The sequence below is a fragment of the Bacillus sp. FSL P4-0248 genome, assembly GCF_038593305.1.
Lineage (GTDB): Bacteria > Bacillota > Bacilli > Bacillales > Bacillaceae > Bacillus > Bacillus safensis.
The window spans coordinates 2,415,882-2,473,552 of sequence record NZ_CP151983.1 but is presented as its reverse complement, the minus strand read 5'-3'; the positions used below and the strand labels follow the sequence as shown (position 1 = coordinate 2,473,552).

Genomic DNA, 57,671 nt, shown 5'->3' with positions numbered 1-57,671 from the left:
TGAAAATTTCTATTCCTTCTATTCTAGTTTCGATGATAGCGAGTTGGTTTACTCTTATTATAAATACTGCTGTTGAAGAACCATCTCTAAAAGAAGAAGAGTTTAATCAAGTTCTAGGTTTATGGTTGATACTCGGGATTCAAGTAATGGTTGTCGGAGCTTTTTTGTATACTGGTATACATTATGCCCAAAAAATTTTAAGTTCGAACAAAAACTATAAATTATTAGAAAAACTTTTTTATAGCTATCTTTTAGAGAAAAACTTGAATGCTTCAGTAAATAAAAAAGCAAAAAAGTCTAAGAAGAGAAAATAAACAAAAAATATTTGCAACTAATCAATAAAATGTTATTAACCAAGAGCACAGAAATAATAAGCTATTTTAAGATGCTATGTATACAACAGGTTACGGTGACGGAATGTACCCAAGCTTTTGGGGGCTAGATCAAAACGGAGAACCCGCTTGCCTTGTGACAGACTTTCTTATAGTGGACTGATGAGAAACCCATGAAACCATGGGTTTTTATATTGTTCTCTGATTATAGAGTATTAGTAGAGAGATCTAGTGAAAGTAGATAAAGTTTTGAAGACTTAGGATAAGAGATCGTTTTTTCTCTCGGCAAATGTCGCTGGCTATTTGAAACAATATTTTTCTTGCCGATAAAAAGTTTAAAGCACAAAAAGATGATATGAAATTTGTTGTACAAAACCCCCATTAACTTAACTTTTTCAGTTGTGGAATAAGTCTACCTAATTTTTGTATAAATATAGTATAATAAACATATAAAACCTTTTGGGAAACGGTGATAACGATGAATAGCAATTTTTCATTTTTTCAAGGAAAGTGGGCAGTACTTTCCAATTTAGGAGAAACAGCTGAGAAAAATGTATATCATGACCCACATACAACAGTAATGAAACTACGGTTATTTGCCGAAACATTAACAAAATTTATTCTAGCCGCTGAAAATATTAAGGAAGCATATGGGACGAAACAAGTAGAGCGCATCAATATATTACGCCGAGAAGGAATACTTGAACCAGAGTTAATAGATATCGTTGAAACGCTTCGTCGCAAAGGGAATGTGGCCATGCATGAAGCAGGTTATCAAAAAACAGAAGAAGCGAAATCTTTATTGCATTTGGCTTTTCGTTTGTCGACTTGGTTTATGGAGGTATACGGTGATTGGAATTTTCAAGCTCCAGAGTACATAGAGCCAAATATACAAACAGGAATAGATACACGACAGCTCCAACAAGAGTATGTAGTGAAAGTGAGACAGCTTGAAGAGGAATTAGAGGCAATTCGTCATCAAGCTGAATTAGAGCAAGCAGATGAGAAAATGAAACGTAGAAAAGCGTCCAAAAACTTCATGCGTAGGCAGCAGCTGACTGAAGATGAAACACGTATCATCATTGATCAGAAGTTACGTGCTGCTGGATGGGAAGTAGACACGAATTTACTAAACTATAAAAAAAACAGGACTCTACCAGAGAAAAACAAACATATGGCCATTGCTGAGTGGAAGGTCGATGGCGGCTGGGTTGATTATGCATTGTTTATTGGACTCAAGCTTGTTGGTTTCATTGAAGCAAAAGCAGAAAAGAAAACGATTCCTGGGGCATTAGATAGTCAAACAAAAGTGTACGCGAAAAATGTTGTGCAAATAGAAGATGAACAGATTACACCAACAACTGGTGATTATCAAATCCCATTTTTATATGCAACAAATGGCCGCCCTTATTTAAGACAGCTTCAAGAGGAATCGGGCATTTGGTTCTGGGATTCACGCAAACCATTTGAACATGCACGTCCGCTTGAAGGATGGCATTCACCTGAAGATATACAACTTCTTCTTAGCCAAGATGATAAGGATGCGGATAAGCGTCTAGAAGAAGAGGATATAACGAAATTTGGATTGCGTCACTATCAGCAGAATGCGGTTCTGGCTGCAGAAAAGTCGTTAAAAGAAGGAAACAGAAGAATGCTTATTGCAATGGCTACAGGAACTGGAAAAACTCGTACCGCTATTGCGCTTATGTATCGCTTAATTAAGTCTAAAAAGTGTCGCCGCATTCTTTTTCTTGTCGATCGTAATTCACTCGGTAAACAAACAGAGGATTCACTGAAAGATACGAAAATTGAAGGTTACTCGTTTGCTGATATATATGATGTGAAGTCATTAGGCGATCTCACACCGGAAGTTGAAACGAAGGTGCAGATTGCAACCGTGCAGGGAATGGTTCGCAGACTTTTTTATAACGATAGCGAAAAGCTTCCAAGCGTTGGGCAATATGATTTCATCATTGTAGATGAGGCGCATCGAGGATATACAAGTGATAGAGAAATGACAGAGGAAGAATTGGAATTCCGTGATCAGAATGATTATATTAGTCAATATCGGCGCGTTATCGATTATTTTGATGCGGCATGTTTAGGGCTTACCGCAACACCTGCTCTACATACAACAGACATTTTCGGTATGCCAATTTTTAAATATTCATATAGCGAAGCAGTGTTGGACGGATATCTAGTGGACCATGAGCCCCCTTATTTGTTTAAAACAGAACTTTCACAAGTGGGCATCACCTTTGAAAAAGATGAGGAAGTAGAAGTATATGATGTTGATAAAGGGGAGATTCAACTAGAAAAGTTAGAAGATACTGTGCACTTTGAAGTGGAGCAGTTTAATAAAAAAGTCATTACAGAACCGTTTAACCGTGCAGTTTTAAATAAATTAGTTGATTATATTGACCCTGCAGGTAAAGAAAAAACGCTTATCTTTGCAGCTACTGATCAACACGCAGATCTTGTTGTTCGCTTATTAAAAGAAGCCTTTAAAGAACGTGGTGATGACATTGAAGATGATGCCATTATGAAAATTACTGGATATATCTACAAGCCATTAGATGCCATTAAACGTTTTAAAAATGAGCGACTACCTAATGTCGTTGTTACAGTTGATTTGCTCACAACAGGTATTGACGTGCCGCCGATCACAAATTTGGTGTTTTTAAGAAGAATACAATCTCGTATTCTCTATGATCAAATGCTTGGCCGTGCGACTCGTCTTTGCCCAGAGATTGGGAAAACACACTTTAACATCTACGACGCTGTTGGTATATATGACAAGTTGCAACATTATACAGAAATGAAACCAGTTGTGAAGAAACAAAACTTTCGTATCGGTGAGTTGTATGATTCTCTTGTAAATGCAACGACTGATGAGGAAGCTTCGTTTTATCGTGATCAATTAGTAGCAAAAATCCAACGTCGCAAACAAAGATTTGACGAAGAAGGCATGGGAAAGTTTGAAGAATTATCAAATGGAAAACATGTGGATGAATGGGTGAAAGAAATTCAAACATACTCACCGCAAGAAGCCACACAGCATAATATTCTATTTGAATACATGGAAACGTACCAAGTGACACGTGAAAAACGCTATATATCTGATAAGGAAGATGAAGTAACAGACGTCATTCGTGGGTATGGTGAAGGAAACAAGCGACCAGAAGATTATCTGGATGGTTTTGTTCGATTTATCCAAGAAAATATCAATGAAATTCCCGCTTTGCATCTGATTTGTACACGACCAAAAGATCTAACAAGACAAGATTTACGAGAACTAATGACGATTTTAGAAACAAAAGGTTTTAAGCAATCTCATTTACAAACCGCTTGGAAACAGACAAAAAATGAAGACATTGCAGCAGATATTATTAGTTTTATTCGCCAAGCTGCATTAGGTAAAGCACTCGTTGACCATGAATCACGTATTAAACAGGCAATGCACAAAGTGTATTCACTGCATGATTGGACGCCAAGACAAAAGAAATGGTTAGAGAGAATAGAAAAGCAATTACTTCAAGTTCCTGTTCTTGCGCCTACCGCAGAAGAGGCATTCTCGGAAGAACCTTTTAGAACGTCTGGTGGCTACAAATTACTGAAACGTGAGTTCGGTGATCATATTGATCATATTGTCAATACGATCAATGAGAACCTTTATATCAGCTAACGACGGTGCCTCTTCATTGAGGCACTTTTTTGGGTTATAATGAAAAGGTTCGCTTTCAACTAAAAATCATCAAATTTGATTTAATAGATAGAAGATTTCCAGGAGGAAAAAAGATGAATAACCAAGAAATCGTTCAAAAATTATGGAATTTATGTAATGTGCTTCGTGATGACGGTATTACATATCAACAATATGTCACGGAGTTAACTTATATTTTATTTTTAAAAATGATGAAAGAACAGCAAACAGAAAATGTAATACCCGAAGGATATAGATGGGATGATTTGCTAGAAAAAGAAGGGGTAGAACTCAAAACATTTTATCAACATCTTTTAATTAAGCTGGGTAATAGCGAGAATGCTCAATTGCGTCAGATTTACACGGATGCTGCTACAAGTATTACAGAACCAAAGAATCTAGAGAAAATTCTAAAGACCATTGATGGCCTTGATTGGTACAACGCAAAAGAAGAAGGTTTAGGTAATTTATATGAAGGCTTGTTAGAAAAAAACGCAAGCGAAACAAAATCAGGTGCTGGTCAATACTTTACACCGCGTGTATTAATTGATGTAATGGTACAGCTAGTTGACCCTAAACCTGGAGAAAGATGCAATGACCCTGCAGCTGGTACATTTGGTTTTATGATTGCGGCAGACCAGTATTTGAAAAATAAGACAGATAACTATTATGATTTAGATCCACAACTGGGCGTTTTCCAAAAGAAAGAAGCGTTTACTGGAATGGAACTCGTCACAGGGACTCATCGTCTTGCTTTAATGAATGCATTACTTCATGATATCGAAGGGCGACTGGAACAAGGGGATTCGTTATCTAGTAATGGAAAATGGATGAAAAACTTTGATGTCATTTTAACCAATCCACCATTTGGAACGAAAAAAGGTGGAGAGAGTGTCTCCCGTGATGACCTGACGTTTGCAACTTCCAATAAACAGCTTAATTTTCTACAGTTAATTTATAACGCTTTAAAAGACGATGGTCATGCACGCGCAGCAGTTGTATTACCTGATAATGTCTTGTTTGAAAGCGGGGTTGGTGCACAGATTCGACGTGATTTAATGAATAAATGCAATCTGCATACAATCTTACGCTTACCAACGGGGATTTTCTATGCCCAAAGTGTGAAAACAAACGTCTTATTTTTCACAAGAGGAACAACAGACCAAGATAATACAAAGGATGTTTGGGTATATGATCTCCGCACCAATATGACGTCATTCGGAAAACGGAATCAGCTAACAATGGCACACTTTGAAAACTTCATGAAAGCATATGTAGCAGAAGACCGCTCAAAAGTAGAGGATGAACGTTGGAATGTGTTCACAAGAGAAGATATTGCAAAAAAAGGGGATAGTTTAGATATCGGTTTGATTACAGATGAATCACTATCTTCCTATGACAACTTACCAGATCCAATTGAATCAGCAGAAGAAGCAATTGCGAAACTTCAGCAGGCTATGGGGTTGTTAAATGAGGTAGTTGAAGAGTTGCGTGCTGTTGAAGAGGATGAGGTGGTCAAACAGTGAGTAAGAAAAAGAAGACCATTGAGGAATTATTGGAAGAAGCGATATTACCAGATGAAGAGCAGTCTTATGAAGTTCCAAGAAATTGGGTTTGGACAAGAGTTGAAAATGCGATAAAACCGATGGAAACTAGAGAGCCGAAGAAATTAGATGGGGAAGCATTCCATTATATAGACGTTGATGCAATAGATAATAAAAAACAATTGGTTAGACAAATAAAGGAAGTAGAAATAACTCTTGCACCTAGTAGAGCAAAAAGAAAAGTTTCCAAGGATGATGTGATTATTTCACTAGTAAGACCGTATTTAAAAAATATAGCACATATCGATATAGAGGATAATAAATTGGTTGCGTCAACGGCTTTTTATGTTTGTACACCTAAAAAAATACTGAATTCAAGTTATTTGTATAGCTATCTATGTTCTAATTATGCTACTCAATATCTGATTGATCATACAAGGGGAGATAATTCTCCTTCAGTTCGAAGTACAGACTATGAGAAGATGCCACTTCCTCTCCCTCCTGTGAACGAGCAAAAACGAATTGCTGAGAAAGTGGAGCGGCTTTTAAGTAAAATTGAAGAAGCAAAGCAGTTGATTGAAGAAGCGAAGGAAACGTTTGAACTTCGTCGAGCGGCTATTTTGGATAAGGCGTTTCGTGGGGAGTTGACTAGGAAGTGGAGAGGGGAAAATGCTGATATAACTACGGCTAATGAATGGATTGAACAAATAAATTTATTAAAAGAAGGAACAAAAACAAAGTATAAAGACCAATTAGACTCAAGTATTTTAGAAAAGCTATATGAATTGCCAAGAGAATGGAAGTGGGTGCGCTTAAATGATCTAATTGAAGCATCCACATATGGCACATCTGCTAAAACAAATGATGACGTAACTGGAACACCAGTATTAAGAATGGGGAATATTGTTGATGGTTATCTTGAACTAAATAACTTGAAGTATCTCCCGAACAATCATGAAGATGTTTTAAAATATGATTTACAAACTAATGATTTATTATTTAATAGGACGAATAGTTATGAATTAGTTGGTAAAACGTCTGTAATAACAGAAGATGTCTCAGAGAGATTTACATTTGCATCTTATCTAATCAGAGTACGATTGTTTTATAAAGATTTTTTAGCTAGTTATGTTTCTCATTATATTAATAGCCATGTAGGACGTAAAATACTTCTATCAATGGTTACCCAACAGGTTGGACAAGCTAATATTAACTCACAAAAACTGGCTTCTTTACCGATTCCTTTGCCTTCGCAGGAAGAAGTTATGGAGATTACAAGCTGGCTTAATAATTATCGAGAACTAGAAAGCAAACAAAAAGAAATGATTCTAGTAGAAGAGAATATTGAAGCACTAAAGCAATCTATCCTCTCTAAAGCATTCCGAGGTGAACTGGGAACAAATGACCTAGGTGAAGAAAGTGCTATTGAATTGCTGAAAGACGTGCTACAAGAACAAGTAAAATAGTTATAGGAAGGCATCCAAATTAATTGGATGTCTTTTATGGTTGCATACATGCCAAGTTGTGGTATTGGGTATGTTGGTGTTTTGGTTTGATACAGAAACCACTCTCATTCACAAACTGACAATCGGTAAATTTCTGCCCACTACATCTCTCTTTCTTTACATAAAGGATATGGGGGATATTCCTACATTTTCACTGGGGACATGAAGGGGGTAAACCTATAGTCGGTTCATCCACACAGCATGAAAAGAATTGACTTTTTCGAAACGAATCTAATTATAGTCTATTTGAACGTGAACAAATAGCGGATATATAAAGTAGCTCAGCAGGATAGAGCAACGGCCTTCTAAGCCGTCGATCGGGAGTTCGAATCTCTACTGGGTCGTATGATGATTTGAAACTGTTAAAAAGCCAAAAACATTGATAAATCAAAGTTCTTTTTTTTCTATTGTTTAACAAAGTATTTTAGCGATCTTTTATGAATCCAGTCTAACAGTATGGTCAGGCTAAAATCAACTTACAAAAACATTAAAAAAGTCTATATGTCTAGAGCATTTCAAGGGAAACTAGGCACGAATGATTCTAGTGAGGAAAATGCTATTGAATTGTTCAAAGATGTTTTACTAAGGGATTTGAATTAATTATTAGAAGTGTTGAATAATCAAAAAGCATTGTATGATTGTTATTAGCTAATGAAAATGACTTTAAGAAGGGCTTTTCTTAATAAAGAGAGGCCCTTCTTAAAGTGGATTAAATATTTGGTGTTTATGAAAACGTAAGTTATCTTAAGACCCAATTAGCCCCGGAGAAATTTGTTCAACTCTTGCCCAATCAAATATGGTTTCGATTTGCATTTGATTCTTACAGTTTATTTTTAATAACCCTTCATTCTCTGTTGTGCTAATCTCAAAATGATCAATTATATTATTATTTCCTAAATGATTAATTTTTAAATCCGTTACACCAATGAATGATAATTCAACGTAGACAACATCAAAATTCCCCCAACGTTTAGGTCTATTCTTCACGGAGTCTTTTGTCATTATTCTTATAAATAGGGTAGGACCATCTCTGTTTAAATCAACGTTCATGATTTCTGCATTTTTAAAATGAGGAATCCCCCCGAAAATTTGAGTCATCGCTTGTGGGTTCATAAATTTTTCTTCTCTAATCATTTGGATACTCCTCGTTTGAGTTATTTATTGTTTCTTCTTTCAAAATAATAATGGTCTTCTACACCTTCAACTTTACCATTGCGGGTGTTATGTTCAGGTCTGACATTGTGGTGTGAAGGTTGGTTTCCGATGCCTCCTTCTCCAAAATCGTGACCATTTGAATGATCCTGAATAACAATCTTTTTACCATTAACTTCATACGTAAGTTCTCTCGTAAGGATGGGCTGGTTTTTTTCATTTAATATTCTTTTTCCATTTTTATCTGTTAAGGGCACCATCTTTTGACTTTCAGGGTTTTGTGTTCTTGGTATATTTAATTGTCGTTTAATTTCTTTTAAACTAGCTTTTCTAGATTCATGATGGTTTTTATTTAAGTTATTCTGCACGTCTAGTGTTGCTTTATTTTTTAATTTATTACTTACACCATTTAGTCCAAACGGCAAAAGCATACCCAGCGCCGCGTTCATACTCGCTTCCTGCTGTTCTTTGGAGATCTTATTCCCAAACATATCTCTACCAGTAATCGCTTCGCTGAAGCCGTTTGTTGCAGTGAGACCATATAATCCTTTTTGAGATGTCTTCAGGGCGTCAAAGGATTTTTGCGATGTCTTGTAAATGTCGACTGCCCTAACTGCGGCTGATGTGGCTTGAGTCGTTTTATAGACAGCTTTTCCGCCTTTGAAAATGCGGCCTGCCCAGCCGACGATTGGGATGTAGCCTGCTGCTGCCATGCCTCCTGCCGCGACTCGCTGGCCTGCGGTGAGTTCCTCACCCGTGATCGGATCAACACCTGTTGCGGCACGTTTTGCATCGTTCACACCAGTCAGTTCATTGACAATATTTCCACCGTAATCGAGCGCTTTTTCATACCAAGGACGGTTGGCGAGCGCTTCTTGTTCTTTTGCGATCTCGCGGGCTTCTTCTTGTTCTTTTTTGATTTTGAGATATTCAGCAGTTTGCTTCTCAATATCGCTTTTTGCCTTGTAGATTTCGCTATTTTGATATGCTTTCTTGTCAAAATTCATAGGCGAAATCGCTTTTCCATCATTTGTCGCATTCATCATTTCAGCGTACAATGCCATTGTAGCTTGCTGCTCCGTCTCTGACAAAGCATATTCATCTTTTAAATTTTGATCAAGCTCTCTTAGATCTTTGACTGTCTTTTTTCGTTCATCTTCCGCATCTTCTATTTTTTCGTCAAAGTTTTGGCTATCAAATACCTCTAGTGAAATGAGATCATCAATGTCTTGAAAAATCGTTTTGAGTGCCTTTTTTTGATCCTTTACAATGCTTTTGGCATTCTTGATTCCCATATGTACTGCGTTGTCTAAAAAGTGTTCTTCTACAAAGGTATCGCCACCAAAGCTCGTATCATCAAGTGTCCCAGAAACACCTTCATGAAAGGCTTTTTGCTTATCAATGAAATTGATAAACATGTCAACATTACCCGCTAGTTCTTTATAAAAGCTTTTAATGTTATCGGCACCTTTCCCAGTAAAATCATCACCGAGGTTGGCAACACCTTGTAATGCCTTTTTTAAATCTACCATTTGTTCGCGGAGTTCCTGATAGTGTTTTGCTCTTGTATCCATGGCACTGGTTAGTGCTTTTGCATCAAGTATCTTGCCCAGAAAGGTTCACTCCTTTCTCAAATAAGTATGTTTTATTTTAACAATATAAAAATAGGTAATGAATAGGTAAAAAGTAGCGAGTGATATGAAAGTGAATTAGAGAAGAACGCTACTATTCTAAATTCACTTCTATTTTGTGGTAGAAAATGTACAGTTTAATCCGATACATATAGAGTAAGACTATCTGAAGGAGTGATATTCTTGAAAAAATGGTTATTAGTAATGATCTTGTTTGTACTTGCTATTCTGCAATCACATCAAGTAGCACAAGCTGAAACTGCAGAATGGAAAAAGCTTGCGGACTTACCGGAGGCAAGAATTGGTGCTAGTACAGGAGTAGTAGACGGAAACATCTATGTTATAGGGGGAGGTTCTTATAATAAAGGATATTCAAATCAAACTTATATGTATGATCCCAGCATGAATAAATGGTTTGAAAAAAGTGTAATGCCAACTGCTAGGGGAGGGGCGGCAACAGTAACAATTGGCAACAAAATTTATGTTATAGCAGGGGGATCTGAAGATAGAAAGTTTAATAGTTTTGAAGTTTATGATGCAAAAAAAGATGAATGGACTAAGTTAGAAAATGTTCCGTTTAAGTCATTAAAAGGAGCATATAATGTACAGGGGGGAGCTATTGATAACAAAATTTATGTTCTAGGTGGGGGAGATGAATTTTATAGTTATAATGTAACCACACACGAATGGGTAAAAGAATCACAACCAAGTGTAATAATTAAAAATGCTACAAGTGTGGTTTCGAAAGGGAAATTTTATGCAGTTTCCGGTAATACAAAATCTATAATCTATGAATACAACCCTTCTAATAATAAGTGGACAGAAAAAAAAGACGGATTTAAAGGGGAGTATTTGTCTGCTGTTAATTATAAAGAAAATATATTAGTTACGGCAGTTGCTCCAAAATATCAATATCTTTATGACGTTAATACAGAACAGAAATCCTATGTGAATACGCCGCAAAGCGATATGCGTATTGCTCATTCTTCTGTGATTATAGATGATACTTTATATATCATAGGAGGTAGAATACCCAACAATAACTTTACTCAATTAGCTGATAGAAACTATAAATCGGTCATCTCTATCTCCTTAAAAGACCTGGAACTTCCAAACAACACAGAAACACCCGGTGACAAAGATCCAGAACCGACAACACCACCAAAAGATGATTCTACAAATCCAGGAGACAAAGACCAAGAACCAACCACACCGCCTAAAGACGATGCAACCGATGAAGATGGCGATGCCCTTCTCATCATCACAATGGTAAATGGCTTACAGAAAGAGTATGACCTTTCCATGAAAGAAGTCAACGCCTTCCTATCCTGGTACAAAAAGCGTGATGCCGGAGAAGGCCCGGGATTTTATGAGATTGACGAGCATGACAACAACAAAGGTCCTTTTGAAAGTAAAAAGGACTATGTGGTATTCAACAACATTCTCATGTTCGAAGTCAATAAATATAAGAAATAAATGAAATCAAAGCCATCTAGTCAAACTAGGTGGCTTTTGCGTTAGTTCGACAGCTTTCAGCAATTTTAAGGCAAATTTAAGATCGAATTTCATTTCAAATACATTAAATCTTTGTTACAATAAGACAGCTTTGCTCAAAAGAGACGTTCCAAGGTTCGACATTTTTTTAGCATTTCTTAAAATTTTTATGGTTTGATATGAAACTCTTTGAATGAGTCATGCGTCTCTATAAGTGTCAAAAGAAAAGAGGTTATCAATATGCTATTCAAAAAGCTATCAGAAAATAAGTCTGTAAAATGGATAGGATATACAAGCTTTTACTTACTTATTTTGCTATTATTGTTCTTTATTTACGGATTCCACACAGCAAATACGGGATCATTCATTTACAACGATTTTTAATTGGAGATTAAATTATGAAACTATTACAAACGATTCATGAATACCAGCAAACGAAACCAACACAGCCAGCATTTGTTTCTCAACATGCATCGATCACATATGATGAGCTTTGGCATTTATCAGACCAAATGGCTGGTGCGATCGATGCAGTCGCAGCTGGCAGTGAACCTGTCATTGTATACGGTCATATGGAGCCAGAGATGCTGATTTCTTTCTTAGGCAGTGTGAAATCAGGCAGACCGTATATTCCGGTCGATATCTCAATACCTGTCGAGCGTATCGTCTCAATTATTGAAAGCTCAAAAGCCAGTCTATTGATTTGTGCAAATGAGCAGAATGTATTAGATGTAGAAGAACACATTGAAGTGAAGAGTGCGGCATCGCTTTTAGCACTTGAAAAAGAAGCACCGCCATCCACGCAGTGGGTTCAACAAGATGATGTTTTCTACATTATTTATACCTCTGGCAGTACAGGAAAACCGAAAGGCGTTCAGGTAACTGCCAATAATTTAGAAAGCTTTACAGATTGGATGTGCCGTGACTTCCCAATTGGTGAGGGACGCACATTCTTAAATCAAGCACCATTTTCTTTTGACTTATCAGTGATGGATCTTTATCCAGCGCTTCAATCAGGCGGCACGCTTTACTGTTTAGTAAAAGATCTCGTCAATAAGCCAAAGGATATGTTTGCAGCACTTGGTCAATCTGACGTTGAAGTGTGGACATCAACACCTTCTTTTGTGCAAATGTGCTTAATGGACCCTTCCTTTACAGGGGAGCTTTTACCTGAGCTAAAAGTTTTCTTGTTCTGCGGTGAGGCGCTTCCTGTAGCTGTAGCAAGTGCACTTCTGGAACGTTTTCCAAAGGCGCAGGTCTTTAATACGTATGGTCCGACTGAAGCAACTGTTGCGATCACATCGATTGAAGTCACGCAGGCGATTCTTGATCAGCACGATTCTTTACCAGTCGGCTATGCCAAACCTGATACAGACATCGTCATTTTAGATGAAGAAGGCAAGACACTTCCTGATGGTGAAAAAGGGGAAATTGTCATCGTGGGGCCAAGCGTCACGAGAGGCTACTTAGGTGAACAAGCCTTAACGGATAAAGTGTTCTTTGAATACGAGGGACGCCCTGCTTACCGTACAGGTGACGCAGGTGTGGCGCAGGATGGATTAATTACGTGCCATGGCCGTCTCGACTATCAAATTAAGCTTCATGGATATCGGATGGAGCTTGAAGAAATTGAGTATCATGTGAGCGAGACAACCTATGTCAATGCTTGTGTGATTGTGCCATTCCAGCCAAACGGTCATGTCGAGTACTTGATTGCAGCGATTGTTCCAGCAGCTCATTCATTTGAAAAAGAGTATCAGCTGACAAGTGCGATTAAGAAGGAAATGGCGGATTCACTGCCAGCGTACATGATTCCAAGAAAATTTGTGTATCTTGAGCAGCTGTACATGACGCCAAACGGGAAGGTTGACCGTAAGAGAATCGCGAAAGAGGTTCTTCTATGATTCCGTTTAGTTCATTCTTTTTCTTCATTCTAATTGGTATTCTTCTTTTGCCGACGATCATTCTTGGTCTTCGCGGCAAAAGAATGCAGGGCTACAACATGTTTGCAACGGTGGTGGCGCTGGCACTTATTTTCTCAAAGGATGCCCATGGCGCGCTGCTGCTCTTCTTGTTCACGGTGTGGCAAGTCTTCATCATCCGCCTGTACCTTGCATATCGGTTAAAGGCGAATCAGGCATCTGTTTTCTATGCAGCAATGGTGGCATCTATTTTACCGCTTGTGCTGTCAAAAATTTTACCGTTCTTTTTAATTCATCATCCGCATCATCCGCCGCCAATGAACTGGCTGAGCTTTTTGGGGATCTCATACTTAACATTTAAAGGTGCTCAGTTAATTATTGAGACAAGAGATGGCTTGATTAAGAAGAAAATTCCGATTCACCGTTTGGTCTATTTCATTGTCTTTTTCCCGACGATTTCATCAGGTCCGATTGACCGTTACCGCCGATTTGAAAAGGATATGGATACGCCGCCTGAAAAAGAAGCATACAGTGATCTTCTATATGCCGGTATTCATAAAATTTTTATTGGCTTCTTATATAAGTTCATTATTGGCTATCTGATTCACACATATATTCTGATGAATATTCATCACATTAGCAGCAGTCACTTTGTTCAGCAGTTAACATATATGTATGCTTACAGCATGTATTTGTTCTTTGACTTTGCTGGATATACAGCATTTGCTGTAGGTGTGAGTTATATTATGGGGATTAAATCACCAGAGAACTTTAATAAACCGTTTATCAGCCGAAACATTAAAGACTTCTGGAATCGCTGGCACATGTCCCTGTCCTTCTGGTTCAGAGACTACGTGTTTATGAGATTTGTGTTCTTTATGACTAAAAAGAAGTGGATCAAGAACCGAATGGCTGTATCAAATATTGGGTACTTTGTCCTCTTTCTATTGATGGGTGCTTGGCATGGTCTTGCCCTTCAATATATTATTTACGGACTATATCATGCAGTTGTCATGTCCGGTTACAATTTATTTGAGAAATGGAATAAAAAGCACAAGTGGTGGCCGGATAATAAGGTCACAATGGTTGTGTCGATCATTATTACATTCCATGTGATTTGTTTCGGATTTTATATTTTTTCAGGAAAACCATTTCATCATTAATGATTAAGGGAGTAGAAAATTATGGAATTTAAAAATCAAGTATACGGTATTATTGCAGAGGTTTGTCAGGATGACGTTGTGAAAGAAAATCCAGAGATTGCGATTTTTGAAGAAGGTCTTCTTGATTCATTTGGTACAGTAGAACTGCTTATGGCAATTGAAAGTCAACTCGGAATCACTGTTCCGATTACAGAATTCGATCGTGATGTGTGGGATACGCCGAATCATATTGCTGAGCAGCTGGCAGAGATGAAGTAATGAAAAAGCGTTTTTTTGGGCCGCTTATTTTAGCGGCTGTTCTATTCATTGGTGTTCTTCTTGTACCAAATGCATGGCTCTCACACCTGATCCCAAAAGACAAATTACAAAAGTCAGCCACAGAATTAGATCCAGGGATGTTTCAAGGGCTTTATTTACAAGATGAAATGCTAAAAGATCCAACTTATTTGCCGATCTATGGATCTTCTGAACTATCACGTTTTGATCCATATCACCCTTCGAATTTCTTTCATGAGAATCCTCAAGGGTTTACACCTTATCTTATTGGAAAAGGTGGATCGCAATCATTAATTCATGCGATGAACTTTGCAGCGCATATGGATGAATTAAAAGGGAAGAAGCTTGTATTTATCGTGTCCCCGCAGTGGTTTGTGAAATGGGGATCTGACGAGAATCACTTTGCACCTAACTATTCAGCGCTTCAAGCGCTTAATCTCGCCTATAATAAAGAAATTGATCCAACTGTGAAAAAAGAGCTGATCAAAAGAATCATGAAGTTTAAAGCAGTCAAAAACGACATGGTGATCACAGAGCTTTTTAAAGCAGAGCTATCTGGGAACAAGTTCGCTTATGGCGCGATTTCTCCTATTGCGAAAATGTATTATGGCATGCTTCAAAAGAAAGACATGTACTATACGATTGGATCGGGGCATGAGCGCAAGCTTCAACCATCTCCTTCAGTCAAAGGAAAAACATGGGCTGAGCTTGAAAAAGAAGCGAGCATTTTTGGTGCGAAAAGAGCAGGGGACAACCCGTTTTATATTAACCAAAAACTGTTTGATCACAAGCTGAAACCGATCATGAAAAAGATGAAGGATTCTCGTGAAGGTCATTCTTATGCCGAATCACCAGAATACAAAGATTTTCAAATCATGCTGGATATTTTAAAACAGGCAGGGGCAAAGCCTTTGTTTGTGACAATTCCTGTCAACGGTAAGTGGTATGATTACACCGGTTTTCCGAAAGAAGGCCGTACAGGCTATTATGAAAAAATCAATCGTCAAATTCGAGATAATGGGTATGAAGTCGCAGATTTGACTAAGCATGAGTACGATCCATATTTCTTTAAAGATACGATTCATGTGTCTTATAAAGGATGGGTGTACATCGATAAGGCAATTGAAAAGTTTTACAAAGAGCAGTAGAATGCAGCAGCTTTCTGCTGCTTTTTGTTTGTCGAATCGACGGATATCTTGTATAACTATGGGAAAAGGGCTATGCTGTAGATGGAGGCGATATGATGAAGCATTCTGAGAAAAAAGAACTATTAAAGCGTTCGAAGAAGCATTTTAATGATCATGCCTTTTGGGAAAAGCTAAAAAAGACGGCACAAAAAGCTGGTGTCTCTCTTGTCTATGCTGTGCTATTACTTTACTATACATTGCAAAAACCCGAAGTGCCAGTCAAAGCAAAGACTCTGATTATTGGAGCTCTCGGCTACTTTATCCTTCCACTTGACCTCATTCCTGATACATTGATTGGTGTCGGCTATACAGATGATTTAGGGGCCATTACATTTGCTTTGCTTCAAGTAGCAATGTACATTGATGAGGATGTGAAAGGGAAAGCAAAAGACAGGCTGTCAAAATGGTTCGGAGAAAAAACCGATACGTCTTTGATTGATCAAAAGCTTGAGGATGGCGGTATGCCATCTGCATAAAGAAAAGCCTCCGTTATTGGAGGCTTCAGCGTGTAGTCAAACCCTCGCATTCTTTGTCAGTCTTGCGCGCTGATGCTCACGAATGTTCAATTCGCTCCGCGTCAGTGCTCGTCCTTCCTAGACTGCAAAGGTTTTCTATCACGCTGAAAAGAAGACAAAGGGCTAAAATGTTTTTCATTTTAGCCCTTTGTCAACAATCTGAAGCCTCCGTTATTGGAGGCTTTTTTCTTTACCCTAAAAATTTCACGCAAACTGGATGAGGGACGGTAATGTCTGATTGTAAGACAGTGAGACGTCCTGTTTCTTTGTCGCGTTTGTATAACACAAGATTGCTAGATTCTTGGTTTGAACCGACGAGGAATTCTTCTGTTGGATCAAGCACAAAATCTCTAGGCCAGTTTCCTTCAGAAGAAGCAATCTCGACTAGGCTTAATTGGCCGTCATCATCTGCTTTAAAAATCGCAATGCTGTCATGACCGCGATTTCCTGCATAAACAAATTGTCCGTCTGAAGAGACATGAATGGCACTGCCTTGATTGTTCTCTGTAAAATCGCTTGGAATGGTCGCGATTGTTTGGATCTCTTCAAAATGACCATCTTCAAAGTAACGAAGCACAATGACCTCGGAGCTTAGCTCTGTCATTACATATGCCACAGGTTTCGTTGGGTGGAATGTGATATGACGAGGTCCGCTGCCTGGCTTTGTTTCAAATGTATGAGCAAGCTCAAGTTTGCGGTCTTCTTTCTTATACGTATAAATTCCATCTGTTCCAAGGTCAACAGCCACTGCAAATTGTTCATCTGGCGTGAGACCCATAAAGTGAGTGTGCGGTTTTTCCTGACGATCTTCGTTAGGGCCAGTTCCTTCATGCTGCGCCTGTGAGAGCGTGCGGATCACTGAGCCAGTTTCAGCATCGATTTCATACATCTCTGCTGTCCCTTTATGATAATTCGCTGTATACGCCGTTTTCGTTTGACTGTCCACGCTGACGTGGCAAGGAGAAGCTCCATCGGCAAGCTCTTGGTTGATGAAGTGAAGTCTGCCTGTCGTTGAATCAATTTGATACGCAGCAAGGCCGCCCTGTGAGCCCTTTTTCACAACAGCATAAACAAACTTTTGATCCTCTGACACGGTTAAATATGTAGGATTTTCAAGTTCAGCAGCGACTTCTACTTGCTCAATCTGCTGCTTGTCCGTATTTAATGTAAACGTATAAACACCTTTACTGTCTCCCTTTGTATACGTACCAATATAACCTCTGATGTTAGCCATGTATTGCCCTCCTTCTATTAGATGCTCTCATTCTATCATAAATTCATAGGAAAACGCTTTAGAAAGGCATGTCAAAAGAAAAAACGAAGTCATTGAAATCTCACAATATTCATCAAAAATCATGTGAAAAAATATCACAAAAGTTTTCTCAAAAGAAAAGCGTTCATGTAAAGTAAATAAATTGAAGAAAAAATACAAAAAATTTTAAGTTTTTTCATTCCTTGTCTAGCAAAGGTGTAAGCGTATACATTTAATTTTGATTAGTCTAAATTGTCTAATAATTTTAAAAATGCTGTTGACACTGTATGGAAAGCGGCGTAAGATGGGTTCAACAAAAGCTAAACAAACACGCAGTGCAAGCGAGAGACACTTCAATATAAAGTGTCTGAAAATTCAACTACTTTTTGTTTGAAAGAGAGGGTGCTCACTGAAAATGGAAGACCAAAAGGAACAGTGGATCTTTTTAAACGATGAACTCGTGAAAAAAGAGGATGCGAAAATTTCAGTTTACGATCATGGCTTCTTATATGGCGACGGTGTTTTCGAAGGGATTCGCGTGTATAACGGAAATATCTTTCGAATGAAAGAACATTTAGACCGCCTGTATGATTCCGCTAGATCCATTATGCTGAACATTCCATATTCACTTGAGGAACTCACGGAAAAAATGATTCATACAGTTGAAAGGAACGGCTTAAAGGATGCCTATATCCGCCTTGTCGTCTCAAGAGGAGCAGGTGATCTTGGATTAGATCCTAACAACTGCGGGAGAGCCAATACAGTGATCATTGTAGAGCCGCTGGCCATTTTTCCAAAGCACCTATATGAAACGGGTATTGATATTGTGACGGTTCCAACAAGACGAAATCGTCCAGATGTCCTTAGCCCAAAAGTGAAATCATTAAATTATTTGAATAACATTCTTGTCCGAATCGAAGCCCATATGGCCGGTGTGAGTGAAGCGCTGATGCTCAACGATCAAGGGTACGTGGCGGAAGGTTCTGCAGACAACGTGTTTATTTATAAAAAAGGCAAGCTTTATACACCGCCAGGTTATATCGGCGCACTTGAAGGCATCACAAGAAATGCCATCATGGAGATTGCAGAAGACTTAGGCTACGAAGTGAAAGAAGAACCATTCACAAGACATGATGTGTATACAGCTGAAGAAGTATTTCTAACAGGAACCGCAGCCGAAGTCATCGCCGTTGTAAAAGTTGACGGCCGTACAATCGGTGAAGGAAAACCTGGGTTCCACACAAACAAACTTCTTGAACAATTCCGTAAGCGAGTAGTTGAAGAGGGAGAAAAAGTCGTTTTTGCAGATGAAAACATTCATGCAAGTTAAATAGATATCGATAAACGTTGAAGAGGACTAGTAGCTTTAGAGTCAGTATCTACAGAGAGCCGGTGCTAGCTGGAAACCGGTGTTACTTTCTAAAGTGAACTCACCTCTGAGTGTCTGCTTGAAATGATAGTAGGGCAGGCCGAGTGACATTGCTCACTCGTTACCAAAATGGACGAAAGATGTCCATGAGACGGCAGCAGGGTTTGCCGTGAACAAGGGTGGTACCGCGAAAAACAAAGCTTTTTCGCCCCTTTGACCTAGTGAAAAGTAGTGTCATTGTGGGGTGAGAAGGCTTTTTTATATGGTCTCATATCTCTATCTTGAATGGAAAAGGGTGAAAGGACTTGACTGAAGCAAGACAAAGAGGAGGAAATCAAATGGGGACAAATGTACAAATGGAGACGGAAAAATCAAAAGCACCACAAACGATGAACGGTGCACTCATGTTAATTGAAGCACTCAAAAGAGAAAAAGTAGAAGTCATTTTCGGCTATCCGGGCGGAGCAGTTTTGCCAATCTACGATAAAATTTACGATTCTGGTTTATTTCATGTCCTGCCAAGACATGAGCAGGGAGCGATTCACGCAGCAGAAGGCTACGCAAGAGTATCTGGTAAACCGGGTGTGGTCATTGCCACATCAGGGCCGGGAGCGACAAACCTTGTGACAGGAATTGCAGATGCGATGATTGATTCACTTCCCCTTGTTGTATTCACAGGGCAGGTGGCAACGTCAGTCATTGGATCGGATGCATTCCAAGAAGCAGATGTACTCGGCATCACAATGCCAATTACAAAGCACAGCTACCAGGTAAGGAATCCAGAGGAATTACCGGGTGTCATTAAAGAGGCATTCCATATCGCAACAACAGGCAGACCTGGTCCAGTCTTAATTGATATTCCAAAAGATGTCGCAGGCATTGAAGGAACCTTTGAATATGATCAGCCAATTGATTTACCTGGTTATCAGCCAAAAGTAGAGCCGAACTATTTGCAAATTCGCAAATTAGTAGAAGCTGTCAGCAGAGCGAAAAAACCAGTCATTCTAGCAGGAGCCGGCGTACTTCATGGCAAAGCATCTGAAGAATTAAGACAGTATGTAGAGCAGCAGCAAATCCCAGTCGCACATACACTGCTTGGACTTGGCGGATTCCCGGCAAAGCATCCTCTTTTCCTAGGGATGGCTGGTATGCATGGCACATATGCAGCGAACATGGCTCTTCATCAATGTGATCTGCTCATTTCAATCGGAGCAAGATTTGATGACAGGGTAACAGGCAACCTCAATCATTTTGCGAAACATGCGAAGGTGGCTCATATTGACATCGACCCAGCGGAAATCGGCAAGAACATTCATACCCATATCCCGGTTGTTGGAGACAGTAAGCTCGTTCTTGAAGAACTGATCAAGCAAGACGGGAAGCAAGGGGAATCAGACGAATGGAAAAATCAATTAGATCAGTGGAAGGAAGAATATCCACTCTGGTACGTTGAAAACGAAGCAGAAGGCTTTAAGCCTCAAAAGCTGATTGAATACATTCATCAATTCACAAAAGGTGAAGCCATTGTCGCAACTGATGTCGGACAGCATCAAATGTGGGCTGCGCAGTTCTATCCATTTGAAAATGCAGATAAGTGGGTCACATCTGGAGGTCTTGGCACAATGGGCTTCGGATTACCAGCAGCCATCGGCGCTCAGCTGGCTGATCAAGAGGCAACTGTTGTGGCAATTTTAGGAGACGGAGGTTTCCAAATGACCCTGCAAGAACTTGCCGTTATCCGTGAGCTGAACCTTCCAGTCAAAGTGATTGTACTCAATAATCACAGCCTTGGAATGGTAAGACAATGGCAAGAAATTTTCTACGAAGAACGCTACTCACATTCTAAATTTTCAGAGCAGCCAGACTTCGTCAAATTATCTGAAGCTTATGGCATTAAAGGAATCAGAATCTCATCAGACGAAGAGGCGAAAGAAAAGCTTGAAGAAGCCTTAACCTCTAGAGAGCCTGTTTTCATCGATGTCAATGTAGCGAGAGATGAAAAAGTATTCCCGATGGTAGCACCGGGGAAAGGACTTCATGAGATGGTGGGGGTGAAACCTTGAAAAGAATTATTGTGTTGACTGTATTAAATCGATCAGGCGTACTGAACAGAATCACAGGCCTCTTTACTAAAAGACACTACAACATTGAAAGCATTACGGTCGGCCATTCTGAGATTCAAGATGTATCACGCATCACGTTCGTCGTCCATGTAGACCAGGAGAAAGACATCGAACAGCTGACAAAACAGCTGAACAAACAAATCGATGTTCTGAAAGTAACAGACATTACAAACCAATCAATCGTTCAGCGAGAGCTGGCTTTGATAAAAGTCGTATCTGCACCAGCATCAAGAATGGAGATCACAGGGGTCATTGAACCTTTTAGAGCTTCTATTGTAGATGTAAGCAGAGAGAGTGTCGTCATTCAGGTGACAGGTGAGTCTTCAAAAATTGAAGCACTCATTGAATTACTTAAGCCATACGGCATTAAAGAAGTCGCCAGAACTGGCACCACGGCCTTTGCGAGAGATAATCAGCAAAAGCCGCAAACAAATAAAACAATTTCAATTGTCTAAACAAAAGGAGAGAGTCAAATGGTAAAAGTATATTATAACGGTGATATTCAAGAAAACGTATTAAATGGTCAAAAGGTAGCAATCATTGGTTACGGTTCACAAGGTCATGCACATGCGTTGAACTTAAAAGAAAGTGGCGTAGATGTTATTGTCGGCGTGAGAAAAGGCGGATCTTATACAAAAGCACAAGAAGACGGCCATCAAGTGTTCACAGTAAAAGAAGCAGCAGCACAAGCAGACGTAGTCATGGTACTACTTCCAGATGAGCAGCAAAAGAAAGTATATGATGAAGAAATCAAAGATCAATTAGAAGCTGGCAACTCACTTGTATTCGCACACGGATTCAACGTTCACTTCCATCAAATTGTTCCTCCAAGTGACGTAGACGTGTATCTTGTAGCTCCAAAAGGTCCAGGACATCTTGTGAGAAGAACATATGAGCAAGGCGCTGGTGTACCTGCCCTATTTGCTATCTATCAAGATGTATCTGGCCAAGCGAAAGACAAAGCACTTGCTTATGCAAAAGCGATCGGCGGAGCAAGAGCGGGCGTTCTTGAAACAACATTTAAAGAAGAAACAGAAACGGATCTATTCGGTGAGCAGGCAGTTCTTTGTGGAGGTCTTACTTCACTAGTAAAAGCAGGATTCGAAACGTTAACAGAAGCTGGTTATCAGCCAGAGCTTGCATACTTCGAGTGTCTGCATGAACTGAAATTAATCGTTGACCTTATGTATGAAGAAGGATTAGAAGGCATGAGATATTCAATCTCTGATACAGCACAATGGGGTGACTTCGTATCAGGACCTCGTGTTGTGGATGCAAAAGTAAAAGAATCAATGAAAGCTGTTTTGACTGATATCCAAAACGGAACATTTGCAAAAGAATGGATTGTTGAAAACCAAGTGAATCGTCCGCGTTTCAATGCAATCAATGCAAATGAAAATGAGCACCAAATTGAAATCGTTGGTAGAAAGCTTCGTGAAATGATGCCTTTCGTTAAACAAGGAAAGAAAAAGGAAGCGGTGAGCGTCGGTGCGGAAAATTAATTTTTTTGACACAACACTTCGAGATGGAGAGCAATCTCCAGGAGTGAACTTAAATGCACAAGAAAAGCTAATCATTGCAAAGCAGCTTGAGCGCCTTGGGGTTAATATCATTGAAGCGGGTTTTCCCGCTTCATCCCGAGGGGATTTCTTAGGCGTACAAGAAATAGCAAGAACGATTAAAAGCTGTTCTGTAGCTGGTCTTGCACGATGTGTGAAAGGTGACATTGATGCTGCATGGGAAGCATTAAAAGATGGAGTGGAGCCAAGGCTTCATGTCTTTATTGCCACTTCTGACATTCACCTGAAGCATAAACTCAAGAAAACACGTGAAGAAGTCGTAGAACAGGCAGTCGCAATGGTGAAATATGCGAAAGAACGTTTTCCAGTTGTCCAATGGTCAGCAGAAGATGCGTGCCGTACAGATCTTGCTTTCTTGGCAGAAATTGTAGAAAAGGTGATTGACGCTGGGGCGAGTGTCATTAACTTGCCAGATACAGTTGGATACCTAGCGCCAAAAGAGTACGGAAACATCTTTAAATATATGAAGGAACACGTTCCAAATATCGACCGCGTCAACTTGTCCGCTCACTGTCACGATGATCTAGGAATGGCTGTGGCAAACTCACTTGCTGCCATTGAAAATGGAGCAGATCAAATTGAAACGGCTGTCAACGGAATTGGCGAGCGCGCTGGAAATGCTGCTTTAGAAGAAATTGCAGTAGCTCTTCATATTCGAAAAGACTTTTACCAGGTCGAATCAACGATTCAATTGAATGAAATTAAGCGTACAAGTGATGTAGTGAGCAAATACTCAGGAATGATTGTGCCGCGTAATAAAGCAGTCGTTGGAAACAACGCTTTTGCACATGAATCAGGTATTCACCAAGATGGTTTCCTCAAAGAAAAAACAACCTATGAAATTATTTCTCCAGAGCTTGTCGGTGTGACAACAGATGTGCTTGTCCTTGGAAAACACTCCGGAAGACACGCGTTTAAAGACCGTCTGAAAACACTAGGCTTTAAACTAACGGAAGACGAAATCAATAAATTCTTTGAGACTTTCAAGAACTTGACAGAGAAGAAGAAAGAAATTACAGATGATGATTTGATCTCTATTATATTAGAAGAAAAAGTAGCAGACCGAAAAATCGGCTATGAATTTGAAAGTCTGCAAGTGCACTATGGAACAGAACAAATGCCAACAGCAACAGTTTCTCTGAAAAACCAAGAAACACAGGAAGTCATTCAAGAAGCAGCTACAGGTGCAGGCAGTGTAGAGGCTGTGTACAACACGCTTGAGCGCTGTATGGAAGAAAGAATTCATTTGCTGGACTACCGCATTCAATCAAATGGAAAAGGCAGAGATGCACTAGCAGAAGTATATGTCACTGTTTCAATAGAAGGAAAAGAAACAGCAGGACGCGGTGTAGCGCAAGATGTACTTGAAGCATCGGCAAAAGCTTACGTCAATGCAGTGAACAGGCATTTAATCTTCAAATCAAATCTGATTGAAATTGAGAAACATCACGCGATTTCATAGGAAAGGAGGAAGGTTCTCATGAAAAAGAAAATTGCACTTTTGCCCGGCGATGGAATCGGACCGGAAGTCGTGACATCTGCAGTCGCAGTCCTTCAAGAGACAGCGGCTCAATTTAGACACGAATTCGAATTTGAAACTGCGCTAATTGGCGGTATCGCAATAGATGAAAAAAATAACCCGCTTCCAAAGGAAACAGTAGATGTATGCAAAGGCGCTGATGCGATTTTATTAGGAGCAGTCGGCGGACCAAAGTGGGATCAAAACCCGCCAGAGCTTCGTCCAGAAAAAGGCCTGCTCGCCATTCGTAAACAGCTGGACTTATTTGCCAACATCCGCCCTGTAAAGGTGTTCGATAGCTTAAGTGAGGCATCTCCGTTAAAACAAGATCACATTAACGGAGTTGATTTCGTCATCGTTCGTGAATTAACAGGCGGTCTCTATTTTGGTGAACCAAGCGAACGCTATACGGATGATGAAGGAAAAGAAGCTGCCGTTGATACGCTCCTTTATACAAAGGAAGAAATTGTCCGCGTATTAAAAGAAGCGTTCGATATGGCGTTAACAAGACGGAAAAAAGTGACGTCTGTGGATAAAGCGAATGTTCTTGCTTCTAGTAAACTATGGCGGGATGCAGTAGAAGAAGTTGCTGCCCAATATCCAGAAGTTGAATTTGAGCATATGCTCGTCGATAATGCTGCCATGCAGCTGATTTACAAGCCCGCTCAATTTGATGTCATTGTGACAGAGAATATGTTCGGCGATATTTTAAGTGACGAAGCTTCGATGATTACTGGATCACTCGGTATGCTGCCATCTGCTAGTTTATCAAGCACAGGTCTTCATTTATATGAGCCAATTCATGGTTCAGCACCCGATATTGCGGGGCAAAACGTTGCAAATCCTCTGGCAACCATTTTATCAGCAGCAAGCTTGCTTAGAACTTCCTTTGCATTAGAAGAAGAAGCGGCTGCAATAGAAGAAGCTGTCGAAGCTGTTCTTGCCTCTGGCAAACGAACAAAAGATTTAGCAGCAAAAGAGGGAACTTATCAAACGACTGAAGAAATCACTAATGCGGTTGTAGACGCACTCAAGCAGCGCGTGCAAACCATTGTGTAAATAGAATCTTGTGGAATTAGGTAGAGGGAGGAAAAGGGTTATGCCTCGAACAATCATCGAAAAAATATGGGATCAGCATGTAGTCAAAAGCGGCGAGGGAAAACCAGACCTTTTATATATTGATCTGCACTTGGTGCATGAAGTGACATCACCTCAAGCATTTGAAGGATTAAGACAAAAAGGGCGCAAGGTGAGAAGACCTCAAAACACGTTTGCGACGATGGATCACAACATCCCAACTGTGAATCGATTTGTGATCAAAGATGAGATTGCTAAAAAGCAAGTGAGTGCCTTAGAGCGCAACTGTGCGGAATTTGGCGTTCGTCTTGCTGACCTTCACAGTGTTGACCAAGGAATCGTCCATGTCGTTGGACCTGAGCTTGGATTGACACTTCCGGGGAAAACAATCGTTTGTGGAGATAGTCATACATCAACTCACGGCGCATTTGGTGCACTTGCCTTTGGGATCGGTACTAGTGAGGTTGAACATGTACTTTCTACACAAACACTTTGGCAGCAGCGTCCGAAAACGCTAGAAATTAGAGTAGACGGAAAGCTTCAAAAAGGGGTAACCGCCAAAGATGTCATTTTAGCCGTCATTGGTGCGCACGGCGTGAAGTTCGGCTCAGGTTATGTCATTGAATACACTGGGGAAGTATTCAGAAACATGACGATGGATGAGCGGATGACCGTTTGTAATATGTCAATTGAAGCAGGCGCAAGAGCAGGATTGATTGCACCTGATGAAGTCACCTTCGAATATTGCCGCGGCCGCAAATATGCACCGCAGGGCGAAGACTTCGAAGCAGCTATTAAAGAATGGGAAGAACTTAGAACAGATCCAGGTGCAACCTACGATAAAACCATTGTATTAGATGGAAATCAGATTTCACCAATGGTTACGTGGGGAATTAACCCAGGAATGGTACTCCCTGTGGATGCATCGATCCCAGGACCTGAGGACTTTGCACAAGAAGATGATCAAAAAGAAGCGATTCGTGCTTATGAATACATGGGTGTCCATCCGCATCAGCGTATAGAAGATATTACGATTGAGCATGTCTTTATCGGCTCATGTACGAACTCAAGAATGACTGATTTACGCCAAGCCGCTTCTATGATTGAAGGACAAAAAGTAGCAGATCATGTCAGAGCGATTGTGGTGCCTGGCTCTCAAAGTGTCAAATTGCAAGCAGAAAAAGAAGGTCTTCATGAAATCTTCCTTGAAGCAGGATTTGAATGGAGAGAATCAGGCTGCAGTATGTGCCTTAGTATGAATAACGATGTGGTACCGGAGGGTGAACGCTGCGCGTCCACATCAAACCGTAACTTTGAAGGGCGTCAAGGGAAGGGTGCGAGAACGCATCTTGTCAGCCCGGCAATGGCTGCAATGGCTGCGATACATGGCCGCTTTGTCGATGTCAGGAAGTTTAATCAAGAGAAAACAGTCGTGTAAGGAGTTGTCATAGATGGAGCCTTTAGTCACTCATAAAGGGAAAGCCGCTGTGCTTAACCGTATCAATGTAGATACAGATCAAATTATTCCGAAGCAATTTTTAAAAAGAATCGAACGAACAGGATATGGCCGCTTTGCATTTTTCGACTGGCGTTATTTAGCCGATGGCAGCCCAAATCCAGATTTCGAACTAAATCAGCCGATCTATGAAGGAGCATCCATTTTGATCGCAGGAGAAAACTTTGGCTGCGGATCATCTAGGGAACATGCTCCTTGGGCGCTTGATGATTATGGCTTTAAAATTGTCATCGCACCATCATTCGCAGATATATTTCATCAAAACTGCTTTAAAAACGGGATGCTTCCAATTCGTCTTGATTATGATGTGTGGAAAACCTTCGCTGCGTCATATGAGAACAAAGGGTATGAGATGACGGTTGATCTTGAAAAACAGCAGATAGAAGATCACGAAGGGAATATCACCCCTTTTCAAGTCGACCCTCACTGGAGAGAAATGCTCCTAAATGGTTATGATGAGATTTCATTAACATTACTATTAGAAGATGACATTCAAGCATTTGAAGAAAAGCGCAGCAGCTGGCTGCGCGCTTAAGCAACGAGAAGCTGTCCGCCCGAGGTGTGACGGCTTCTTTTTTGCATGAAAACCTCTCGTTACTTGTGTTTACTAATCTTCGTTGGTAAACTGATAAAAAATATGCGCCCGAAAGGAACGTAAGCATGAAGCATGACAAGAAGAAAGATAATGTCATTTTGTTTCCTGGTCTGAAAGAAAGACTGATTGAAAAAGGAATGGCAGCATTAAAAGATAAACAGTATCAAGAGGCGCTTCACTTGTTTTCAGAAGCAAAATCGTATGATGACGATGAAGAATCCGATATTCACCTCGGAATGGCCATTTGTTTTCTGGAGCTGGGTGAGCTGCAGGATGCAAAGCGTGTTTGTGAAAAAATGCTGCATGAAGGATATGGTCACTATTTCACTGTGCTACAAGTGTATATGACGATCTTAATTCAGCTGAAAGAATATGAAGAAGTCAAACAGACGATTGAGGCTGTGCTCGAGGAAAACCATCTTCCGGCAGAAAGCGCGGAGCATTTTTACAAGCTGCTCGAATTTAGCAGAAAAATGATCGAATCACCTGAAGAGATTTTAGATGAAGATGAGGACGCCGGAAGTGAGGTCAACATAGATGACATGCTGAAGCGTCCGGAAGAACAGGTCCAGTTCATTCATTCATTGAAAGACCGGAATATTACACCGCACATGGGTCTATTAAATACCATCTTACAAAACCCTGATGGGAACCCTTTGGTCAAATCAATGATCCTGCAGCTTCTGGCAGATCATGATGTGGCAAAGCCGGTTCATGTGACGAAATTCGGTGATTCTTTAACCCTTATTCCTTCTGAGGCTGTAAAGCCAGAGCAGATGCCGCTTCTTCAGCAAGTCCTTCGTATGCTTGATGACACGCTCGGCAATGAGAATCCGACCCTTTACCAAGGGGTGGAAGAGTTATGGCGCCGGCACTTATTTGTGCTGTATCCATTTCTTCCTAAATACACAGATCCAAGTCTTTGGGCAGCGGCACTTCATAAAGTCGGCTATGAAATGCATGGGATCGAGATTGAACTCGAAGAATTGCATCTATTGTATGAATTTAACGAACGAGAGCTGAGAGAAGCTTGCACAATGCTGAAAGATATTGAAGAAATTTCTTATTTGTAATTTGTCGATTTAGTTGAAAGACGGACTTGTTATGTTATAATATAATGGTTGTATTTGTGCATATATAGTGCAGTTGTCAGATTCCAACGGTTGAAAGACGATATGTATAATCAAGTCAAATGTTGTATACATAATGCAAGCTTCTTAGCGGAGTGCGTGGTTTTTGATTGGACGAAGTCTTTATGATGCTTTAGAATGGAGCAACGCACAATCTGAATAGATTTTTGGAGGGAAACACACATGTCAGTAAAATGGGAAAAACAAGAAGGTAACGAAGGCGTTCTAACTGTAGAAGTTGACGCTGAAACATTTAACAAAGCACTTGATGATGCATTTAAGAAAGTGGTTAAGCAAGTATCGATCCCTGGATTCCGTAAAGGGAAAGTACCACGTGGTCTTTTCGAGCAGCGTTTTGGTGTAGAATCTCTTTATCAAGATGCTTTAGATATTCTTCTTCCAGTTGAATATCCAAAAGCAATCGACGAAGCTGGTATCGAGCCAGTTGACCGCCCTGAAATCGATGTTGAGAAAATCGAAAAAGGCGAAAGCTTAATCTTCACTGCAAAAGTAACAGTGAAGCCTGAAGTAAAACTTGGTGACTACAAAGGTCTTAACGTAGAAAAAGACGACACAGCTGTCACTGATGAAGATGTACAAGAAGAGCTAAAAGGCATGCAAAACCGTCAAGCAGAGCTTGTTGTCAAAGAAGAAGGCGCAATCGAAAACGGCGATACAGTTGTTCTTGATTTCGAAGGATTCGTTGATGGAGAAGCATTCGAAGGCGGAAAAGCTGAGAACTACTCTCTTGAAGTTGGTTCTGGTTCATTCATCCCAGGTTTCGAAGAGCAATTAGTTGGTCTTGAAGCTGGCGCTGAAAAAGACGTAGAAGTTACATTCCCAGAAGAATACCACGCTGAAGACCTTGCAGGTAAACCAGCTGTATTCAAAGTGAAAATTCATGAAATCAAAGCAAAAGAACTTCCAGCACTTGACGATGAGTTCGCTAAAGATGTTGATGAAGAAGTAGAAACGCTTGCTGAATTAACTGAAAAAACGAAGAAACGTCTTGAAGAAGCAAAAGAAAACGAAGCAGAAGGAAAACTTCGTGAAGAGCTAGTTGCGAAAGCTTCTGAAAATGCGGAAGTTGACATCCCACAAGCGATGGTTGACACAGAGCTAGACCGCATGATGAAAGAATTCGAACAACGTCTTCAAATGCAAGGAATGAACCTTGAGCTTTACTTCCAATTCTCTGGACAAGATGAAGATGCGCTGAAAGAGCAAATGAAAGAAGATGCTGCTAAACGCGTAAAATCTAACCTAACACTTGAAGCAATTGCTGCTGCAGAAAACTTACAAGTGTCTGACGAAGAAGTGGAAGAAGAACTTTCAAAAATGGCTGAAGCATACAACATGCCAATTGAAAATATCAAACAAGCGATCGGATCTACTGAAGCAATGAAAGAAGATCTAAAAGTTCGTAAAGCAATTGATTTTCTTGTAGAAAACCGTTAATATGGTGCATAATAATAAAACAGGGCGCGAGTGACTCGTGCCTTGTTTTGTACAATTTTTGACTTATCATCGCTTCTTTTGGAAACGATAGTGTAAGTCGCATCTTTCTGTCATACATATCTCAATGTGCAGTGTTAGAAACACATCGTTACCGTCTTTTAGGAAAGTATGGTAAAATGCATACATACTGGACCCAGAAAGGTAGCTGACTGTTAGCTACAGGCAAGTGAAGAAGAATAAGGGGTGAAAGAATGTTTAAATTCAACGAGGAAAAAGGTCAATTAAAATGCTCGTTTTGCGGAAAAACGCAAGATCAAGTGCGTAAACTGGTCGCAGGACCTGGCGTATATATATGTGATGAATGTATCGAGCTTTGCACGGAAATAGTTGAAGAAGAGCTCGGCACAGAGGAAGAAGTTGAATTCAAGGATGTTCCGAAGCCTCATGAAATTCGGGAGATTCTTGATGAATATGTCATCGGACAAGACAATGCGAAAAAATCCTTAGCTGTAGCGGTGTATAACCACTACAAACGGATCAATTCCAACAGCAAGATTGATGATGTTGAGCTTTCGAAAAGTAATATTTCTATGATTGGACCAACAGGAAGCGGTAAAACATTACTTGCTCAAACACTTGCACGTATTTTAAATGTTCCATTTGCGATCGCAGATGCTACATCATTAACTGAAGCAGGTTATGTTGGTGAAGACGTAGAGAATATTTTACTAAAGCTGATCCAGGCAGCGGATTATGATGTAGAAAAAGCGGAAAAAGGCATTATCTACATCGATGAGATCGATAAAGTAGCAAGAAAATCAGAAAACCCTTCTATCACTCGCGATGTATCTGGGGAAGGCGTCCAGCAAGCCCTTTTGAAAATTCTTGAAGGAACAGTCGCTAGTGTACCGCCTCAAGGTGGACGTAAGCATCCGCATCAAGAATTCATTCAAATTGATACGACGAACATCCTCTTCATTTGTGGAGGAGCCTTTGACGGGATTGAGCAAATCATCAAACGCCGCTTAGGTCAAAAAGTAATTGGATTCGGTGCGGAAAATAAAGTCGAAGATCTTGAAAAAGAAGTCCTTCTATCAAAAGTACTGCCAGAAGACTTGCTTCGCTTCGGTTTAATTCCAGAATTCATCGGCCGCCTGCCGGTTATTGCAAGCCTAGAGCCGTTAGATGAAAAAGCACTTGTAGAAATCTTGACGAAGCCTAAAAATGCGCTTGTTAAGCAATATACAAAAATGCTTGAGCTTGACGATGTAGAGCTTGAATTTGAAGAAGATGCTCTTAGCGAAATTGCGAAAAAAGCAATTGAGCGTAAAACAGGGGCTCGTGGTCTTCGCTCGATCATTGAAGGCATCATGCTTGATGTCATGTTTGACCTTCCATCTCGTGATGATATTGAAAAATGTGTCATCACTGGTGCAACGGTTGCTGATGGTGAGCCGCCGCGTCTTGTGCTAAAGGATGGCACAGTCGTCAATAAAGATACAAAAACATCTGCATAAGAGAAGTTATCACTCCTGAATCATTTTGATTCAGGAGTTTTTTATTTATCGCAGAAGACGTGTTTATTCCGTCCAGCTCTAGGAAATACTAGCAGACAGAAACCAATACATACGATAGATGAAGGAGGGAGCACCGATTGAGCTGGACAGGAATCGTATTATTTATACAGCTGTTCTTTGGTATCGTCATCGGGCTGTACTTTTGGAACTTACTGCGAAATCAGCGCACACAAAAGGTGACGATAGACAAAGAATCAAAAAAAGAAATGGAAGCACTCAGAAAGATGCGGTCAATCAAGCTGAGTGAGCCTTTATCAGAGAGAGTCCGGCCAAAGGGATTTCAAGATATTGTAGGGCAGGAAGACGGCATTCGTGCTCTAAAAGCAGCGCTGTGCGGACCGAATCCTCAGCATGTCATTGTCTACGGACCCCCGGGTGTTGGTAAAACAGCCGCTGCCCGTCTTGTCATGGAAGAAGCGAAACGTCATGCTGATTCACCGTTTAAGAAAGATGCGGTATTTGTAGAGCTCGATGCCACAACCGCAAGATTCGATGAACGAGGTATCGCAGACCCGCTCATTGGTTCCGTGCATGACCCGATTTACCAAGGGGCGGGAGCGATGGGACAGGCAGGCATTCCGCAGCCAAAACAAGGAGCCGTTACGCATGCGCATGGCGGGGTTCTGTTTATAGATGAAATTGGGGAACTGCATCCGATTCAAATGAACAAAATGCTGAAAGTCCTTGAAGATCGGAAAGTATTTTTAGACAGTGCCTACTACAGTGAGGAAAACACTCAAATTCCGAATCACATTCATGACATTTTTCAAAATGGACTTCCGGCTGATTTTCGATTGATAGGTGCCACGACAAGAACACCTGAAGAAATTCCACCAGCGATTCGATCGAGGTGTTTGGAAATTTTCTTTAAGGACCTTGACCAGCATGAACTGAAAATTGTCGCTGCTAAGGCTGTCCAGAAAATCCAAAAGGAATTATGTGATGAAGGGCTGAACCTGTTAACCTCTTATGTGAAAAATGGCCGTGAAGCAGTCAATATGGTGCAGATCGCCGCTGGAATGGCCGTCACAGAAAATCGAAAAGACATCACGATCGCCGATGTCGAGTGGGTCATTCACTCAAGCCAGCTGACACCAAGATATGAACAAAAAGTACCGGAAAAGCCAAAAGTCGGTGTAGTGAATGGTCTGGCAGTCTACGGACCAAACAGCGGTGCCTTGCTCGAGATTGAAGTGAATATATGTAAGGCACTCGAAAAAGGAAGTATCAACATTACAGGCATTGCAGAAGAAGAAAGCATTGGCAGTCAATCGAAATCCATTAGACGAAAAAGTATGGCTAAAGGATCAGTTGAAAATGTATTAACAGTGCTGAGAAACTTGGGCATACGGACAAATGAATATGACATCCATATTAATTTTCCAGGCGGTGCCCCTATTGATGGACCGTCTGCTGGGATTGCCATGGCGGCGGCGATTTTCTCTGCCATTCATCAAATCCCGATTGATCATCTGACAGCGATGACAGGTGAAATCGGATTGCAGGGTCAGGTGAAGCCGATCGGCGGTGTGATACCAAAGATTAAGGCGGCGAAACAGGCCGGTGCCACAACCGTAATTATTCCTTATGACAACCAGCAGTCGATCTTAAAAGAGATTGAAGGCGTCACCATTGTGCCTGTGAAGCACTTCCAAGAAGTGCTGGATCAGTGTTTGGTCAACCCGCCAGACGAGAAGAAAGATGGACTAGAAGAGGAAATGAAAAGAAAATCTGTTTAATCCCCATCACATATGGGGATTTTTTAGTGAAATAGATCTTTTTTTCTTTTTCAAGATAAAAAGAAAGGGTATACTACGGTAAGATCATCATTTCTCAAGTCTTTTACATTGTACAAGACTGAAACAGGTATATTATAATGATTCATACTAGTGACGGAGGTGTCAATCAACATGGCAGATGAAATCAAAAAGAATGTTCCGCTCCTTCCACTGCGAGGCTTGCTTGTTTATCCAACAATGGTCTTGCATTTGGACGTTGGACGCGAGAAGTCTGTTCAAGCTTTAGAACAGGCGATGATGAACGATCATATGATTTTTCTAGCAACGCAGCGGGAAATTTCAATAGATGAACCAGGTGAAGAGGAAATTTTCAAAGTCGGCACCTACACAAAAATCAAACAAATGCTGAAGCTGCCGAATGGAACGATTCGTGTACTCGTTGAAGGCTTAAATCGAGCGCAGATCGAATCATACGTGGAGCTTGAGGACTATACGTCCGTCGATATTAAAGAATTGGCAGAAGAAGAATTAAAAGACGCAGAAGCAGAAGCACTCATGCGCACTTTGTTAGATCACTTTGATCAGTACATAAAAATTTCAAAAAAAATCTCAGCTGAAACATATGCAACGGTGACGGATATTGAAGAACCGGGGAGAATGGCAGATATCGTCGCTTCTCACCTGCCGCTCAAGTTAAAGGACAAGCAAGAAGTGCTGGAAACAGTGGATGTCAAAAAACGTCTGAATCGCGTCATCAGCTTAATCCACAATGAAAAAGAAGTGCTGGAAATTGAAAAGAAAATTGGACAGCGCGTCAAACGTTCAATGGAACGAACTCAAAAAGAATATTATTTGCGTGAACAAATGAAAGCCATTCAAAAGGAGCTTGGAGACAAGGAAGGAAAAACAGGCGAAGTCAGTTCATTAATGTCTAAAATTGAAGAGTCCAGCATGCCGGATTCTGTTCGTGAAACGGCGTTAAAAGAATTGAACCGTTATGAAAAAATTCCTTCAAGCTCTGCGGAGAGCTCTGTCATTCGAAATTATATTGATTGGCTGATCAATCTTCCATGGGGCATTTATACAGAAGATCGTCTAGATTTAAAACTTGCAAGTGAAATTTTAGATGATGAGCATCATGGGCTGGAGAAAGTCAAAGAACGTGTGCTTGAATACCTTGCTGTACAGAAGCTGACCAATTCATTAAAAGGACCGATTCTTTGCTTAGCAGGACCTCCTGGGGTAGGGAAAACGTCACTTGCCAAATCGATTGCTAAATCACTTGACCGAAAGTTTATCCGCATCTCTCTTGGCGGTGTGCGAGATGAATCTGAGATTCGTGGACATAGAAGAACGTATGTAGGGGCGATGCCAGGCCGTATCATTCGCGGGATGAGTAAGGCAGGCACTATGAATCCAGTGTTTCTTTTAGATGAAATCGATAAGATGTCCTCTGATTTTAGAGGTGATCCGTCCTCTGCGATGCTTGAAGTGCTGGACCCTGAGCAAAATCACAACTTTAGCGACCACTATATTGAAGAGACATTTGATTTATCGCAGGTGTTATTTATTGCCACTGCCAACAATTTAGCAACCATTCCAGGTCCACTTCGTGATAGAATGGAGATTATCACGATTGCAGGGTATACAGAGGTTGAAAAAGCAGAGATTGTGAAAGACCATCTTCTGCCGAAGCAGCTAAAGGAGCACGGATTAAAGAAAGGGAACTTGCAGCTTCGTGAAGCCGCGATTTATGATACGATTCGCTATTACACAAGAGAAGCGGGTGTTCGTGGATTAGAGCGTCAGCTTGCGTCCATTTGCCGAAAAGCAGCAAAAGCGATTGTGGCTGAAGACCGCAAACGCATCACAGTGACGGAAAAGAACTTATCTGAATTTCTCGGAAAAAGACTTTACCGTTATGGTCAGGCTGAAACGACAGACCAAGTGGGGGTTGTCACAGGACTTGCGTATACGACTGTTGGCGGAGACACTTTATCAATTGAGGTATCACTCTCGCCTGGTAAAGGCAAGCTCTTGTTAACAGGTAAGCTTGGTGATGTCATGAGAGAATCTGCACAGGCGGCATTCAGTTATATTCGATCCAAAGCAGATGAACTGAACATTGATCCTAATTTTAATGAAAAGCACGATATTCATATCCATGTTCCAGAGGGTGCGGTTCCAAAGGACGGGCCATCAGCTGGTATCACCATTGCGACGGCTCTTGTATCAGCACTCACAGGACGTCCTGTGTCAAAAGAGGTTGGTATGACAGGAGAGATAACGTTAAGAGGAAGAGTGCTTCCGATTGGCGGACTAAAAGAAAAAGCATTAGGCGCACATCGTGCAGGATTGAAAACCATTATTCTTCCAAAGGACAATGAGAAGGATATTGATGATATTCCTGAAAGTGTGAGAGAAGGACTAACCTTTATTCCGGTCTCACATTTAGATGAGGTGCTTGAGAAAGCGTTGGTAGGAGAGGGAAGATGAAAGTAACAAAATCAGATATCGTCATTAGTGCGGTGAAACCAGAGCAGTACCCGAGCGGCGGGCTGCCTGAAATCGCGCTTGCTGGACGATCAAATGTTGGAAAATCCTCGTTCATCAACTCATTGATTAATCGTAAAAATTTAGCGCGTACGTCTTCTAAACCAGGTAAGACACAGACGCTTAATTTCTACATTATTAATGATATGCTCCATTTTGTGGACGTTCCGGGCTACGGTTTTGCCAAAGTATCAAAAACAGAGCGCGAAGCCTGGGGTAGAATGATCGAAACGTATATTACAATGCGTGAAGAATTAAAAGCAGTTGTCCAAATTGTGGATCTGCGCCATAAGCCATCAGTAGACGATGTGAACATGTATGAATTCCTTAAATATTACGGAGTTCCCGTGATCGTCATCGCAACAAAAGCGGATAAAATTCCAAAAGGCAAATGGGAAAAACATGCGAAAGTCGTCAAACAGACGCTAGACATTGACCCATCAGATGAACTCATCTTATTCTCTTCTGAAACAAAAAAGGGAAAAGACGAAGCCTGGAATGCGATCCTTGCGAAAGTAAACGGCTAAAAAAAGCATCTGCCATGAGCAGATGCTTTTTTATTGTATAAGTTATTTCCTTTTTAAAAATAATAAGAGGAGACTGACAGCAATCAGTACATAAGGCCAGTACAATTCAAAGCCAGAAGTAGGAATCGAAAGGGAACTTAGCTGTTTTGTAATTTGCTGAAAGAAATAAAGGAACAGACCGAGTGCGATCAGCACAACACTTTCAATACGATATTCTTTTTTCTGAGATGATTTCACAAAGAGTGCAAGTCCTACGATGAACACAATCATTGTAAATGTGTCTGGCCAGTGGTCCAATTTAGGCTGAAGAATAAAGTGTAGCGAAAGGCCTGTCATAAGCATACCGATAAACACATGAGCGCTTTCTTGCTCCTTCTTTCCTTGATATAAAAAAGCGAGACCAAAAAGCAGTACAAGTGTATACCATTTCTCTTGATCCTTCCAAATGTCAAATTGACCTCCTGAGAGAATGGCATATAGCGCTACAGCCAGTAAAGTAAGCGGCAGCAAAATGGATTTCTTCTTCAAAGATGTCACCTTCTTTTAAGCAGATCATTTGTCCGCACGCGCCAAATCTGGTAAATTGCTTGAAGTGATGATATGGCATAAACAGTGTCGAACATTTTTCTACTATATCACAACATTTTTGAAATCTGTTCACAATTTTTATCCAGTTAAAAATGAATATATGTTATAATCATTATAAATAATAAATTCTATATTGTAATTATTATAAATTAGACAGGGCGTTGGGGGTGCAAGCTGAAGTTATGCATATTCTTGTTGTGGGTTTAGATTATAAAACAGCCCCTGTTGAGATACGGGAACAGCTGAGCTTTGAACCGAGTGAGCTCGGAACAGCGATGTCCAAGCTTAAAGAAGAAAAAAGCATTCTAGAGAATATCGTCATCTCAACATGTAATCGAACAGAGATCTACGCAGTAGTAGATCAGCTTCATACTGGACGGTTTTATATAAAAAGATTTTTAGCCGATTGGTTCGGTTTAGAAAAGGAAGATGTCTCTCCATATTTGAAGTTCTATGAAAACGATGGAGCGGTTGAGCATTTATTCCGTGTGGCCTGTGGACTTGATTCCATGGTCATTGGTGAAACGCAAATACTCGGTCAAGTACGCTCCAGCTTTAAAGTAGCTCAAGAGGAGAAGACCATTGGTACCGTTTTCAATTATTTATTTAAACAGGCGGTAACCGTTGCAAAACGCTCTCATGCGGAAACAGATATTGCGTCTAACGCCGTATCTGTCAGCTATGCAGCTGTTGAGCTTGCCAAAAAAATCTTTGGACGTCTTTCTGATAAGCATGTCCTGATTCTTGGTGCGGGCAAAATGGGCGAACTGGCGGCTCAAAACCTTCAAGGTCAAGGAATCGGCCAAGTAACGGTCATCAATCGAACGTTTGAAAAAGCAAAGGAATTGGCCGGTCGTTTTTCAGGAGAGCCTAAGAGCTTAAACCAATTAGAAAAAACATTATCCGAAGCGGACATTTTAATCAGCTCAACGGGTGCGAAACAATTTGTCATTACAAAAGAAATGGTCGAAAGTGCGAATAAAAAACGGAAGGGCAGACCTCTATTTATGGTGGATATTGCTGTACCCCGTGATTTAGATCCAGCTATTTCTGAAGTAGAAGGTGCTTTTTTGTATGACATTGATGACCTTGAAGGCATCGTGGCTGCCAACTTAAAAGAGCGCCGTGCAGTGGCTGAGCAGGTTGAGCTTCTGATTGAAGCAGAAATTGTGGAATTTAAGCAATGGCTGAATACGTTAGGTGTTGTTCCGGTCATTTCTGCCCTTAGAGAAAAGGCACTTACAATTCAAGCCGATACGATGCAGAGTATTGAGCGGAAGCTTCCAAACCTCACAAACCGTGAAATGAAGCTGTTAAATAAACATACGAAAAGCATCATCAACCAAATGCTGAAAGATCCTATCTTAAAGGCAAAAGAAATTGCCGCGGAGCCGAATGCAGAGGAAAAGCTTTTACTCTTTAAAGAAATCTTTGATTTACAGGTTGAAGATGAAGAGCAAAAGGTCGAATCTGCACAGGTGGAGCAAGGATCATTTCAGCTGTTCAAACCAAATATGGCACAAGGCTTTGCTACAGTTGCCAGTGAGTGATTAAGCGATGATGGAATCCATTGTAGCGAGACTCAATGAAGCGACGATCTTAATCTATGCACTAAGTGTCTTGTTCTATTTCATAGATTTTCTTCAACACAACCGGAAGGCTGGAAAAATGGCTTTCTGGTTGCTTTCTATTGTCTGGCTGCTGCAAACAGTCTACATGTTCTATATTATGATGGAAACAGACCGATTCCCTGTGTTGAATGTAGCAGAGGGGTTATATTTTTATACGTGGGTGCTTGTGACACTTTCTCTTGTCCTCACAAAGGTATTGCGCGTTGAATTTATTGTCTTTTTTACAAATGTGATCGGTTTTTCCATGATGGCGATTCACACCTTTACACCATCTGACCTCCATTCAGCAGAACTAACGGGGAAGCTCACGAGTGAACTGCTCGTGATTCATATTACGATGGCGATTTTATCCTACGGTGCCTTTTCACTTTCATTTGCGTTTTCACTGCTTTATCTCTTTCAATATCGTTTACTGAAAAAGAAAAAATGGGGAAAATGGCTTCTGAGAATTGAAGACTTATCAAAGCTCGATCATATGGCGTACGTATTAAACATTATTGGTGTGCCAATGCTCTTGCTTAGTTTAATTCTTGGCATCATTTGGGCATATATTTCGTATGATACGTTGTACTGGACAGATGCAAAGGTGCTTGGTTCGTTTATTATGCTGTTTTTATACGGCTTTTACTTATATATCAGATTGGTGAGAAATATGCAGGGCAAAATCGTGGCACTATGGAATGTCGCTTCATTTCTTGTGCTGATGATCAATTATTTTCTGCTTGGTAGCTTATCAACCTTTCATTGGTTTCAATAATGATGAGTCTTAAAGGCATTGTCGGGAGGAAGACGTATTGCGTACAATTAAAGTAGGTTCTAGACGAAGTAAGCTGGCAATTACACAAACAAAATGGGTCATTCAAAAGCTGTCTGAACTAAACCCTTCTTATTCTTTTGAAATAAAAGAAATTGTGACTAAGGGTGATCAAATTTTAGATGTGACCTTATCTAAGGTTGGCGGAAAAGGACTGTTTGTTAAAGAGATCGAGCAGGCGATGCTGAATCATGACATCGATATGGCGGTGCACAGCATGAAGGATATGCCGGCTGCTCTTCCGGAAGGTTTAGTGATTGGCTGTATTCCTGAGCGTGAAGATGTGCGGGATGCACTTATTTCGAAGGATCATCTGAGTCTCAGCGAACTGCCTAAGGGCGCAATTGTGGGAACGAGCAGCTTACGGCGCAGCGCCCAGCTTCTTCAGGAGAGACCAGATCTTGAGATTAAATGGATTCGAGGAAACATTGATACAAGATTGGAAAAGCTGAAAAATGAAGAGTATGATGCCATTATTCTAGCGGCCGCCGGTCTGTCTAGAATGGGATGGAGCAAAGAGGTCGTGTCGGAATTCTTATCTCCTGAGACGTGCCTTCCTGCCGTTGGACAAGGCGCGCTGTCGATTGAGTGCCGCGGGGATGATGAAGAGCTGCTTAAGCTTCTCGCCCAATTTACGAATGAATATACGAAGAAAACGGTCCTCGCAGAAAGAGCCTTCCTCAAACAAATGGATGGAAGCTGTCAGGTGCCGATCGCCGGCTATGCAACGATGAATGAGCATCATGAAATTGAACTAACAGGTCTTGTTGCATCTGCTGATGGGCACACGATTATTCGAGAAACCGTCACAGGCACTGACCCTGAAGCCATAGGAACAGCGTGTGCGAAGCAGATGGCCGATAAGGGAGCAAAGGATTTGATCGACAAGGTGAAAAAGGATCTGTCTCAATGAGCATAGGCAAATCGCTTCACGGACAGACGGTGCTTGTCACTCGAAATGAACGTCAAGCGGGCGTGTTTCAGCAAAAGATCGAAGCGCTGAACGGCCATGCGGTTTTAACCTCTCTTATTCGGTTTGAGCCTACGCTCACAAAAGAAAAAGCGCAGGCCTTTTTAAAGGACTTACAAAATAGCCAATGGCTTGTTTTCACGAGTGTGAATGGTGCGTCTTTTTTTCTGAATTACATAAAAGACCATCATTTACATAAGAGCTTAACCCATTTGAAAGTCGCTGCTGTAGGCGAGAAAACCTCTGCCTATCTTGAGCAACACGGCCTGAAGGTGGATGTGGTGCCAGAACGATTTATAGCGGAAGAGCTGGCAGATGCATTACTTGATCATGTACGCCCAGGAGAGCGTGTGTTTGTAGCAAAAGGGCATCTGTCACGAGATGTGGTGAAAGAGACCCTCATTCCGCTCGGCATAGAGGTAAAAGAATGGATTTTATATGAAACAGTCAAGGATGAGGAAGGAATTGTTGCTCTCAAATCAGCAATGACAAAGCAATCATTTGATTTTATTACATTTACGAGCTCATCCACTGTTCATTCTTTTATGCATGTGATGGAACCAGACGCAACGATGCTGGCTGCATCTGACACCTGTTTTGTGACGATCGGTCCTCTGACAAAAGAGGCACTGCTTCAATACGGGATTTCTTCTGAAACCCCAGATACTTATACGATAGACGGAATGCTAGATTTAATGTGCCGTTTATCTGAAAGGAAGTTGAACCATTGATGAAATTTAACAGACACCGCAGATTGCGGACAAGCGCAGGAATGAGAGAATTAGTCAGAGAAACCTTTTTAAGACCATCTGATTTCATTTACCCGATCTTTTTTGTAGAGGGAGAAAATGTACGAAAAGAAGTCTCTTCAATGCCGGGTGTATATCACATTTCTGTAGACCTGGTGAAAGAAGAAGTTCAAGAGCTTGTTGATCTTGGTATCAAATCGATCATTGTATTTGGTGTGCCGGATCATAAAGATCATGTAGGCAGTGAGGCGTATCACGATCATGGCATTGTTCAAAGGGCAACGCTTGAGATCAAAAAGCATTTCCCAGAGCTCGTGGTCATTGCAGACACTTGCTTATGCCAATATACAGATCACGGACATTGCGGAATCGTTGAAGATGGAGAAATTTTAAATGATGAATCTCTTCAGCTATTAGCGAAAACTGCTGTCAGCCAAGCGCGTGCAGGTGCAGATATCATCGCGCCTTCAAATATGATGGACGGATTTGTTGTTGCCATTCGTGAGGCACTTGATGAAGCAGGCTTTATTCATGTACCTGTCATGTCATATGCGGTGAAATATGCAAGTGCTTTTTACGGTCCGTTCCGTGATGCGGCACATAGTACACCGCAGTTTGGAGATCGTAAAACATATCAAATGGACCCTGCAAACCGTTTAGAGGCTCTAAGAGAAGCGCAATCTGATGTAGAAGAGGGAGCTGACTTCTTGATTGTCAAACCATCTCTTTCTTACTTAGACATTATGCGTGATGTGAAAAATGAATTTACACTCCCTGTTGTTGCTTATAATGTGAGCGGAGAGTATGCGATGGTGAAAGCCGCCGCTCAAAATGGCTGGATTTCTGAAAAAGAGCTTGTTCTTGAAATGCTGACAAGCATGAAACGTGCAGGAGCAGAACTCATCATTACGTATCATGCAAAAGATGCAGCAAAATGGCTCTCAGAATAAAGAACGGATAGACAGGAGGACGTTGAAATGGGACGTAGCTATGAAAAATCAAAGCAAGCATTTGAAGAAGCACAGCAATTAATGCCTGGTGGTGTCAACAGCCCTGTGCGTGCATTTAAATCAGTCAACACAGACCCGATTTTTATGGAACGAGGCAAAGGCGCCAAGATCTATGATATTGATGGAAATGAATACATCGATTATGTCTTATCATGGGGACCGCTTATTTTAGGACATACGAATGACCGTGTTGTTGAAAGCATTCAGCGAGTAGCGGAAAATGGGACAAGCTTCGGTGCTTCTACGTTAGTTGAAAATGAATTAGCTAAACTTGTATCAGAACGGGTTCCTTCCATCGAAGTTATTCGTATGGTCAGCTCTGGTACAGAGGCGACGATGAGTGCACTTCGTCTAGCTCGCGGTTTTACAGGCAGAAATAAAATTGTGAAATTTGAAGGCTGCTATCATGGCCACGGTGATTCTTTGCTCATCAAAGCGGGTTCTGGAGTGGCGACGCTTGGACTGCCGGATAGTCCTGGTGTTCCTGAAGGGACTGCAAGCAACACAATCACAGTACCGTACAATGATTTAGAAAGCATTCAAGTTGCTTTTCAAGAATTTGGAGACGATATCGCGGGTGTCATTGTAGAACCGGTTGCAGGAAATATGGGGGTTGTCCCTCCGCAAGAAGGTTTCTTGCAAGGACTGAGAGACATCACGGAGCAATATGGATCATTACTTATTTTTGATGAGGTCATGACAGGCTTCCGCGTGGATTATCACTGCGCGCAAGGCTATTTTGGCATCACACCTGATCTGACGTGCCTTGGTAAAGTCATTGGCGGCGGTCTTCCGGTCGGTGCTTATGGCGGAAGAGCGGATATTATGAGACAAATTGCGCCAAGTGGTCCAATTTATCAAGCAGGAACGTTATCTGGTAACCCTCTTGCGATGACAGCAGGCTTAGAAACCCTAAAACAGCTGACACCTGAGTCTTATGAAGAGTTTAAACGAAAAGGTGACCGTTTAGAAGAAGGTATTTCGAAAGCAGCAAAAGCATACGGAATTCCATTAACGTTTAACCGTGCGGGTTCCATGATCGGATTCTTCTTTACAAATGAAGAAGTGATCAATTATGACAAAGCGAAAACAGCTGATCTTGCTTTATTCGCTGAATTTTACAAGGAAATGGCCGATCACGGCATTTTCCTCCCGCCTTCTCAATTTGAAGGACTATTCCTGTCAACAGCTCATACAGATGAAGACATCGAATATACGATTGAGACAGTGGAAAAGGTTTTTCAAAAACTACGTCGATAAAACAAAAGGCCGATATGGGGACATATCGGCTTTTTTGCATTGGAGAAAACCAATCATATTTTCACTTCTTCCCTCATACAACTGTATTGACATCTAATTTTATTTTTTAAGGATTAGATGAAAGGAGGACACCGACTTGTCTCAAAACAATCGATTACAGTTTTCGGTAGAAGAATCCATTTATTTCAAAAGCGGACAGGAAGTCAGTGAGCTGCTGTCAATTTCTCTCGACCCTGACATTCTCGTTCAAGAAGTGAATGATTATGTTTCCATTAGAGGTTCACTCGAGCTAACAGGAGAATACAACATAAATCAAGAGGAGCTATTGGGTGAATTGAGTTCCTTTCCAACATACAGGGAAGCAGATGAGGTAAAGGTCAGAGAAGACGGAACGGCGGAGCTTCTGCATCAATTTCCAGTCGATATCACCATTCCGAAGAACAAAATTAGTCATTTAAATGATGTGTTTGTGTTTATTGATGCGTTTGATTACCAGCTGACAGAGAATCGTTTGCTCACCATTCAGGCTGATTTAGCCATTGAGGGCTTGTTAGACGAGGAAACGCCTGAAGCGCCTGTAGAGGAGCCATATGAATTTGTCCATCGTCCTGAAGAGGATTATGGCGATATGGCCTACGATTATCAGTTGCAGCCGGAACAAGAAGAACAAGAAGAGCTGCAAAGCGAAGAACGTGAGCATGATGAGATTCAGCCTGTATTCCAACATGACACGCGCGCGGAGCAAGAGGAACAGGCAGTACAGGAAGAACAAGAAGAACAAGAAGAACAAGAAGAGGAAGAAGAAATTAAGATAGAGCTGGTGAGGGAGGTAGCGGAAACGCCCGAAGAAACGCCCGAAGAAACGGAAGAATTAGAAGAACAAGAAGAGCTGGAACAGCCTAATAACCAAGAAGAAGCGGTGGCGTCTGGCTATCGATCTATTCCTGAAGCTCAGGTGCAGGAACCGCCATTTTTTGAACCGCCAAAGCTATTAGAAGAAGAGGAGCGGGAAGAGCCGTTCTTTGAAGTGGAAGTAAGAAAGGATCCGGAAGCTGCTGAAGAGCAGGAAGAAACGGTACAGTCGTATCCGGCTTTTGAATCACCTGCTGATCAAGTGGAGCCTGAGCATGAGGCGACAGATGATGAATATCAGCTCGGGCGGTTATATGAACGGGAATCACCTAAAATATATGAGTCAGCTCAAGAAGAAGAGGAACTTGAAGAAGACGTGAGAGAAACGTCTGGCAGTGAGAACTCTCTTTATTTAACAAAGCTGTTCGCTAAGCAGGAGGAGGAAGATTTTTCTCGCATGAAAATATGTATAGTTCAGCAAGAAGATACGGTCGATCGTATTTGTGAGAGATATCAGTTGAATGTGCAGCAGCTTCTTCGCACGAACTCGTTATCGATTGATGCGGAGCTTGAGGAAGGGCAGATTCTTTATATTCCTGAATATCAAAAAAGCAATGCATAGCAAACGATGACTGACCGAGAAAATGTGGTGAGTGAACGTGGATGAAATCCAATCTGTCTTATACGAATATGGGCTTGAGGCTGAATATATTGAACCTGTCAGTCCTGCTGTCATCAAGGTGTATACAAAGCAGGGTGTATTTGCTCTAAAGCGAGTAAAAGCCAGCCGGCATATGCAATTTACAGAACAAATGCTTGAACTGGAATCAAAGGGCTATCGCTCCTTTGTACCGATTTATCGGACGAAGAGCGGTTCCTTTTTCTCAAGTCATCGGGAAAGCCATTATGCATACTATCTGATGCCGTGGCTGACGAATGAAAAGAGAGAAGAGCAGGACGATAAGCACGAATATTTATTTCAAGAGATTGCGAGACTTCATAAGCGGACTGAAGTCATGATGGATATCACAGAGCAAGAGATAGAAGCGCATTACACCCAAATCAAGACCAAATGGGAAACAGAGAAAGACATGTATGAACGATTCATAGAGCGGGCAGAACAAACGTGGTATATGTCGCCATTTGAGCTGGCCGCTGCTATGTATTTTTCAGAGGCGATGTCTGCCAGTGAATTTGCGCTTGAACGTTTAGAAGATTGGCATGAAGAAATGAAAGAAAAAGAGACAACACGTGTTGTGCTAAATCATGGGCAGCTATCGATCCATCACTTTTTGTATAATGATGTAGGGACAGGACATTTCACTAATTTCGAGCGGTCTAAAAAAGCCGCCCCCATTTATGATCTTCTGACCTTTTACTTTCGGACTTTCAAAACCTATCCCACGTCTTGTCCTGAATGCACTTCCTTGTTTTATACGTATCAAAAAGGAAATCCTCTTCGGGAGGAAGAACTGCATTTGTTCTTAAGCTACCTTGCTTATCCGCAAGGTCTGTTTGATACGATAAAAGCCTATGAAGCAGGCGGACAGGATGAAATGGAAAGCTGCCAGCAGCTGTTAAGAGCGTATTGGCAGATGAAAAATTCAGAGCCGACTGTCATGAAGATTCACGAGATTGAGCAGGCTAGACGGCTTGAAGAAGAACAAAGTGCCTCGTCATCGGCGGAATGACGAGGTTATGCTGCGCTGGCTTTATATGGGCAGGTACATAATGATAAGTTTTTAAAACCAATCAAGGTGAAAGGCACAGGCGAGAAAAATAAGAATACCTAGAATGAGGACGTCAAATGTCGTAGGGAAAATGATCGTACGAAATCCTTGAAATATAGCAATCGGGAGAACGACTTGGGAAGCAACTGCCCGAATTTGTCTCAGCCAGGGGGGAAGTGTGTAAGGATTGATCTTCTTCAAATCAAACGCCCTCCTTCTTCATTTTGTTATTATCATATGGGCAAAAGGGCGAAGGGTGCCTGCCCAATTTGTATAAAGAAGAAGAAAAGCGGAAAAGATGATTGACGAAAACAAAAGGCATTTAGTAATATTAATAAAAGATGAGTATGTGCTGATGAACGTGATATATCGTAAGCGTGGATCAGGAAGAGTACGAGCAAGACCCTAAAGAGAGGGAAACCAAGAGCTGAAAGGTTTCCTAGGATGTACTTGTTTGGAAGGTCGCCTGTGAGCTTAATTTCTTGAATGAACAAGTAGAGAAATTCGGGAGAACCCCGTTATCCTTTAGAGTGTATGGGACACGTATATGTGTCTCGTGAAAAAAGGTGGTACCGCGAAAAAGCTTTTTCGTCCTTTTATAAGGATGGAAAGGCTTTTTTTATGTTTCATCAGCCGAAAAAATGTGGAGGTTACACAAATGGGAACAAATAATCAAGAAATGCCAACAAAGTACGATCCAAATGCGATTGAAAAAGACCGCTATACGTACTGGCTTGAAGGGAAATTCTTTGAAGCACAAAATGACAAAACGAAAGATCCATATACAGTCGTCATTCCTCCACCAAACGTGACAGGAAAACTGCATCTTGGGCATGCATGGGATTCTACACTACAAGACATCGTGACACGTATGAAACGGATGCAGGGCTATGACGTTCTTTGGCTTCCAGGTATGGACCATGCCGGTATTGCGACTCAAGCAAAAGTCGAGGCAAAGCTTCGCGAAGAAGGCGTAAGCCGGTATGACCTTGGCCGGGAGAAATTTGTAGAAGAAACGTGGAAGTGGAAAGAAGAATATGCAGATTTTATTCGGAGCCAGTGGGCGAAAATGGGCCTTGGCCTCGATTACTCCCGTGAACGTTTTACTTTAGATGAAGGCCTGAATAAAGCCGTTCGCCAAGTGTTTGTTCAATTGTATGAAAAAGGGCTTATTTATCGCGGAGAGTACATCATTAACTGGGATCCAGCAACGAAAACGGCACTTTCTGATATTGAAGTGATTTATAAGGATGTTCAAGGTGCGTTTTATCACTTGAGATATCCGCTTTCAGATGGAACAGGTTCAATTGAAATTGCGACAACAAGACCTGAAACTATGCTGGGGGATACAGCCGTAGCCGTACACCCTGATGACGAACGCTATCAGCATTTGATTGGAAAAACAGTGGTTTTACCAATTACAGGCCGTGAAATCCCAATCGTCGGTGATGACTATGTCGATATGGAGTTTGGTTCAGGTGCTGTGAAAATTACACCTGCTCATGACCCGAATGACTTTGAGCTTGGAAACCGCCATGGGTTAGAGCGTATTCTTGTCATGAATGAAGATGGCACAATGAATGCGAATGCACTGCAATATAAAGGGATGGACCGCTTCGAATGCCGCAAACAGCTTGTGAAGGATTTACAAGAGGAAGGCATTTTGTTCAAAATTGAAGACCACATGCATTCAGTTGGTCATAGTGAGCGAAGTGGAGCTGTCGTTGAACCGTATTTATCGACACAATGGTTTGTGAAAATGCAGCCGCTGGCAGACGAAGCCATTCATCTGCAAAAAGGGGACGACCAAGTTCAATTTGTTCCAGATCGATTTGAGAAGACATATTTACATTGGATGGAAAATATCCGTGACTGGTGTATTTCTCGTCAGCTATGGTGGGGACACCGAATTCCGGCTTGGTATCATAAAGAAACGAAAGAAGTATACGTTGGTCTTGAAGCACCAGAAGATATTGAGAACTGGGAACAGGATAACGATGTGCTTGATACATGGTTTAGTTCAGCACTTTGGCCGTTTTCTACAATGGGCTGGCCAGATGCAGACAGTGAAGACTTCAAGCGCTACTACCCAACCAATCTGCTTGTAACAGGCTATGACATCATTTTCTTCTGGGTATCCCGCATGATCTTCCAAGGTCTTGAATTCACAGGAGAAAAACCGTTTAAAGATGTCCTCATTCATGGGCTCATCCGCGACGAACAAGGACGTAAAATGAGTAAGTCGCTCGGAAACGGAATTGATCCAATGGAGGTCATCGACAAATACGGTGCGGATTCATTAAGATATTTCTTAGCGACTGGAAGCTCACCAGGTCAGGATCTTCGTTTTAGCTTTGAAAAGGTTGAATCCACTTGGAACTTTGCGAACAAAATTTGGAACGCATCCCGTTTTGCTTTAATGAATATGGATGGTTTAACGTATGATGAGCTTGATTTATCAGGGGAAAAATCAGTTGCTGATCAATGGATTTTAACACGCTTAAATGAAACGATTGAAAGTGTCACACAGCTTGCTGACAAGTATGAATTCGGTGAAGTGGGCAGACATTTATACAACTTCATTTGGGATGATTTCTGTGATTGGTACATTGAAATGGCGAAACTTCCGCTTTATGGTGAAGACGAAGCGGCGAAGAAAACGACTCGTTCGATCCTTGCGTATGTATTAGATCAAACGATGAGGCTTCTACATCCGTTTATGCCGTTCTTAACAGAAGAAATCTGGCAGCATCTGCCGCATGAAGGTGAGTCCATTACTGTAGCGGCATGGCCTGAAGTGAAGCCGGAGCTTTCTAATGAACAAGCTTCTGCTGATATGAAGCTGCTTGTTGAACTCATTCGTTCTGTTCGTAACATTCGCAGTGAAGTGAACACGCCAATGAGCAAACAAGTTGAGCTTTACATTAAAGCATCTACGTCTGATGTTCAGGAACGTTTAGAGAAAAATCGTTCATATATTGAGCGCTTCACGAACCCAAGTGTTCTTGAAATTGGCACAGACGTTCCAGCTAGTGATAAAGCGATGACGGCTGTTATTTCTGGAGCAGAACTCATTCTGCCGCTTGAAGGCTTAATCAACTTGGATGAAGAAATTGCACGTCTGCAAAAAGAGCTTGATAAGCTGACAAAAGAAGTGGAACGAGTACAGAAAAAGCTTGGCAACGAAGGCTTTATGAAAAAAGCGCCTGAAAGTGTCGTAGAAGAAGAGCGTGCGAAAGAACGTGATTATGTCGCAAAACGCGAAGCTGTTCAAAAGCGTATTGAAGAGCTGAAAGCATAAGGTTGAAAAGACGGCTCCTAATGAAATGGAGTCGTCTTTTTTGAAAATTTCGTATGAAATGAGAGATGACATTGTTTACAACCTATCATGAAGCGATTGAGTGGATTCACAGCAGACTGGCCTTTGGTGTAAAACCGGGTCTTGAACGAATGAAATGGCTGATGAACAGACTAGGAAATCCGGAACAAAGCATAAAAGCAATACATGTTGCAGGTACAAATGGTAAAGGATCAACCATTGCGTTTACGCGTTCTGTTTTACAGGCAGCCGGCTATTCGGTCGGAACTTTCACCTCCCCATTTATACTAACGTTCAATGAAAGAATCAGCGTGAACGGAGCGCCTATAGAGGATGAAGAATGGCTGAGTTTGGTGAATGAAATCAAGCCTTTTGTTGATGAATTAGATCAAACTGAGCTTGGCGCAGCAACAGAATTTGAAATCATTACAGCGTGTGCATTTGCTTATTTTGCTCATGTGCACCAAGTAGACTTTGTCCTCTTGGAAACAGGGCTTGGCGGAAGGCTTGATTCTACAAATATTGCTGTGCCTATCTTAACAGCGATTACGTCGATTGGTCATGATCATATGGCCATTTTAGGTGACACACTTGAACAAATTGCAGCTGAAAAAGCAGGCATTATCAAAGAGGGTATTCCGATGATCACGGCAGTTCACCAGCCTGAAGCTCTTGCTGTCATTCAAAACACAGCCAAAGAAAAGAATGCCGAATGTATTTCCTTACATGATACTTGTATCTTTGATGAGCAGCAGCCGACAGAAACAGGTGAACGATTCACGTTACGCACATCAAAAAGGCAGTATCCTCAGCTTGAAACAGGATTAATTGGAACGCATCAAAGGCAAAATGCTTCCCTTGCTGTTTTACTCATTGAATGGCTGGAGCAAGAAGGCTATATTAGCGTGACAGAAGGGCAAATATATGAAGGCGTTCGGCAGGCAGTTTGGGCTGGAAGGTTTGAAAAAGTCAAAGATCATCCTCCAGTGTATTTAGACGGTGCTCATAATGAAGAAGGGATCGATCGTTTAATTGAAACTGTGCAAGCTCATTTTTCTAGTAAACAGGTGCATATATGTTTTAGTGCTTTAAAAGATAAGCCGTACAAGCAAATGATTCAAAAGCTTGAAGCCGTTAGTTCTTCTATCCATTTTGTTTCATTTGATTTTCCAAGAGCCGAATCAGCTGAAAAGCTTTATGTATGCAGTCATTTAGACGCAAAGTCGTATGATGATGACCCTCGTACAGTGCTTGAGTTCATTCAGAAAAAAAGTGATGATCCTTCAGCGGTGATTCTTGTGACAGGCTCTCTTTATTTTATTTCAGATATACGAAATCGTATGATCGGGTAACAAAAAAACGCAAATGGCTTCAATGCCTCTTGCGTTTTTTTCTTTTGATACGCAGAAGGGAAGTAAAATCATATTTTCGCTATGTGCTCAATGAATACGGTCGTGGTAAAATCCGGTCTATCTTATTCTCGGAAGGGGTCACGATATATGATAGGCATTTTTGTGTTTCTTGCAGGCATCACCATGGGGTCGTTCTTTCATCTAGTTGGTGAAAGGCTGCCACTGAAGCGGTCTATTCTTTTTCCTCGTTCTCACTGCACAGCCTGTAAACAGCCGCTTTCCTTGCGCGAGATGATTCCGCTAGTTTCGTATGCATTATTGAGGGGGACTTGTAAATATTGCGGCACTCGGCTGTCTTTGCTATATCCACTGATTGAGCTGCTGTCAGGCAGTCTTTTTTTGCTCATGTATAGAATCGCTGGTATTTCGTTTGAAGGTCTTTTTCTTGTGATTCTTTGTAGTTTATTTGTGATTGCTGTCGTGAGCGATCTCCTTTATATGAGGGTGCCAAACGAGCTGTTTCTCTTCTTTTTCCCTCTTTTCGTCATATACCGCACGCTTGAACCTCTTCTTATTTGGTGGGAAGGAGCGGCTTCGCTTCTTTTTTGCTTTCTCTTGTTTTATAGTTTAGATCGTCTCAAGCCAAATAGCATGGGCGGAGCTGATGTCAAGCTGTTCGGAGTAATTGCATTTTGCTTAGGATTCAAGCCATTCCTTCTCATTCTTTTCCTCTCGTGTATCGCTGGAATCGTCTATGCGAAGGTTTTTTCCTTTCGATTAGATGAGCCATTTCCCTTTGTTCCTGCGATCTCTTTTTCTTTTTGGCTGTATCTCTATGGAGCTCATGTCATGCTCCCATTCACCGGGTCGACCGGTTGAAAAAATTGGCGAACACTTTTTTTCCCTGCCGACAAAAGTCTTGTTCTTTTTTTTATCCGCTATGTTAAAGTGTGAAACAGAAAGAAGGACGGGTTACATTCGCGCTGATTCATTGGACAAAAAGGTCTTTCTTACAAACAATGTCAGAAAGCGGGGAATGACAGTGAAAAAAAGGCAGGCAAAAAAACAAGGGTTAAAAGTCAATATTAATGGCAAAGAAGAAATGCTTCATGAAGATGACCATCAGCCGCCAAAACAACAAGAGGATGATCAAGTGACGTTTTCGAATTGGGAGGAAAAAAGGCATTCAGAACTGGAGACAGCTGCTTCCGAGGAAGAACCGGCTAAACCGAAAGAAGAAGATTTCCAGTGGGATGATGCAGCTGATCATATTTATCATTCTGATCCAAAGGTCGTCACACCTTATCAAAAGAAAAAAGGCTCCTTTGATCAGAAGTTCGGTAAAAACCGCGGCCCGTTTAAGAGAGTGATGACAACGATTGTGTTTGCAGTGGTTCTTGGGACAGGCCTAGGTGTGTTTGCACTTAGCCTAAGTCAAGATGGTACTCAGAATCCATCAGGGGGAGATATCAGCGTTTCAGCATCCGGAAATCAATCATCGATGAAAGCGGGCGGGGATGCGCCGCCAGCAGATACTGCTGATGAATCAAAAGAGAATAAAGATGAAAAAAGCGCCTCTGGCAGCTTTTCAACATATGTTGTACAGGCTGGAAAGTTTTCCTCTGAAAAAGGAGCAGATGAATTAGTTGGCAGTTTAAAAGAAGCAGGATACGCGGGGAAAAAGGTCTCAATGGATGATGGCTATTATGTTATTGCCGGGCTTGCGACAGAACAGGGCATGACAAGCGCTGTTGGGAAGAAGCTGATTGATCAGCACTTTGAGGCGTGGGGAGGCAAGGAGCTCTCATTTCAAGTACCGGAGGAGCTGACTAGTTTAATAGAAAAGGCATCTGTTTTATCCTCTAAGGTCATTGCAGGGGATGATGTGGATCAAAAGGACGTTGCGCAGCTGATCTCTGAGCTTGAAAGTGCCAAAACAACGGACGCACCAGCTAAAAGCAGTTTGCTGAAAGCGGTGCAGCTGTTAAATGAACCTACTGCTGAAAACGGGTGGAAATCTCAGCAGGCACTGCTTGATCAATTAAATACGTAAAATCATATTTTAAGAAACCAAACTAGTCAAAAAATGACTAGTTTTTTTCTTTTGCATCCAACATAATGATGAAGAAACATGAAAAATGAATTTTCGTAAATTGTCGGTAAGATGTACATTTGATAGGATGAATGGGTATCTTACTTCTTAGGCTAAACCCTGAAAGGATGAACAAACATGAACCAATTGATTCTCGCATCTCAATCCCCTAGAAGAAAAGAATTGCTTGATCTAGCAGGGTTTTCTTATGACATTCAAGCAAGTCAATTAAAAGAAGAAATAAATCGAAACTTTTCTCCTGCAGAGAACGTCCAATGGTTGGCAGAACAAAAAGCAAGTGATATTCAAAGATTATATCCCGAAGCTGTGATTATTGGTGCAGATACGATTGTTGCAATTGACGGCAAATGTCTTGGGAAACCAAAAGACAAGGAAGAAGCGGCCTCAATGCTTCAATTATTGTCAGGAAAGACACATCAAGTCTTGACGGGTGTCACGATTCAGTCAGAGAATAGAAAAGAAACATTTTATGAACAAACAGAAGTGACGTTTTGGACACTTGCGCAAAATGAAATAGACCGCTATATCGAAACGGGAGAACCGCTTGATAAAGCGGGAAGCTATGGCATTCAAGGAAAAGGCGCACTGTTTGTTCAAAAAATAGATGGTGATTATTTTTCCGTTGTCGGTCTCCCTATTGCCAAAACAGTTAGAGTGCTCGAAACATTTGGAATCACCCCTTTTTGATGACAGGAAGGAATCTAAAAGGAGTGGGCATCATGAACGATTTCCCTATGTTGCTAAAGCATTTTCCTCAAGATGAAAAGCCGAGAGAACGATTTATGAAATATGGTCCCGGCAGTCTGTCAAACCATGAACTTGTTGCGATTCTTTTAAGGACAGGCACAAAAAAGGAATCAGTTCTCCAAATTTCTGCAAGACTTCTGCAAACATTTGGCGGTCTTCGCTCTGTAAGAGAAGCCTCAATTGAAGAAATGTCGAAGATTCGAGGAGTTGGAAAGGCGAAGGCGGTCTCTCTATTAGCTGCTTTAGAACTCGGCACTAGATTACACCATCAAACGACGGACAACCGCTATGTGATCCGCACACCAGAGGATGGGGCAAAATATGTGATGGAAGATATGAGGTTTTTACAACAGGAGAATTTCGTTTGTCTTTATCTCAATTCAAAAAATCAAGTTCTTCATAAACATACTGTGTTTATTGGAAGTTTGAACTCATCCATCGTTCACCCGCGTGAAATTTTCAAAGAGGCGTTTAAACGTTCGGCTGCTTCATTTATATGTGTGCACAACCATCCATCTGGAGACCCGACGCCGAGCAGGGAAGATATTGAAGTCACACAGCGACTTTTTGAATGTGGAAAGCTGATTGGAATACAGCTGCTTGATCATCTTGTCATAGGTGATCAAAAATTTGTGAGTTTGAAGGAAAAAGGGTATTTGTAACACTTTTTTTTTCAATGTTTTACGATATAATAGAGTTTATGAGTTTTTCCCTAAGGGAATTTTGGTTTAAGAAAGGAAGATACATACATATGTTTGGAATTGGTACAAAAGACCTTGGAATAGATCTTGGAACAGCGAATACGCTTGTTTTTATTAAAGGAAAAGGCATTGTTGTGAGAGAACCTTCGGTCGTAGCCTTGGAAACTGATACGAAGTCTATAGTGGCAGTCGGAAATGATGCTAGAAACATGATTGGCCGTACACCTGGTAATGTTGTGGCATTACGCCCAATGAAAGACGGAGTCATTGCAGATTACGAGACGACAGCAACAATGATGAAATATTACATTAATCAAGCATTAAAAGGCAAAGGGCTTTTTGCTCGTAAACCTTACGTCATGGTATGTGTACCATCTGGTATTACAGCTGTAGAAGAGCGTGCAGTCATTGATGCAACAAGACAAGCTGGTGCACGTGACGCATACCCGATTGAAGAGCCATTTGCTGCGGCAATTGGTGCTAACCTGCCTGTATGGGAGCCAACAGGAAGTATGGTTGTGGACATTGGCGGCGGTACAACAGAGGTAGCGATTATTTCTCTTGGCGGCATTGTGACATCACAATCAATCCGCGTGGCAGGAGATGAAATGGATGATGCGATTAGCAGCTACATCCGTAAAACGTATAACCTAATGATCGGTGATCGTACGTCAGAAGCGATTAAAATGGAAATCGGTTCTGCGCAGCCTGATGTACATGATGAGATGGACATTCGCGGCCGTGACCTTTTAACAGGTCTGCCAAAAACAATCTCTATTACGGCAGAAGAGATTGCAAAAGCGCTTCGCGATACGGTGGAAACAATTGTCGATGCAGTGAAAATGACTCTTGAAAAAACCCCGCCTGAGCTGGCAGCAGATATTATGGACCGCGGAATTGTTTTAACAGGAGGCGGTGCATTGCTTCGTAATCTTGACAAAGTCATTAGTGATGAAACGAAAATGCCAGTCATTATTGCAGAAGACCCGCTTGACTGTGTGGCAATCGGGACAGGGAAAGCACTAGAACATATTCATTTGTTCAAAGGAAAATCAAAAGATAATCGATAATCGGTCGTAATTAAAGAGGTGTAAGACATGCCGCAGTTTTTTATGAATAAAAGATTAATGTTGCTCCTTGTCTGTGTCATCGTACTGGTGGCCATGATTGGTTTTTCAGTGAAAAGCGGCAGAGGTGCTTCATGGCCGGAAAAATTAGTGGGGGATACGACAGGCTTTTTTCAAGGTGTCTTTCATAAACCATCACAATTTATTGCCGGTATTTATGGGAACGTACAAGATTTAAAGAACACATATGATGAAAACGAGCGTCTTCGAAAAAAACTTGATGGACAAACCCAATATGAGGCGAAACTTCAAGAACTAGAAGATGAGAACAAAAAGCTTCGCAAACAGCTTGGCTATGTGAACTCTATTCGTGACTACACGCCAATTCTCTCAACTGTTATCGCAAGAAACCCATCTCTTTGGGATAGCTTTGTGATGATTGATAAAGGGAAAAAACAAGGCGTGGACAAAGATATGGCGGTCACAAATGAGAGTGGTGCGTTAATTGGGAAAATTGAAAGTGATAAGCTCAACAATTTTACTTCGACTGTAAGGTTGCTAAGCTCTACTGACCAAAATAATAGAATTTCAACGAAAATTTTTGCGAAAAAGGGCAAAGAAGAACTCAATGGAATCATTAACGGTTATGACAGCAAGAAAAAAATGCTGACTATGAATATTCTGAAATCCGATGCAGATGGGGATGTCAAAAAAGGAGATCTTGTTGAAACATCTGGAGCAGGGGGCGTATTCCCGCAAGGCTTAACGATTGGTAAGGTGAGTGAAATTGAGCCAGACCATTACGGCCTGACAAAGATCATTTACGTAGAACCAGCGGCTGAACTCAACAATTTAGACCGCGTGATTGTGGTGAATCGCAGCACAAGTACAGCAGATGCATCTGAATTGACGAAGGAGGAAGGCTCGTGAAACGTGTCCTTCTTGCTTTCGTCATGTTGTTTATCTTCGTATTTGACAGCATTTTTGTTGATTTAGTGAAGCTCCCATTTGTTTCAGAGAATCAAATTTTAGCTCCTCATTTCATTTTACTCGCACTTGTATTTATGACTGCTTTTGTGAATCAAAAATATGGTGTGATTTACGGGTTTATCTTTGGACTTTTATATGATATTTCATATACAGGTATACTTGGTGTTCATATGTTTGGCTTTGGGGCGCTTTGCTATTTGTTAGCAAAAGCCTTTAAAGTTCTGCAAACGAATATGTTAGTTGTCGTCTTTCTGTCGATTATTGCTGTTTCCGTGATGGAGTTTTATGTATACGGCGTTCAAGCGACAATTCAACCAGGGATTATGCCGTTTAATACGTATGTCATCGAACGTTTTATTCCAACGATTCTTTTAAATACTGCTGCGTCTCTCATACTTGTTGTGCCGCTAAGGCTCTTTTTCACCCATGTGAAACAAGAACTGATCGACGAATAAAAGCAGGAGTTTGTCCAATTACGGCGAAATGAGTATGTTGTTGAGGTGAGCATCTTGAAAACTCAAAAACAGCAATATGTGACGATAAAAGGCACAAAAAACGGATTAACATTACAGTTAAATGATGACTGTTCGTTTGATGACCTTCTTTCTGGCTTGCGAGAGGTTCTGTTACTTGAGCAATATACAGATGGAAGAGAAGGACATAAAGTCAATGTGCATATTAAGCTTGGTTTTCGTTATTTAACAGAGGATCAGGAGACACGTTTGACCGAAGCGGTGTCTGAAAATGAACATCTCGTTATCCACTCCATTGAAAGTGACGTCATGTCAACTGAAGAGGCGAGACGATTAAAAGCAGAGGCTGAAATTACTTCTGTAGCAAAAATTGTACGCTCTGGACAGGTGCTGTATGTCGAAGGAGATCTTTTATTAATAGGAGATGTCAATCCTGGCGGAACGATTCGCGCAGGGGGAAATATTTTTGTACTTGGCGCATTAAAGGGTGTGGCGCATGCTGGATGTAATGGCAACAAACAGGCTGTTATTGCGGCATCACATATGATTCCAACACAGCTTCGCATCGCACAAGTTATTAACCGTGCACCAGACCAAAAAGAAGATGGAAATGAAATGGAATGTGCTTATTTAGATATAGATGGCAATATGATCATTGAACGCCTGCAGCAATTGGCTCATATAAGACCTAATCTGACAAGGCTTGAGGGAGGAATGTGAAATTGGGCGAGGCTATTGTGATTACCTCAGGAAAAGGCGGCGTTGGCAAAACAACAACATCTGCAAACTTAGGCACAGCACTAGCAATTCAAGGGAAAAAGGTGTGTCTAGTTGATACCGACATCGGCCTTCGGAATCTGGATGTC

The 57,671-nt window shown here is 41.2% G+C and carries 49 protein-coding genes and 2 other annotated features (2 of these 51 cut by a window edge); of the genes, 44 read left to right on the top strand and 5 right to left on the bottom strand.

Annotated elements, in window-relative coordinates; translation table 11 throughout:
* The 4 genes from NST65_RS12620 to NST65_RS12605 form a co-directional block, all read left to right on the top strand.
* Positions 1 to 314, top strand: the final stretch of a protein-coding gene (locus tag NST65_RS12620) for a hypothetical protein (RefSeq protein ID WP_111926355.1). 490 nt of this gene lie to the left of the window's left edge; only the last 314 of its 804 coding nucleotides appear in the window; the start codon falls outside the window, past its left edge; its stop codon occupies positions 312 to 314.
* Between the two features lie 496 nt (positions 315 to 810).
* A complete protein-coding gene (gene hsdR / locus NST65_RS12615) occupies positions 811 to 4,017 on the top strand; it encodes a type I restriction-modification system endonuclease (RefSeq protein ID WP_111926359.1) in 3,207 nt (1,068 codons plus the stop codon).
* Positions 4,018 to 4,130: 113 nt separating this feature from the next.
* Positions 4,131 to 5,561 carry an N-6 DNA methylase gene (locus tag NST65_RS12610; protein ID WP_111926361.1) on the top strand — a complete coding sequence of 477 codons (1,431 nt, stop codon included), beginning with the start codon at positions 4,131 to 4,133 and terminating at the stop codon, positions 5,559 to 5,561.
* A complete protein-coding gene (locus tag NST65_RS12605; RefSeq protein WP_111926363.1) occupies positions 5,558 to 7,045 on the top strand; it encodes a restriction endonuclease subunit S in 1,488 nt (495 codons plus the stop codon). The genes NST65_RS12610 and NST65_RS12605 overlap by 4 nt, the downstream gene beginning before the upstream one ends.
* A gap of 783 nt (positions 7,046 to 7,828) precedes the next feature.
* On the opposite strand, the gene NST65_RS12600 is transcribed toward NST65_RS12605, so the two are convergent.
* Positions 7,829 to 8,218 (bottom strand): immunity 50 family protein, encoded by a 390-nt coding sequence (locus NST65_RS12600; protein ID WP_111926365.1) that lies wholly within the window; start codon positions 8,216 to 8,218, stop codon positions 7,829 to 7,831.
* Between the two features lie 20 nt (positions 8,219 to 8,238).
* The gene (locus NST65_RS12595; RefSeq protein ID WP_258521754.1) at positions 8,239 to 9,849 is read right to left on the bottom strand and encodes a T7SS effector LXG polymorphic toxin; all 1,611 of its coding nucleotides are present in this window, start codon (positions 9,847 to 9,849) and stop codon (positions 8,239 to 8,241) included.
* Positions 9,850 to 10,050: 201 nt separating this feature from the next.
* Between NST65_RS12595 and NST65_RS12590 the strand changes: the two genes are divergently transcribed.
* The 7 genes from NST65_RS12590 (at position 10,051) to NST65_RS12560 (ending at position 16,385) form a co-directional block, all read left to right on the top strand.
* Positions 10,051 to 11,343 (top strand): kelch repeat-containing protein, encoded by a 1,293-nt coding sequence (locus NST65_RS12590; RefSeq protein ID WP_111926369.1) that lies wholly within the window; start codon positions 10,051 to 10,053, stop codon positions 11,341 to 11,343.
* 252 nt (positions 11,344 to 11,595) lie between these two features.
* Positions 11,596 to 11,745: a teichoic acid D-Ala incorporation-associated protein DltX gene (locus tag NST65_RS12585; protein WP_024427820.1), complete on the top strand. Its 150-nt coding sequence runs from the start codon at positions 11,596 to 11,598 to the stop codon at positions 11,743 to 11,745.
* Between the two features lie 14 nt (positions 11,746 to 11,759).
* Complete coding sequence (gene dltA / locus NST65_RS12580) at positions 11,760 to 13,265, top strand: D-alanine--poly(phosphoribitol) ligase subunit DltA (protein ID WP_111926371.1); 1,506 nt, start codon at positions 11,760 to 11,762, stop codon at positions 13,263 to 13,265.
* Complete coding sequence (gene dltB, locus NST65_RS12575; protein WP_111926373.1) at positions 13,262 to 14,446, top strand: D-alanyl-lipoteichoic acid biosynthesis protein DltB; 1,185 nt, start codon at positions 13,262 to 13,264, stop codon at positions 14,444 to 14,446. Before dltA ends, dltB begins: the two co-directional genes overlap by 4 nt.
* Before the next feature lie 21 nt (positions 14,447 to 14,467).
* Entirely contained in the window at positions 14,468 to 14,704 is a 237-nt protein-coding gene (dltC, locus tag NST65_RS12570; RefSeq protein ID WP_024423191.1) for a D-alanine--poly(phosphoribitol) ligase subunit 2, read from the top strand.
* Positions 14,704 to 15,870, top strand: a complete 1,167-nt coding sequence (dltD, locus tag NST65_RS12565) for a D-alanyl-lipoteichoic acid biosynthesis protein DltD (RefSeq protein ID WP_025092477.1) — start codon at positions 14,704 to 14,706, stop codon at positions 15,868 to 15,870. Before dltC ends, dltD begins: the two co-directional genes overlap by 1 nt.
* Positions 15,871 to 15,965: 95 nt before the next feature.
* The gene (locus tag NST65_RS12560; protein WP_111926375.1) at positions 15,966 to 16,385 is read left to right on the top strand and encodes a YkvA family protein; all 420 of its coding nucleotides are present in this window, start codon (positions 15,966 to 15,968) and stop codon (positions 16,383 to 16,385) included.
* Positions 16,386 to 16,614: 229 nt separating this feature from the next.
* Here NST65_RS12560 and NST65_RS12555 read toward each other — a convergent pair whose 3' ends face one another.
* Positions 16,615 to 17,658, bottom strand: coding sequence for a lactonase family protein (locus NST65_RS12555; protein WP_024427824.1), 1,044 nt, complete (start codon positions 17,656 to 17,658; stop codon positions 16,615 to 16,617).
* 433 nt (positions 17,659 to 18,091) lie between these two features.
* On the opposite strand from NST65_RS12555, the gene ilvE reads away from it, so the two are divergent.
* The 14 genes from ilvE to yihA all read left to right on the top strand — a co-directional run bounded on the left by ilvE (position 18,092) and on the right by yihA (position 36,439).
* Positions 18,092 to 19,006: a branched-chain-amino-acid transaminase gene (gene ilvE / locus NST65_RS12550; protein WP_024427825.1), complete on the top strand. Its 915-nt coding sequence runs from the start codon at positions 18,092 to 18,094 to the stop codon at positions 19,004 to 19,006.
* Between the two features lie 8 nt (positions 19,007 to 19,014).
* Positions 19,015 to 19,261, top strand: a binding site (T-box leader).
* Positions 19,262 to 19,383: 122 nt separating this feature from the next.
* Positions 19,384 to 21,108 (top strand): acetolactate synthase large subunit, encoded by a 1,725-nt coding sequence (ilvB, locus tag NST65_RS12545; RefSeq protein WP_025092480.1) that lies wholly within the window; start codon positions 19,384 to 19,386, stop codon positions 21,106 to 21,108.
* The gene (gene ilvN, locus NST65_RS12540; RefSeq protein WP_007501584.1) at positions 21,105 to 21,623 is read left to right on the top strand and encodes an acetolactate synthase small subunit; all 519 of its coding nucleotides are present in this window, start codon (positions 21,105 to 21,107) and stop codon (positions 21,621 to 21,623) included. Before ilvB ends, ilvN begins: the two co-directional genes overlap by 4 nt.
* Positions 21,624 to 21,641: 18 nt before the next feature.
* On the top strand, positions 21,642 to 22,670 hold the full coding sequence (ilvC, locus tag NST65_RS12535) for a ketol-acid reductoisomerase (protein WP_024423187.1): 1,029 nt from the start codon (positions 21,642 to 21,644) through the stop codon (positions 22,668 to 22,670).
* A complete protein-coding gene (locus NST65_RS12530; protein ID WP_034279793.1) occupies positions 22,657 to 24,210 on the top strand; it encodes a 2-isopropylmalate synthase in 1,554 nt (517 codons plus the stop codon). The genes ilvC and NST65_RS12530 overlap by 14 nt, the downstream gene beginning before the upstream one ends.
* 18 nt (positions 24,211 to 24,228) lie before the next feature.
* Positions 24,229 to 25,326, top strand: coding sequence for a 3-isopropylmalate dehydrogenase (gene leuB / locus NST65_RS12525; protein WP_061109432.1), 1,098 nt, complete (start codon positions 24,229 to 24,231; stop codon positions 25,324 to 25,326).
* Positions 25,327 to 25,366: 40 nt separating this feature from the next.
* Positions 25,367 to 26,782, top strand: a complete 1,416-nt coding sequence (gene leuC, locus NST65_RS12520) for a 3-isopropylmalate dehydratase large subunit (protein ID WP_025092482.1) — start codon at positions 25,367 to 25,369, stop codon at positions 26,780 to 26,782.
* Positions 26,783 to 26,795: 13 nt separating this feature from the next.
* On the top strand, positions 26,796 to 27,395 hold the full coding sequence (gene leuD, locus NST65_RS12515; RefSeq protein ID WP_024423183.1) for a 3-isopropylmalate dehydratase small subunit: 600 nt from the start codon (positions 26,796 to 26,798) through the stop codon (positions 27,393 to 27,395).
* A gap of 125 nt (positions 27,396 to 27,520) precedes the next feature.
* Positions 27,521 to 28,528, top strand: coding sequence for a DNA damage checkpoint antagonist DdcA (gene ddcA / locus NST65_RS12510; protein ID WP_041107110.1), 1,008 nt, complete (start codon positions 27,521 to 27,523; stop codon positions 28,526 to 28,528).
* Positions 28,529 to 28,768: 240 nt separating this feature from the next.
* Positions 28,769 to 30,043 (top strand): trigger factor, encoded by a 1,275-nt coding sequence (gene tig, locus NST65_RS12505; RefSeq protein ID WP_034279803.1) that lies wholly within the window; start codon positions 28,769 to 28,771, stop codon positions 30,041 to 30,043.
* Positions 30,044 to 30,294: 251 nt separating this feature from the next.
* Positions 30,295 to 31,560 carry an ATP-dependent protease ATP-binding subunit ClpX gene (gene clpX / locus NST65_RS12500; protein ID WP_024423180.1) on the top strand — a complete coding sequence of 422 codons (1,266 nt, stop codon included), beginning with the start codon at positions 30,295 to 30,297 and terminating at the stop codon, positions 31,558 to 31,560.
* 137 nt (positions 31,561 to 31,697) lie between these two features.
* Positions 31,698 to 33,359: an ATP-dependent protease LonB gene (gene lonB / locus NST65_RS12495; protein ID WP_024423179.1), complete on the top strand. Its 1,662-nt coding sequence runs from the start codon at positions 31,698 to 31,700 to the stop codon at positions 33,357 to 33,359.
* A gap of 171 nt (positions 33,360 to 33,530) precedes the next feature.
* The gene (lon, locus tag NST65_RS12490; protein WP_070326433.1) at positions 33,531 to 35,855 is read left to right on the top strand and encodes an endopeptidase La; all 2,325 of its coding nucleotides are present in this window, start codon (positions 33,531 to 33,533) and stop codon (positions 35,853 to 35,855) included.
* Entirely contained in the window at positions 35,852 to 36,439 is a 588-nt protein-coding gene (gene yihA, locus NST65_RS12485) for a ribosome biogenesis GTP-binding protein YihA/YsxC (RefSeq protein ID WP_024423177.1), read from the top strand. The genes lon and yihA overlap by 4 nt, the downstream gene beginning before the upstream one ends.
* A gap of 42 nt (positions 36,440 to 36,481) precedes the next feature.
* Here the strand turns inward: yihA and NST65_RS12480 are convergent, their stop codons facing one another.
* The gene (locus NST65_RS12480; RefSeq protein WP_034279808.1) at positions 36,482 to 36,967 is read right to left on the bottom strand and encodes a hypothetical protein; all 486 of its coding nucleotides are present in this window, start codon (positions 36,965 to 36,967) and stop codon (positions 36,482 to 36,484) included.
* A 242-nt stretch (positions 36,968 to 37,209) separates the two neighbouring features.
* Between NST65_RS12480 and hemA the strand changes: the two genes are divergently transcribed.
* From hemA to ysxE, 8 genes are all read left to right on the top strand, one after another.
* Positions 37,210 to 38,577, top strand: a complete 1,368-nt coding sequence (gene hemA / locus NST65_RS12475) for a glutamyl-tRNA reductase (RefSeq protein ID WP_034279810.1) — start codon at positions 37,210 to 37,212, stop codon at positions 38,575 to 38,577.
* A 7-nt stretch (positions 38,578 to 38,584) separates the two neighbouring features.
* A complete protein-coding gene (locus NST65_RS12470; RefSeq protein WP_024423174.1) occupies positions 38,585 to 39,415 on the top strand; it encodes a cytochrome c biogenesis protein in 831 nt (276 codons plus the stop codon).
* Positions 39,416 to 39,452: 37 nt separating this feature from the next.
* A complete protein-coding gene (gene hemC / locus NST65_RS12465; RefSeq protein ID WP_025092449.1) occupies positions 39,453 to 40,385 on the top strand; it encodes a hydroxymethylbilane synthase in 933 nt (310 codons plus the stop codon).
* Positions 40,382 to 41,173 carry a uroporphyrinogen-III synthase gene (locus NST65_RS12460; protein ID WP_065214570.1) on the top strand — a complete coding sequence of 264 codons (792 nt, stop codon included), beginning with the start codon at positions 40,382 to 40,384 and terminating at the stop codon, positions 41,171 to 41,173. The genes hemC and NST65_RS12460 overlap by 4 nt, the downstream gene beginning before the upstream one ends.
* Entirely contained in the window at positions 41,173 to 42,141 is a 969-nt protein-coding gene (gene hemB / locus NST65_RS12455) for a porphobilinogen synthase (RefSeq protein WP_029706177.1), read from the top strand. Before NST65_RS12460 ends, hemB begins: the two co-directional genes overlap by 1 nt.
* Positions 42,142 to 42,168: 27 nt before the next feature.
* Positions 42,169 to 43,461 carry a glutamate-1-semialdehyde 2,1-aminomutase gene (gene hemL / locus NST65_RS12450; protein WP_024427834.1) on the top strand — a complete coding sequence of 431 codons (1,293 nt, stop codon included), beginning with the start codon at positions 42,169 to 42,171 and terminating at the stop codon, positions 43,459 to 43,461.
* A gap of 136 nt (positions 43,462 to 43,597) precedes the next feature.
* A complete protein-coding gene (locus NST65_RS12445) occupies positions 43,598 to 44,935 on the top strand; it encodes a LysM peptidoglycan-binding domain-containing protein (RefSeq protein WP_111926385.1) in 1,338 nt (445 codons plus the stop codon).
* 37 nt (positions 44,936 to 44,972) lie between these two features.
* The gene (gene ysxE, locus NST65_RS12440) at positions 44,973 to 46,004 is read left to right on the top strand and encodes a spore coat protein YsxE (RefSeq protein WP_111926387.1); all 1,032 of its coding nucleotides are present in this window, start codon (positions 44,973 to 44,975) and stop codon (positions 46,002 to 46,004) included.
* A gap of 51 nt (positions 46,005 to 46,055) precedes the next feature.
* Here the strand turns inward: ysxE and NST65_RS12435 are convergent, their stop codons facing one another.
* On the bottom strand, positions 46,056 to 46,244 hold the full coding sequence (locus NST65_RS12435) for a hypothetical protein (RefSeq protein ID WP_003216497.1): 189 nt from the start codon (positions 46,242 to 46,244) through the stop codon (positions 46,056 to 46,058).
* A gap of 168 nt (positions 46,245 to 46,412) precedes the next feature.
* Positions 46,413 to 46,642, top strand: a binding site (T-box leader).
* Between the two features lie 59 nt (positions 46,643 to 46,701).
* On the opposite strand from NST65_RS12435, the gene NST65_RS12430 reads away from it, so the two are divergent.
* From NST65_RS12430 to minD, 11 genes are all read left to right on the top strand, one after another.
* On the top strand, positions 46,702 to 49,344 hold the full coding sequence (locus NST65_RS12430; RefSeq protein WP_025092445.1) for a valine--tRNA ligase: 2,643 nt from the start codon (positions 46,702 to 46,704) through the stop codon (positions 49,342 to 49,344).
* Between the two features lie 65 nt (positions 49,345 to 49,409).
* The gene (locus NST65_RS12425; protein ID WP_101676811.1) at positions 49,410 to 50,714 is read left to right on the top strand and encodes a folylpolyglutamate synthase/dihydrofolate synthase family protein; all 1,305 of its coding nucleotides are present in this window, start codon (positions 49,410 to 49,412) and stop codon (positions 50,712 to 50,714) included.
* A gap of 147 nt (positions 50,715 to 50,861) precedes the next feature.
* Complete coding sequence (locus tag NST65_RS12420; RefSeq protein ID WP_098677007.1) at positions 50,862 to 51,593, top strand: A24 family peptidase; 732 nt, start codon at positions 50,862 to 50,864, stop codon at positions 51,591 to 51,593.
* Between the two features lie 157 nt (positions 51,594 to 51,750).
* On the top strand, positions 51,751 to 52,767 hold the full coding sequence (locus NST65_RS12415) for an SPOR domain-containing protein (RefSeq protein ID WP_255290963.1): 1,017 nt from the start codon (positions 51,751 to 51,753) through the stop codon (positions 52,765 to 52,767).
* Between the two features lie 177 nt (positions 52,768 to 52,944).
* Positions 52,945 to 53,514: a Maf family protein gene (locus tag NST65_RS12410; protein WP_046311944.1), complete on the top strand. Its 570-nt coding sequence runs from the start codon at positions 52,945 to 52,947 to the stop codon at positions 53,512 to 53,514.
* Positions 53,515 to 53,561: 47 nt separating this feature from the next.
* On the top strand, positions 53,562 to 54,236 hold the full coding sequence (gene radC, locus NST65_RS12405) for a DNA repair protein RadC (RefSeq protein WP_034280738.1): 675 nt from the start codon (positions 53,562 to 53,564) through the stop codon (positions 54,234 to 54,236).
* An 89-nt stretch (positions 54,237 to 54,325) separates the two neighbouring features.
* A complete protein-coding gene (locus NST65_RS12400) occupies positions 54,326 to 55,345 on the top strand; it encodes a rod shape-determining protein (protein WP_007501538.1) in 1,020 nt (339 codons plus the stop codon).
* A gap of 27 nt (positions 55,346 to 55,372) precedes the next feature.
* On the top strand, positions 55,373 to 56,272 hold the full coding sequence (gene mreC, locus NST65_RS12395; RefSeq protein WP_048239013.1) for a rod shape-determining protein MreC: 900 nt from the start codon (positions 55,373 to 55,375) through the stop codon (positions 56,270 to 56,272).
* Positions 56,269 to 56,787, top strand: coding sequence for a rod shape-determining protein MreD (mreD, locus tag NST65_RS12390; protein WP_061109422.1), 519 nt, complete (start codon positions 56,269 to 56,271; stop codon positions 56,785 to 56,787). Before mreC ends, mreD begins: the two co-directional genes overlap by 4 nt.
* Before the next feature lie 54 nt (positions 56,788 to 56,841).
* A complete protein-coding gene (minC, locus tag NST65_RS12385) occupies positions 56,842 to 57,525 on the top strand; it encodes a septum site-determining protein MinC (RefSeq protein WP_046311942.1) in 684 nt (227 codons plus the stop codon).
* A gap of 2 nt (positions 57,526 to 57,527) precedes the next feature.
* On the top strand, positions 57,528 to 57,671 hold the start of the coding sequence (gene minD, locus NST65_RS12380; protein ID WP_017358134.1) for a septum site-determining protein MinD. Its footprint extends 660 nt past the window's final position; 144 of the gene's 804 nt are visible here — the first part of the coding sequence; it begins with the start codon at positions 57,528 to 57,530; the stop codon falls past the right edge of the window.

Coding starts and splice junctions, on each gene's coding strand:
- hsdR (WP_111926359.1), top strand. CDS start 811: ATGAATAGCAATTTTTCATTTTTTCAAGGAAAGTGGGCAGTACTTTCC.
- NST65_RS12610 (WP_111926361.1), top strand. CDS start 4,131: ATGAATAACCAAGAAATCGTTCAAAAATTATGGAATTTATGTAATGTG.
- NST65_RS12600 (WP_111926365.1), bottom strand. CDS start 8,218: ATGATTAGAGAAGAAAAATTTATGAACCCACAAGCGATGACTCAAATT.
- dltA (WP_111926371.1), top strand. CDS start 11,760: ATGAAACTATTACAAACGATTCATGAATACCAGCAAACGAAACCAACA.
- dltB (WP_111926373.1), top strand. CDS start 13,262: ATGATTCCGTTTAGTTCATTCTTTTTCTTCATTCTAATTGGTATTCTT.
- dltC (WP_024423191.1), top strand. CDS start 14,468: ATGGAATTTAAAAATCAAGTATACGGTATTATTGCAGAGGTTTGTCAG.
- dltD (WP_025092477.1), top strand. CDS start 14,704: ATGAAAAAGCGTTTTTTTGGGCCGCTTATTTTAGCGGCTGTTCTATTC.
- NST65_RS12560 (WP_111926375.1), top strand. CDS start 15,966: ATGAAGCATTCTGAGAAAAAAGAACTATTAAAGCGTTCGAAGAAGCAT.
- NST65_RS12555 (WP_024427824.1), bottom strand. CDS start 17,658: ATGGCTAACATCAGAGGTTATATTGGTACGTATACAAAGGGAGACAGT.
- ilvE (WP_024427825.1), top strand. CDS start 18,092: ATGGAAGACCAAAAGGAACAGTGGATCTTTTTAAACGATGAACTCGTG.
- ilvB (WP_025092480.1), top strand. CDS start 19,384: ATGGGGACAAATGTACAAATGGAGACGGAAAAATCAAAAGCACCACAA.
- ilvC (WP_024423187.1), top strand. CDS start 21,642: ATGGTAAAAGTATATTATAACGGTGATATTCAAGAAAACGTATTAAAT.
- leuB (WP_061109432.1), top strand. CDS start 24,229: ATGAAAAAGAAAATTGCACTTTTGCCCGGCGATGGAATCGGACCGGAA.
- leuC (WP_025092482.1), top strand. CDS start 25,367: ATGCCTCGAACAATCATCGAAAAAATATGGGATCAGCATGTAGTCAAA.
- leuD (WP_024423183.1), top strand. CDS start 26,796: ATGGAGCCTTTAGTCACTCATAAAGGGAAAGCCGCTGTGCTTAACCGT.
- ddcA (WP_041107110.1), top strand. CDS start 27,521: ATGAAGCATGACAAGAAGAAAGATAATGTCATTTTGTTTCCTGGTCTG.
- tig (WP_034279803.1), top strand. CDS start 28,769: ATGTCAGTAAAATGGGAAAAACAAGAAGGTAACGAAGGCGTTCTAACT.
- clpX (WP_024423180.1), top strand. CDS start 30,295: ATGTTTAAATTCAACGAGGAAAAAGGTCAATTAAAATGCTCGTTTTGC.
- lon (WP_070326433.1), top strand. CDS start 33,531: ATGGCAGATGAAATCAAAAAGAATGTTCCGCTCCTTCCACTGCGAGGC.
- yihA (WP_024423177.1), top strand. CDS start 35,852: ATGAAAGTAACAAAATCAGATATCGTCATTAGTGCGGTGAAACCAGAG.
- hemA (WP_034279810.1), top strand. CDS start 37,210: ATGCATATTCTTGTTGTGGGTTTAGATTATAAAACAGCCCCTGTTGAG.
- NST65_RS12470 (WP_024423174.1), top strand. CDS start 38,585: ATGATGGAATCCATTGTAGCGAGACTCAATGAAGCGACGATCTTAATC.
- NST65_RS12460 (WP_065214570.1), top strand. CDS start 40,382: ATGAGCATAGGCAAATCGCTTCACGGACAGACGGTGCTTGTCACTCGA.
- hemB (WP_029706177.1), top strand. CDS start 41,173: ATGAAATTTAACAGACACCGCAGATTGCGGACAAGCGCAGGAATGAGA.
- hemL (WP_024427834.1), top strand. CDS start 42,169: ATGGGACGTAGCTATGAAAAATCAAAGCAAGCATTTGAAGAAGCACAG.
- NST65_RS12430 (WP_025092445.1), top strand. CDS start 46,702: ATGGGAACAAATAATCAAGAAATGCCAACAAAGTACGATCCAAATGCG.
- NST65_RS12425 (WP_101676811.1), top strand. CDS start 49,410: ATGACATTGTTTACAACCTATCATGAAGCGATTGAGTGGATTCACAGC.
- NST65_RS12420 (WP_098677007.1), top strand. CDS start 50,862: ATGATAGGCATTTTTGTGTTTCTTGCAGGCATCACCATGGGGTCGTTC.
- NST65_RS12415 (WP_255290963.1), top strand. CDS start 51,751: ATGACAGTGAAAAAAAGGCAGGCAAAAAAACAAGGGTTAAAAGTCAAT.
- NST65_RS12410 (WP_046311944.1), top strand. CDS start 52,945: ATGAACCAATTGATTCTCGCATCTCAATCCCCTAGAAGAAAAGAATTG.
- radC (WP_034280738.1), top strand. CDS start 53,562: ATGTTGCTAAAGCATTTTCCTCAAGATGAAAAGCCGAGAGAACGATTT.
- NST65_RS12400 (WP_007501538.1), top strand. CDS start 54,326: ATGTTTGGAATTGGTACAAAAGACCTTGGAATAGATCTTGGAACAGCG.
- mreC (WP_048239013.1), top strand. CDS start 55,373: ATGCCGCAGTTTTTTATGAATAAAAGATTAATGTTGCTCCTTGTCTGT.